Annotated in this window: 47 protein-coding genes (1 of these 47 running past the window's edge); 16 read left to right on the forward strand and 31 right to left on the reverse strand. The window is 68.0% G+C overall.

Features of this window, described 5'->3' with window-relative positions; all coding sequences use genetic code 11:
- Window positions 1–73: 73 nt before the first annotated feature.
- Window positions 74–289, reverse strand: a complete 216-nt coding sequence (locus ACFCV3_RS14825; RefSeq protein ID WP_376030367.1) for a hypothetical protein — start codon at window positions 287–289, stop codon at window positions 74–76.
- Window positions 286–3,153, reverse strand: a complete 2,868-nt coding sequence (locus ACFCV3_RS14830) for a type 2 lanthipeptide synthetase LanM family protein (RefSeq protein WP_376030369.1) — start codon at window positions 3,151–3,153, stop codon at window positions 286–288. The genes ACFCV3_RS14825 and ACFCV3_RS14830 overlap by 4 nt, the downstream gene beginning before the upstream one ends.
- Before the next feature lie 421 nt (window positions 3,154–3,574).
- On the opposite strand from ACFCV3_RS14830, the gene ACFCV3_RS14835 reads away from it, so the two are divergent.
- Both ACFCV3_RS14835 and ACFCV3_RS14840 read left to right on the forward strand, forming a co-directional pair.
- Window positions 3,575–4,618, forward strand: coding sequence for an MsnO8 family LLM class oxidoreductase (locus ACFCV3_RS14835; protein ID WP_376030370.1), 1,044 nt, complete (start codon window positions 3,575–3,577; stop codon window positions 4,616–4,618).
- A gap of 20 nt (window positions 4,619–4,638) precedes the next feature.
- Entirely contained in the window at window positions 4,639–6,096 is a 1,458-nt protein-coding gene (locus ACFCV3_RS14840; RefSeq protein WP_376030372.1) for an NAD-dependent succinate-semialdehyde dehydrogenase, read from the forward strand.
- Here the strand turns inward: ACFCV3_RS14840 and ACFCV3_RS14845 are convergent, their stop codons facing one another.
- The 7 genes from ACFCV3_RS14845 to ACFCV3_RS14875 all read right to left on the reverse strand — a co-directional run bounded on the left by ACFCV3_RS14845 (window position 6,097) and on the right by ACFCV3_RS14875 (window position 13,636).
- On the reverse strand, window positions 6,097–7,305 hold the full coding sequence (locus tag ACFCV3_RS14845) for a glutathionylspermidine synthase family protein (protein ID WP_376030374.1): 1,209 nt from the start codon (window positions 7,303–7,305) through the stop codon (window positions 6,097–6,099).
- On the reverse strand, window positions 7,305–7,718 hold the full coding sequence (locus ACFCV3_RS14850) for a hypothetical protein (protein ID WP_376030376.1): 414 nt from the start codon (window positions 7,716–7,718) through the stop codon (window positions 7,305–7,307). Before ACFCV3_RS14850 ends, ACFCV3_RS14845 begins: the two co-directional genes overlap by 1 nt.
- A gap of 39 nt (window positions 7,719–7,757) precedes the next feature.
- Complete coding sequence (locus ACFCV3_RS14855) at window positions 7,758–8,642, reverse strand: polysaccharide deacetylase family protein (protein ID WP_376030378.1); 885 nt, start codon at window positions 8,640–8,642, stop codon at window positions 7,758–7,760.
- Between the two features lie 16 nt (window positions 8,643–8,658).
- Window positions 8,659–11,067, reverse strand: coding sequence for a glycoside hydrolase family 2 protein (locus tag ACFCV3_RS14860; protein ID WP_376030380.1), 2,409 nt, complete (start codon window positions 11,065–11,067; stop codon window positions 8,659–8,661).
- Between the two features lie 106 nt (window positions 11,068–11,173).
- Window positions 11,174–11,782: an SGNH/GDSL hydrolase family protein gene (locus ACFCV3_RS14865; protein WP_376030382.1), complete on the reverse strand. Its 609-nt coding sequence runs from the start codon at window positions 11,780–11,782 to the stop codon at window positions 11,174–11,176.
- Between the two features lie 10 nt (window positions 11,783–11,792).
- Window positions 11,793–12,890: a Gfo/Idh/MocA family protein gene (locus ACFCV3_RS14870; protein WP_376030384.1), complete on the reverse strand. Its 1,098-nt coding sequence runs from the start codon at window positions 12,888–12,890 to the stop codon at window positions 11,793–11,795.
- Window positions 12,887–13,636, reverse strand: coding sequence for a sugar phosphate isomerase/epimerase family protein (locus ACFCV3_RS14875; RefSeq protein ID WP_376030386.1), 750 nt, complete (start codon window positions 13,634–13,636; stop codon window positions 12,887–12,889). The genes ACFCV3_RS14870 and ACFCV3_RS14875 overlap by 4 nt, the downstream gene beginning before the upstream one ends.
- 282 nt (window positions 13,637–13,918) lie before the next feature.
- On the opposite strand from ACFCV3_RS14875, the gene ACFCV3_RS14880 reads away from it, so the two are divergent.
- Window positions 13,919–14,932 (forward strand): LacI family DNA-binding transcriptional regulator, encoded by a 1,014-nt coding sequence (locus ACFCV3_RS14880; RefSeq protein ID WP_376030387.1) that lies wholly within the window; start codon window positions 13,919–13,921, stop codon window positions 14,930–14,932.
- A gap of 258 nt (window positions 14,933–15,190) precedes the next feature.
- On the opposite strand, the gene ACFCV3_RS14885 is transcribed toward ACFCV3_RS14880, so the two are convergent.
- The 3 genes from ACFCV3_RS14885 to ACFCV3_RS14895 form a co-directional block, all read right to left on the reverse strand.
- Window positions 15,191–17,287 (reverse strand): molybdopterin-dependent oxidoreductase, encoded by a 2,097-nt coding sequence (locus ACFCV3_RS14885; RefSeq protein ID WP_376030389.1) that lies wholly within the window; start codon window positions 17,285–17,287, stop codon window positions 15,191–15,193.
- A 35-nt stretch (window positions 17,288–17,322) separates the two neighbouring features.
- A complete protein-coding gene (locus ACFCV3_RS14890) occupies window positions 17,323–17,835 on the reverse strand; it encodes a phosphotransferase (RefSeq protein WP_376030390.1) in 513 nt (170 codons plus the stop codon).
- A gap of 75 nt (window positions 17,836–17,910) precedes the next feature.
- Complete coding sequence (locus ACFCV3_RS14895; RefSeq protein WP_376030392.1) at window positions 17,911–18,540, reverse strand: TetR/AcrR family transcriptional regulator; 630 nt, start codon at window positions 18,538–18,540, stop codon at window positions 17,911–17,913.
- Between the two features lie 77 nt (window positions 18,541–18,617).
- Between ACFCV3_RS14895 and ACFCV3_RS14900 the strand changes: the two genes are divergently transcribed.
- The 3 genes from ACFCV3_RS14900 to ACFCV3_RS14910 are packed head-to-tail and all read left to right on the forward strand — an operon-like array spanning window position 18,618 to window position 20,489.
- Window positions 18,618–19,175 carry a 2TM domain-containing protein gene (locus ACFCV3_RS14900; protein WP_376030393.1) on the forward strand — a complete coding sequence of 186 codons (558 nt, stop codon included), beginning with the start codon at window positions 18,618–18,620 and terminating at the stop codon, window positions 19,173–19,175.
- Between the two features lie 40 nt (window positions 19,176–19,215).
- Complete coding sequence (locus tag ACFCV3_RS14905) at window positions 19,216–19,833, forward strand: Pr6Pr family membrane protein (protein ID WP_376030395.1); 618 nt, start codon at window positions 19,216–19,218, stop codon at window positions 19,831–19,833.
- A gap of 11 nt (window positions 19,834–19,844) precedes the next feature.
- Window positions 19,845–20,489 carry a class I SAM-dependent methyltransferase gene (locus ACFCV3_RS14910; protein WP_376030397.1) on the forward strand — a complete coding sequence of 215 codons (645 nt, stop codon included), beginning with the start codon at window positions 19,845–19,847 and terminating at the stop codon, window positions 20,487–20,489.
- Window positions 20,490–20,492: 3 nt separating this feature from the next.
- On the opposite strand, the gene ACFCV3_RS14915 is transcribed toward ACFCV3_RS14910, so the two are convergent.
- Both ACFCV3_RS14915 and ACFCV3_RS14920 read right to left on the reverse strand, forming a co-directional pair.
- On the reverse strand, window positions 20,493–21,131 hold the full coding sequence (locus ACFCV3_RS14915; protein WP_376030399.1) for a transglycosylase family protein: 639 nt from the start codon (window positions 21,129–21,131) through the stop codon (window positions 20,493–20,495).
- A gap of 250 nt (window positions 21,132–21,381) precedes the next feature.
- Window positions 21,382–21,918, reverse strand: coding sequence for a DUF5946 family protein (locus ACFCV3_RS14920; protein ID WP_376030400.1), 537 nt, complete (start codon window positions 21,916–21,918; stop codon window positions 21,382–21,384).
- Between the two features lie 102 nt (window positions 21,919–22,020).
- Here ACFCV3_RS14920 and ACFCV3_RS14925 point away from each other — a divergent pair, with 102 nt between their 5' ends.
- Complete coding sequence (locus ACFCV3_RS14925) at window positions 22,021–22,620, forward strand: DNA-binding response regulator (RefSeq protein WP_376030401.1); 600 nt, start codon at window positions 22,021–22,023, stop codon at window positions 22,618–22,620.
- On the opposite strand, the gene ACFCV3_RS14930 is transcribed toward ACFCV3_RS14925, so the two are convergent.
- The 5 genes from ACFCV3_RS14930 to lanKC form a co-directional block, all read right to left on the reverse strand.
- A complete protein-coding gene (locus tag ACFCV3_RS14930; RefSeq protein WP_376030403.1) occupies window positions 22,599–24,305 on the reverse strand; it encodes an ATP-binding cassette domain-containing protein in 1,707 nt (568 codons plus the stop codon). The two genes, ACFCV3_RS14925 and ACFCV3_RS14930, sit on opposite strands and share 22 nt — an antisense overlap.
- Window positions 24,302–25,936 (reverse strand): ABC transporter ATP-binding protein, encoded by a 1,635-nt coding sequence (locus ACFCV3_RS14935; RefSeq protein ID WP_376030405.1) that lies wholly within the window; start codon window positions 25,934–25,936, stop codon window positions 24,302–24,304. Before ACFCV3_RS14935 ends, ACFCV3_RS14930 begins: the two co-directional genes overlap by 4 nt.
- A 14-nt stretch (window positions 25,937–25,950) precedes the next feature.
- On the reverse strand, window positions 25,951–27,888 hold the full coding sequence (locus ACFCV3_RS14940) for a prolyl oligopeptidase family protein (protein WP_376030407.1): 1,938 nt from the start codon (window positions 27,886–27,888) through the stop codon (window positions 25,951–25,953).
- Between the two features lie 107 nt (window positions 27,889–27,995).
- On the reverse strand, window positions 27,996–28,127 hold the full coding sequence (locus ACFCV3_RS14945; protein ID WP_132411281.1) for a SapB/AmfS family lanthipeptide: 132 nt from the start codon (window positions 28,125–28,127) through the stop codon (window positions 27,996–27,998).
- A gap of 3 nt (window positions 28,128–28,130) precedes the next feature.
- On the reverse strand, window positions 28,131–30,722 hold the full coding sequence (gene lanKC / locus ACFCV3_RS14950) for a class III lanthionine synthetase LanKC (protein WP_376030409.1): 2,592 nt from the start codon (window positions 30,720–30,722) through the stop codon (window positions 28,131–28,133).
- A 328-nt stretch (window positions 30,723–31,050) separates the two neighbouring features.
- On the opposite strand from lanKC, the gene ACFCV3_RS14955 reads away from it, so the two are divergent.
- Window positions 31,051–32,568 carry an amidohydrolase family protein gene (locus ACFCV3_RS14955; protein WP_376030411.1) on the forward strand — a complete coding sequence of 506 codons (1,518 nt, stop codon included), beginning with the start codon at window positions 31,051–31,053 and terminating at the stop codon, window positions 32,566–32,568.
- Window positions 32,569–32,686: 118 nt separating this feature from the next.
- Here the strand turns inward: ACFCV3_RS14955 and ACFCV3_RS14960 are convergent, their stop codons facing one another.
- The 5 genes from ACFCV3_RS14960 to ACFCV3_RS14980 all read right to left on the reverse strand — a co-directional run bounded on the left by ACFCV3_RS14960 (window position 32,687) and on the right by ACFCV3_RS14980 (window position 36,849).
- Window positions 32,687–33,673, reverse strand: coding sequence for a hypothetical protein (locus ACFCV3_RS14960; RefSeq protein WP_376030412.1), 987 nt, complete (start codon window positions 33,671–33,673; stop codon window positions 32,687–32,689).
- 155 nt (window positions 33,674–33,828) lie between these two features.
- Window positions 33,829–34,890, reverse strand: a complete 1,062-nt coding sequence (locus ACFCV3_RS14965; RefSeq protein WP_376030414.1) for an ABC transporter ATP-binding protein — start codon at window positions 34,888–34,890, stop codon at window positions 33,829–33,831.
- On the reverse strand, window positions 34,887–35,693 hold the full coding sequence (gene modB, locus ACFCV3_RS14970; RefSeq protein ID WP_376030415.1) for a molybdate ABC transporter permease subunit: 807 nt from the start codon (window positions 35,691–35,693) through the stop codon (window positions 34,887–34,889). The genes ACFCV3_RS14965 and modB overlap by 4 nt, the downstream gene beginning before the upstream one ends.
- The gene (gene modA / locus ACFCV3_RS14975; RefSeq protein WP_376030417.1) at window positions 35,690–36,454 is read right to left on the reverse strand and encodes a molybdate ABC transporter substrate-binding protein; all 765 of its coding nucleotides are present in this window, start codon (window positions 36,452–36,454) and stop codon (window positions 35,690–35,692) included. Before modA ends, modB begins: the two co-directional genes overlap by 4 nt.
- A complete protein-coding gene (locus ACFCV3_RS14980) occupies window positions 36,454–36,849 on the reverse strand; it encodes a molybdopterin-binding protein (protein WP_376030418.1) in 396 nt (131 codons plus the stop codon). The genes modA and ACFCV3_RS14980 overlap by 1 nt, the downstream gene beginning before the upstream one ends.
- Window positions 36,850–36,957: 108 nt before the next feature.
- Here ACFCV3_RS14980 and ACFCV3_RS14985 point away from each other — a divergent pair, with 108 nt between their 5' ends.
- Complete coding sequence (locus tag ACFCV3_RS14985) at window positions 36,958–38,880, forward strand: acyl-CoA dehydrogenase (protein ID WP_376030420.1); 1,923 nt, start codon at window positions 36,958–36,960, stop codon at window positions 38,878–38,880.
- Window positions 38,873–39,490 carry a hypothetical protein gene (locus ACFCV3_RS14990; protein ID WP_376030422.1) on the forward strand — a complete coding sequence of 206 codons (618 nt, stop codon included), beginning with the start codon at window positions 38,873–38,875 and terminating at the stop codon, window positions 39,488–39,490. The genes ACFCV3_RS14985 and ACFCV3_RS14990 overlap by 8 nt, the downstream gene beginning before the upstream one ends.
- 6 nt (window positions 39,491–39,496) lie before the next feature.
- Here ACFCV3_RS14990 and ACFCV3_RS14995 read toward each other — a convergent pair whose 3' ends face one another.
- The gene (locus ACFCV3_RS14995) at window positions 39,497–39,739 is read right to left on the reverse strand and encodes a hypothetical protein (protein WP_376030424.1); all 243 of its coding nucleotides are present in this window, start codon (window positions 39,737–39,739) and stop codon (window positions 39,497–39,499) included.
- Window positions 39,740–40,165: 426 nt separating this feature from the next.
- Between ACFCV3_RS14995 and ACFCV3_RS15000 the strand changes: the two genes are divergently transcribed.
- Window positions 40,166–43,372 (forward strand): phosphodiester glycosidase family protein, encoded by a 3,207-nt coding sequence (locus ACFCV3_RS15000; RefSeq protein WP_376030426.1) that lies wholly within the window; start codon window positions 40,166–40,168, stop codon window positions 43,370–43,372.
- Here the strand turns inward: ACFCV3_RS15000 and ACFCV3_RS15005 are convergent.
- Complete coding sequence (locus tag ACFCV3_RS15005; RefSeq protein ID WP_376031337.1) at window positions 43,369–45,960, reverse strand: bifunctional FO biosynthesis protein CofGH; 2,592 nt, start codon at window positions 45,958–45,960, stop codon at window positions 43,369–43,371. The genes ACFCV3_RS15000 and ACFCV3_RS15005 overlap by 4 nt on opposite strands.
- 118 nt (window positions 45,961–46,078) lie before the next feature.
- On the opposite strand from ACFCV3_RS15005, the gene ACFCV3_RS15010 reads away from it, so the two are divergent.
- Together ACFCV3_RS15010 and ACFCV3_RS15015 are read left to right on the forward strand one after the other, a co-directional pair.
- Entirely contained in the window at window positions 46,079–46,621 is a 543-nt protein-coding gene (locus tag ACFCV3_RS15010; protein ID WP_376030428.1) for a TetR/AcrR family transcriptional regulator, read from the forward strand.
- Between the two features lie 69 nt (window positions 46,622–46,690).
- On the forward strand, window positions 46,691–48,556 hold the full coding sequence (locus ACFCV3_RS15015) for an FtsX-like permease family protein (RefSeq protein ID WP_376030430.1): 1,866 nt from the start codon (window positions 46,691–46,693) through the stop codon (window positions 48,554–48,556).
- 110 nt (window positions 48,557–48,666) lie between these two features.
- On the opposite strand, the gene ACFCV3_RS15020 is transcribed toward ACFCV3_RS15015, so the two are convergent.
- Genes ACFCV3_RS15020 through ACFCV3_RS15030 form a run of 3 tightly spaced genes read right to left on the reverse strand, consistent with a single transcriptional unit; the run spans window position 48,667 to window position 52,996 of the window.
- Window positions 48,667–51,288, reverse strand: a complete 2,622-nt coding sequence (locus tag ACFCV3_RS15020; protein ID WP_376030432.1) for a GH116 family glycosyl-hydrolase — start codon at window positions 51,286–51,288, stop codon at window positions 48,667–48,669.
- Window positions 51,289–51,344: 56 nt separating this feature from the next.
- A complete protein-coding gene (locus ACFCV3_RS15025; RefSeq protein ID WP_376030433.1) occupies window positions 51,345–52,562 on the reverse strand; it encodes an MFS transporter in 1,218 nt (405 codons plus the stop codon).
- Complete coding sequence (locus ACFCV3_RS15030; protein WP_376030435.1) at window positions 52,559–52,996, reverse strand: MarR family winged helix-turn-helix transcriptional regulator; 438 nt, start codon at window positions 52,994–52,996, stop codon at window positions 52,559–52,561. Before ACFCV3_RS15030 ends, ACFCV3_RS15025 begins: the two co-directional genes overlap by 4 nt.
- Before the next feature lie 110 nt (window positions 52,997–53,106).
- Here ACFCV3_RS15030 and ACFCV3_RS15035 point away from each other — a divergent pair, with 110 nt between their 5' ends.
- A complete protein-coding gene (locus ACFCV3_RS15035) occupies window positions 53,107–54,117 on the forward strand; it encodes a hypothetical protein (protein ID WP_376030436.1) in 1,011 nt (336 codons plus the stop codon).
- Here ACFCV3_RS15035 and ACFCV3_RS15040 read toward each other — a convergent pair.
- Both ACFCV3_RS15040 and ACFCV3_RS15045 read right to left on the reverse strand, forming a co-directional pair.
- Window positions 54,090–54,632 carry a hypothetical protein gene (locus tag ACFCV3_RS15040; protein ID WP_376030438.1) on the reverse strand — a complete coding sequence of 181 codons (543 nt, stop codon included), beginning with the start codon at window positions 54,630–54,632 and terminating at the stop codon, window positions 54,090–54,092. The genes ACFCV3_RS15035 and ACFCV3_RS15040 overlap by 28 nt on opposite strands.
- A gap of 60 nt (window positions 54,633–54,692) precedes the next feature.
- Window positions 54,693–55,655, reverse strand: coding sequence for an SDR family NAD(P)-dependent oxidoreductase (locus ACFCV3_RS15045; RefSeq protein ID WP_376030440.1), 963 nt, complete (start codon window positions 55,653–55,655; stop codon window positions 54,693–54,695).
- Window positions 55,656–55,884: 229 nt separating this feature from the next.
- On the opposite strand from ACFCV3_RS15045, the gene ACFCV3_RS15050 reads away from it, so the two are divergent.
- Both ACFCV3_RS15050 and ACFCV3_RS15055 read left to right on the forward strand, forming a co-directional pair.
- The gene (locus ACFCV3_RS15050; protein WP_376030441.1) at window positions 55,885–57,111 is read left to right on the forward strand and encodes a sensor histidine kinase; all 1,227 of its coding nucleotides are present in this window, start codon (window positions 55,885–55,887) and stop codon (window positions 57,109–57,111) included.
- Window positions 57,098–57,671 carry the 5' portion of a response regulator gene (locus tag ACFCV3_RS15055; protein WP_376030443.1) on the forward strand. 95 nt of this gene lie beyond the right edge of the window, so only the first 574 of its 669 coding nucleotides appear in the window; it begins with the start codon at window positions 57,098–57,100; the stop codon falls past the right edge of the window. The genes ACFCV3_RS15050 and ACFCV3_RS15055 overlap by 14 nt, the downstream gene beginning before the upstream one ends.

A 57,671-nucleotide genomic window follows, 5' to 3' on the forward strand; every position in this document is an offset into this window, starting at 1 on the left:
GCGGGTTCGGCGAGGTCGGCCGGCTGAACGCCCGGCCGACCTCGCTCGTTCAAACGATCGCTGGGGCGACGGCTCAGTCGTTGATGGTCGGGAACGGCCAGCCCGGCTCGGTGTTGATGACGGCGGCGCCGATTGAACTCATGCCGATGGTGCCCAAGAGGGCCATCGCGCGGGCGCCGATCTTGCTGCGCTTCGGCAGGTCGATCGGACCGAGCGGATCGGTGCCGGGCTCGCCGTTGCCGTCGGCCGGCTCGATGTGGTCCGGTCCGGAGTCGTTCTGGGCGGTCATGTTGTTCTCCCCTGTTGCGGTGTGGATGATTCCAGCAACAGCACGGATGGAACGCGTTCTGGGAACGCCAGCCGGAGTAGCCCGTAGCCGATTCCCGCCAGACCGGTCAGCAGACCTGGAGATGGAACCGCGCGAGGTGTACCGCACTGTGGTCCGTACTGCTGTACTGCCGCGAGCACCAGCCGGATACGGCGTTGCCGTACCCCCTCTACGGCTGGGTGTTCACGTTCGGCCAGCCACGCAAGTGGCTCGACCGCGCCGAGCTCGCCATGACACAAACTGAGGTCTGCAAGCACCGGACGTTCGGAAGCGGTCCTCAAATACATGTCGAGGTCCACTGATTCGCCGGCCGCCAGCCGGGCCAGCGTGCTGCCGGCCGCGCCGGAACACCACCCCTGGCCACTCGGACGGTCGAGATGGGTCGCTGCGCGGGCCGCAGCGAGGTATTTGTCACCTGGTAGGCCGTACTTGCTGAGTGCCCACGCGAGGCCTCGGTAGCCGCGGGCGAACCCTTGGCCGGATGTTCGCCCACCGTGGTCGACCGCGCTCACCAGTTCGTCGGCGTACCGCTGGGCGAGCCGCACTGCGGCCGGGATGCCCTGGATCGACTGCATGGCGGCGAGTCCACCTGCTGCGCCCTCGGCGTACGACGGGAACTCGGCCGGATCCGGTGTGAGCTGGCCGGCGAGCTCGAGCGAGGCCTGCAACCAGATGGTCAGCTCGGGGTCGCCGAGCAGGCCGGCGAGCCGGTTGAGTGCGTAGCTGATGCCGCCGAGGCCGTGCAGGCCTGGACCGACGAACTGCGCGGACTCGAGATCGGATCCGAGTACCTGCAGCAGTTCCGGTAGCGGCCGGATTGCGTCGCGCGCCAGTTCGCAGTACCGGTCCGCACCCGTCAGGGCGCCGACCTGGGCGAGGAAGAGCGCCGTACCGAGGTAGCCGTTGGTGAGTCCGGCACCCATCGGCCGGACTGCCCAGTGGCTGTCGTCGATGAGCTCGAGACCGAGCCAGTTCGCGCGGCCGCCGGGCTCACTGATGACCTGCGCCACGATCTCGTCCGCGATGTCGGTGGCGGTGGCCAACAGCTTGTCCGGGTCTGCCTCGGCGGTGCCCAGTCCGGGGCGGCTGGCGGTGCTCGTGTGCTCGACCGGGTCCGGGCGGGTCGCCAGTGAGGCGGCGATCAACCACCTTTGCCGGTGGGCGTCGACATCGCTGAGGGCGGCGATCTTCGCCTCGACCACGGCCAGTCCGGTGGCACCGAGGATGCCGGGGATCCGGGTGCCGTCGGCGGCCCAGATGTCGCGGCTGTTCGGACGGACCGTGAACAGGGGCACGTTGCCGGACCAGAGGTCGGACAGCTCGTCGGGCACCAGGTCTTGCAGTGTTGGGTCGCCGTCCCACAGCAGGTCGAAGAGGTCGCTGCGCCCTGCCGCGTTCCGGAGTGCATTCGGGTGCGTGGCTTCGTCCAGCAGACTGATGTACAGGCTGGTGTTGCGCGGGACGAAGCGGACCTGGTCGTTCGCGCAACGGGCCAGCATTCCTTCTGGGCCCAGCAGTTCGGTGCGGTGCCAGGCGACCGCCTCGTACGCCTCACGAAAGCCCATCAGCATTGCGACCTCGTGATCACGCGGCTCGACCACCACGCCGTCCAGCCGCGGCCGGTTGGTTCCGCCGGGCCGGCTGCGCGGCCGCCGTACCAGGTGCATTGAGTCCAGGCCCGCGTCGGCCCATTCGGCCACACTCTGTGGTGACGTAGCACCTTCGTCGCCGCCCAGCCCGGAGACGTCCGCAACCCCGTTCTCGCCGACCACCAGCAGGGGCAGCAACGCAGTGCGGTAGACCGAGCTCTGAATCGTCAGGAACGCAGGGTCGCGGCTGAGTGCCCCAGGTGGCAACAGGCTTGGGTGGAACAGCGTCTCGACATCCACGAGCACCGGCTGCTCGCCGACGGCGATCAGGTTCTCGTAGTGCATGTCGGTGCCGTCGAGGACGTAGAGCAAGGCGAGCAGGGCGCCTTGGCGGTGGTAGAAGCGGCGGACTGCGGCTGCGTCGGGGCAGGGTTCGCCGACGATGTACTCGAGCCAGCCGTAGTCCGGCCGGCACTCCAGCCGGACTGTGCGGAGGTCTAGGCCGGTCTTGGTGTTGAGCCAGTCGACCAGTTCGTTGAAGTGGCCGTGGAGGTCTAGTGAGCGCGGTTTGTAGACCAGGCGGTGGCCGTCGGCGAAGGTGAGGACGGCGGTGCAGCGGCCGCCGCGGTGGGCGTCGCCGGTGGTCTCGATGGAGGTCAGTGGACCGGGGTCCTGGCCGGCGAACAATCCGGTGATGAGTGACTCTCGGTCCTCGGCGAGTCGTGCCAGCAACTCGAGGTGACCCTCGAGGCTTTGGCGGCACGACTCGCCCAGGACCCGGGCCAGCACTGGATAGGCGGCCAGGAGTTCCGCCAGCTCGCTCCCTCCGACGAGCCGGTGGGTGAAGTTCAGGAAACGCAGCGCGGGGGTGGCGCCGACTAGCTCACCGCGGTCGCGGGCTCGGGCCAGCTCCAGGACCAGCGTGCGGGAGGCTTGGTTGACCAGTTGCAGACCGAGGCGCTGCAGGAACTGCTCGGTCAGTACGCCGGTGTGCCCGGCGGCGGTCAGGTCGTCGCGAGCGACTGCGAGCAGCGGGTGCAGGCAGCGCATGAGTGCCTGGCGCCAGTCGTTGTCGGCGGCGGGTGGGGTGCTCGGGCGCGCGGTGGTGGCGCGGTCGACGTACTGCGCCCAGGGCGGGGTGACTCCGGACCGTTCGTCCGGGCGCAGCGCGGCGGACCACCAGGCGTCGGGGCGCTGGTCGGTCCGGGGCGGTCCGGCGGTCAGTGAGTTGAGCACTTGCTCAGGCTGCCATCGGCACCTTGTCCTGGGCATGGGTACGAAGCCCCCATATTTTGCGGTCGGGCTGGCCAAAAGGGATGACAACGGTGGGCAACTGCCGCGGGGCGACGACTGGGGGTTGATCACCCCGCGGCAGCAGCGCCCGGCCGGCCTCTGGTGGAAGGCGGGCCGGATCAGGTGGGGAGCGGAACTACGGCTCCCAGTTCGTTGTCTGCACTCGTCCTTGGCCTCCTCTGCCGCGAATTCTGGAAGGAACGCCGGGAACAATGCCTGACAGGTCAGTGAGGCGGCAAGGGATCGGGTCCCCCATCTTTCGGGGTAGCGGTTGACAGAAAGATGGGTGCAGGACCCCCATGTGGAAACGCGCGTGCGCTGCGACGGTGAGCAGGTGCTCTCTCCTGTCACTCCTGGTTTGCCGGTGTCTGCGCACTCGGTGCTGGACACCGTTCCGCAGCTGCCCGGTCAGTCGGCTGCGGCCGCACTCCGGGAGACCGCAGAGGTTGCACAGGCTGCCGACGACCTCGGTTACCGCCGGTTCTGGTTGGGGGAGCAGCACGGCGTCCGGGGCGTCGGCAGCGCGGCGCCTGCCGTTCTTGCCGCAGTCCTGGCAGCACGGACCGACCGGATCCGGCTGGGCTCGGCCGGCGTGCTTCTGACCAACCACCAGCCGCTGGTGATCGCCGAACAGTTCGCGGCGCTCGCTGCGGCGTACCCGAGCCGCATCGACCTCGGTGTCGGCCAGCAGTTCAGTCACGCGCCCAGTACGGCGGCCGCGCTCGGCGGTGGCGCCCGTGACACCTTCCCGCAGCGACTGGACGAGTTGTGCGGGTTCCTCCGCGACGGCATGCCCGGTCGCGCACCCGTGGGCGACGTACGGCTGTCACTGGCCGGACTGCCGCCGCCAGTGCTCGTGTGCGCCGACCACCCCGGTGCGGCTGCGGTTGCCGCCGTACGAGGGCTGCCGGTCGTGGTGCAGCATCACAGTGCGACGGCGATGACCAGTGCGGCGGTGGCGGCGTACCGGGATCACTTCGAGGCCAGTGGGCCGACAGTGAAGCCCTACCTGGCTGTGACGATCGGAGTGGTTGCTGCGGACACGGAAGAAGAGGCGATCATCCGGTTCGCTGAATACGTGCGAGTGAAGACGCGGCTCAGTGTGGCGTCACCTCGTGCGACTACGGCTGAGCTGATGGCTTTGCTGGAGCCACCTCTGACCGGACGCGAGCGTGGTCGCGCCGAACGGCTCCTGGACGACCCGGGCCACATAGTTGGCTCCCGCACCTCAGTGGTGTCGGCACTCGGCAGTCTGGTCGCCGGTACGACGGCCGACGAGCTGATGCTGGTCCCGCTCGCCTTCGACGGTCTGGTCCGGTCATCGATCCTGCGGACGATTGCTGCCGGTCTGACGCGCGCGATCCGGACGGTACCGCGGCACGCTCCGCCGCTCATTGCCACCGCCTGACAGCGGCCTATGGTGGGTGTATGGACAAGGAGCAGGCGGTTGTCGAGCAGTGTCCGACTGAGCTGTTCATAGGCGGCAAGTGGCGAGCGGCTGAGGGTGGCCGAACGCTGGCCGTCGAGGACCCCTCCACCGGTACGACGTTGTGTGCGGTCGCCGATGCCAGTCCGGCCGACGGCAGGGCCGCACTCGACGCAGCCGTTGCCGCGCAGGCGGACTGGGCAGCCACGCCACCACGTGAGCGTGGCGAGATCCTGCGCCGTACCTATGAGCTGATGACTGAGCGCGCCGACGAGCTTGCGCTGCTGATGACGCTCGAGATGGGCAAACCGGTCGCCGAGTCCAAGGGCGAGATCGCGTACGCCGCTGAGTTCTTCCGGTGGTTCGCCGAAGAGGCGGTGCGGATCGAGGGCAGCTACCAGGTCGCGCCGAACGGCAAGGGCCGCTTCCTGGTGATGCGGCAGCCGGTCGGCCCGTGCCTGCTGATCACCCCGTGGAACTTCCCGGCTGCGATGGGCGCCCGCAAGATCGGCCCGGCGGTCGCGGCCGGCTGCACGATGGTGATCAAGCCGGCCTCGCAGACCCCGCTGTCGATGCTGAAGCTGGCCGAGCTGATGACCGAGGCCGGGCTACCCGCCGGTGTCCTCAATGTGGTGACCACCAGCGACTCCGGCGGCGTGATGGAACCGTTGATCCGCGACGGCCGCGCCCGCAAGCTGTCCTTCACCGGCTCCACCCAGGTCGGCCGCAAGCTGATCGAGCAGGCCGCGGAGCAGGTGCTGAAGACCAGCATGGAGCTGGGCGGCAACGCGCCGTTGCTGGTGTTCGCCGATGCCGACCTCGACCAGGCCGTCGAGGGCGCGATGCTGGCGAAGATGCGCAACGGCGGCGAGGCCTGTACGGCGGCCAACCGCATTTACGTGCAGTCCGCCGTACTGGACGAGTTCTCGCGGCGGCTCACCGAACGGATGGCAGCTCTCACCGTCGGTCGCGGGACCGAGGACGGAGTCGACGTCGGGCCGCTGATCGACGCAACCCAGCGGGACAAGGTCAAGGAGCTGGTCGACGACGCGGTCGAACTCGGCGCGCGGGTGCTCACCGGCGGATCGGTTGCCGAAGGCAACGGCTACTTCTACCCACCGACCGTTCTGGCCGACGTGCCCTGGGACGCCCGGTTGCAGAAGGAGGAGATCTTCGGCCCGGTCGCCCCGCTGACCTCCTTCGACACCGAGGACGAAGCGGTGGAGATGGCGAACGACACCGAGTACGGGCTGGTCTCCTACCTGTTCACCAACGACCTGACCCGCGCGCTGCGCATCTCCGAACGCCTCGAGACCGGCATGATCGGTCTCAACCAGGGCATCGTCTCCAACCCCGCGGCTCCGTTCGGCGGCGTCAAGCAGTCCGGCCTCGGCCGCGAAGGCGGCTCGGTCGGCATCGACGAGTACCTGGAGACCAAGTACATCGCCATCAACATCTGATTACTCGGCGAGCCAGCGCCGTACCGTCTCGGCATCCGGCCTTGGGCTGGTGCCGATGGCGTGCGGGACGAAGCGGGCGTAGTAGTCGGTGATCGGCCCGTCGGACTCGCGCACCATCATGCCGGCGGCCGATCCGTCGACGATCCAGCTCCCGATGACGGCCCGGTTGCCGTCGTACGACGGGAGTGGGTGCCAGGCCTGGTAGACCATCGTCGCCATGTCGTACGGACCGTCCTGCGTGTGGTCCTCGTCGGCGGTGTGGATGACGATGTTGCTGCCCTCGCGGCCGTGGAGCGGTTTGGCGACCCACTCGGTCAGATCGCCCGGGTGACCGAAGTAGGCCGGCAGCAGGTTCGGGTGGTCGGGGTAGAGCTCCCAGAGCACTGGCAGGATCGCCTTGGTGGACAGCATGGTCTTCCAGACCGGCTCGATCCACTGCACCGGCTGACGTTCCGTACCCGCCAGGATGAAGCGGCCGAACTCCTCGTCCAGCATGTCCTCCCAGGGGTACAGCTTGAAGGCAGTGCGGATCGGCCGGTTGCCCCAGTCGACGAAACGGCGTTCTGCGGAGTCCCAGCCGACGTCCTCGATCTCGTGTCCGTACGTCGCCAGTCCGGCCATCGCCGCGGTGTCGCGCAGGTAGGCGACTGTCATCTCCTCCTCACCGGATGTTTCGGCGGCGGAGTTGAAGAAGTGCGCCTCGTTACCAGGGAACTGGTGTTGGGACCACCACTGCACCAGGCGATCGTGGACCGAGTTCCACTGGTCGGCGTCCGGGAAGACGTCCTCCAACCAGTTCCACTGGATCACTGCGGACTCGACCAGGCCGGTCGGGGTGTCCCCGTTGATCTCCAGCATCTTCGGGTCGGCACCGTTCCAGGCCAGGTCGAAGCGGGCGTACATGGACAGGTCGTCGTGCATGAGCGACTGCTGGACCAGAGCCAGCGTGCCGGGCGCCAGACCGAGCTGGGTGTCGGAGAACCGGTCGCCGGTCGCCATCACCTCAGCGGCGTGCGTGCACATCGCGTAGAGCTCCTCGGTGACGCTCTCGAGGTGCAGGACCTCGTCCATGGTCACCTCGTACCAGGCGCTCTCGTTCCAGTACGGGCGTTCGGTGCCGTCGGGCATGTCGGTCATCGGGAACACCAGTCCCTGCTCGACGACCTTCTCCCGCCAGCCGGGCCGCGGCCTACTCGCGTGCCGCCACATCAGCCGCCGGACCTCCCATGGCTCGAGTGACCGAAGCCACCGCGCGAGATGGTGCTGATGTCGCCACCACTCTTCGAGAGGCCGCCACGCTGGATCGTCGGCGAACCACTACCGCCACCAGTGCGCTCGTCGCGCTCCCGAGGGACGGTGTAGGTGCCGTTGCCGGCGTAGTACGTCCCGCCGATGGCCGGCACATAGGCAGTGCCCCGAGTCGCCATGTAGAACCAGAAGAAGCCGGTGCCCGAGCCGTGGTACTCCTGCTCGTCCTTGCAGTTGTCGTCGTCGACCCTGGTCTCCGTCTGCGGATCGACGCAGATCGCCGCATAGTCGGCAGTGTCGTCATCGCTGGAGCACCCGGTGAGAGTGGCCGCGACCAGTGCGGTCAGGCCGAGCGTGATGCCTGCACTCCGCATCCGCCTCTTGTTCACAACAGGACTGACGGGACGGTTGAGTCAGCGGTTCCCGTTCATGAGCTGAGTCACAGTGACGAGCTGGAAGCCGCGGGCCCGCAGCTCCTTCACGATCGGGGTGATCGCTTCGTCCGTGTACGGCGCGTTGTCGCCGCCGTGCATGTGGAGGACGACGACCGAGCCGTTCTGCACGTTGGACAGCACCTGCTTGACGATCTGCTTCTTGGACTTCGCGAACCCGTCCGCACCAGGCACGTCCAGTCCCACGGCTGTCACTCCGGCAGGGGCGAGCTCGTGCAGCGCCGTACCGTCGTAGCACCCACCGGGGAAGCGGAACCAGCGCGTGGCCTGAGGGTCCAGCTTGTCGAGCTGCTTGACCGCCTTCTGGACGTCAGCCAGCATGTCTGCCCGCGGAACCGTGCCCAGCGTGTAGCAGTGCTTGGTGAAAGCGCGGTGGTCGTAGCTGTGCGTGCCGAGCTCGAACAGCGGGTCAGCGGCCAGCTCCCGTGTGACCTCCGGGTACTCCTCCATCCACATGCCGGTGAGGAACATGGTGGCCGGCACCTGCAGAGTCCGCAGCTCGTTGATCAGAGCGGCGTTGTAGTACGACTGGACCTTCCCACTCAGCAGCCGCTTCCGCATGGCGGCTGTGAGGTCCGCATCGAACGTCAACGCGACCAGCTTCTGGTCCCGCGGGCCGTGGTCGACGATTGGCATCAGGTTGCGGTTGTGCGACTCCCCAGGGCGGTTGTTCGGCGTACCGACCGGGGTGGGCGTGCTGGGCGGCGGAGTGCTGGGCCGGGGAGTTGTTGTTGCCTTAGGCGTCGTGCTGAGGGGGACGACGCCCGTCGACGCCTCTTGCTCTCCACAGCCGGCCAGCACCATCACGGCTGCCAGCAGCAGCACCATCCCCCGAGCCCCAGTCACGATCGCCCAGTATGGCTCACTCCCCGGTCAGCAGGTCGTTCGCCGAGCGCAGCACCGGTACGCCGACCTCAGCCGGAGCGCTCGCTCCGGTGACATGGAACGTGTGGCTCTCACCAGCGGACAGTGTGACCAGACACGAGTCAACCCGAGCTGCCGCGTCCAGGCGGTCCGGGAAGAGCGCCAGGTCCTTGGCCAACGCGGTCGCCGTGACAGTGACGTCGTACCCGTCACTGGTCGGGGTGACCGCAGCCGTGTAGGCGTCCGGTGCCAGCTGCAGCTTCGTGTCCTCGACGAAGTACCAGTACGCCGTCGCGCCGTCATCCGCGCGGACTTCCAGGTACTCGGTCGTGGCGTCGAGCGAGATGAGCGAAACCGGCACCGTGGTCAGCGTCGCGGAGCGGGGCTCTACTTCGAGCGCGATGCTCTCGCGCGCGAACACCTCACCACCGGCACCGGTCGCCCGGCGAGTCAGCGTCAGCCGGGTCGACCAGGCCTCGTCGGAGTCGTTGTGCGCGGCAACGACCAGCCCGTCCTCGGTCGGCTGCACGCTGAGCAGACGATCGGCGTACACCTTCTTCAAGGCGAACCACAGCGGCTTCCGGATCCCGTGCCCGTCGACCGCGGCCCACGACACGACCGGCCAGTTGTCGTTGAGCTGCCAGATGATCGCGCCGGTGTTCAGCGGGAACAGACTGCGGAAGTGCTCGATCCCGTAGATGATCGCCCGCGCCTGGTTGAGCTGCGTCGTCCAGTGCCAGTCGTCCATCGACTTCCACAGCGGCAGGTGATCGCCCAGACCGCGCTCCAGCTTGAGGTTGCCCTCGTAGGCCTTCTGGTGCACGAGCATCTGCTCGCCGTACGGATCCAGTGGCTCGTCGTGGACCACCGAGGTCAGCGTCGACCAGGCCGGCGGTCCCTGGAACCCGAACTCCGACACGAACCGCGGCTTGTACTTGCGGTAGTTCGTGTAGTCCACCTGGTTCCACACGTCCCAGATGTGCATGGTGCCGTTGCGGTCGTCGTTCGGGTGGATGAAGTGGTCGTACGAGTACGGGCTGCCCTCCGAGTACGGCGTCCGCGGGTCGAGCTCGTGGACGATCTTCGGCAGCAGGTCGAAGTAGTAGCCCTCACCCCACTTGCGCCCGGCCAGCGGCGCGCGCCAGCCCCACTCGACGTACCCCCAGATGTTCTCGTTGTTGCCGTTCCAGACCGCCAGGCTGGCGTGCTTGCTCAGCCGCGTGACGGCCTGCTGCGCTTCGGCCTCGACCTCGCTCCACAGCGGCTCGTCCTCGGAGTAGGCCGCGCAGGCGAACAGGAAGTCCTGCCAGACCAGCACGCCCTGCTCGTCGCAGATGTCGTAGAAGTCGTCGGTCTCGTAGATGCCGCCACCCCAGACGCGCAGCAGATTCATACCGGCGTCGAGTGCGTCCTGGATGCTCGTCTCGTACGTCGAGCGGTTCAGCCGGGTCACGAAGGCGTCGTCGGGGATCCAGTTCGCGCCGCGGACATAGATCGGCTTGCCGTTCACCGACAGCACGAACGGGCCGCCGTCCTTGTCGGGGGCAACATTCATCGTGATGTCGCGGAACCCGACCCGGCCGGTCCAGCTGTCATCGCCGGCAGCGACAGTGACGTCGTACAAGGGCTGCTCGCCGTGGCCGCGCGGCCACCAGAGCTCCGCGTTGGCGACGGTGCTGGTCAGTACGACGCTCTCGGTGCCGGGGGCAACAGTCGTCGACTCCTCGACATCGCCAACCTTGACGGTCACCGCCGTGTCGGCTGCGCCCTCGCTCCAGGCCAGCGCCACATGCGTCGTCAGGACGCCGTCGGCGCTTGCCAGCGGGCGGACGGAGTCGATCCGGACGCCGGACCAGGACTCGATCCCGATCGGCTTCCAGATACCGGCGGTGGCGAGGTCGGGACCCCAGTCCCAGCCGTAGTTGCTGGCCATCTTCCGGATCGCGTTGTACGGGTGCTTGTTCGTGTGCGGCCACAGCCCGAGCGTCTCGGCGAACTTCTGCGCGGCCTCGACCGGTGCCGCGAATGCGATCACCAGTTCATTGCCCGAGGCAATCAGTAGGCCGGTGACGTCGAAGCGGTAGCCCCGGTGCTGGTTCCGGGTCCGCCCGAGCTCGGTCCCGTTCAGCGTCACGGTCGCCACCGTGTCGAGCCCGTCGGCCACGAGCTCCTGAACGGCGTGCCCGTCCGCGGCCCAATCGAAGGTCGTCCGGTAGGTCCAGTCGGTCGACCCGATCCACGCCAGCTTGCTCTCGTTGTCCCCGTCGAACGGATCCGGGATCACGCCCGCCGCGAGCAGGTCGGTGTGCACCTCACCAGGCACGGTCGCCGCGATCGCCGCCTGGTCGACGGACTCCACGGTCCAGACGGCGCCACCCTCGGTGGTCAGGTTCTTGCGAGCTGTCACAGCAGATCTCCAGAGAGCGTGAACCGGTTTAGTCAGGACAAACTACAGGTCCCCGATGAGGTGCGGGGAGCCCCCGCCGCGCCGGAGGCGTGGCATTCAATAGAGTTCAGGGAGCGAGAACGTAGTGCTGCCAGAGATCGGCAAGTGCCTCGTGGCCAGCGGCTGAAGGGTGTACGCCGTCGTCGGCCAGGGTGGCCGCGCCGACGCCCGAAGCGAGTTTGTTCAGCTCGGCGTCGGCCGGTACCAGGATCGCGTCGTACTCGACGGCGAGCTTCCGGACGACCTCGATCTTCGGGTCGAGGTCCTCCCGCCACTCAGCCTGCTCGGGCTTCACCGGCAGCAGGAAGGGCTCGACGAGCACGAGCGGGCACTGCAGTGGTGCGAGCAGTTCGCGGTACGACGCCTCGTACGCCTCGACCGTGGTCGGGTCGAACTTGTCGTACCGGCGCCAGGTGTCGTTGATACCGATCAGGATCGACACCAGCGACGGCTCGAACGCCAGGACGTCGGTGGACCACCGCGCGACCAGGTCGACCGCGCGGTTGCCACTGGTCCCGGCGTTGACGATCCGCGGCCGGTGCTCGCCGAGGTCCTCGGCGATGTCCCGGACATAGGTGTTCCCCAGTCCGGTGGGGTCGGTGCGATGACCGCCGTCGGTGACGGAGTCCCCGGCGAACACGACGGTCCACCGGGGATCCAGCTGAAGTTTGTTCACCGGGTCATCTTTACAGGGTCGCCGCGTGCACGTCCCAGTCCTCCGGCAGGACCGGAGCGACCTCGACCGTGCTCGTCACGTCGACGAACGCGCCGGTGTCGATCGACTGGGTGATGGAGGACATCACGTCGACGATGTGGAACGCGAGCGCCCCGTTCGCCCGGTGCGGCCGGTCCGCGCGGATCGCCCGGGCCATCTCCAGAACGCCCGTACCACGCTGCGCCGACGCCTCGGTGGTCTCCAGCGTCTCCCAGTCCTCGGCACCCCGGCGGCGGATCTTGATCTCACCGTCGAACCCGTTCGGGTCCGGTACGGCGAGGGTCGCCTCGCTACCGGTGATCTCGACGAACCCGGCCCGGGACAGCGGTGAGTCGAAGCTGAAGATGCTCTGCGACGACTGACCCGACTCGAACCGTGCGATCGCGCTGACATGCGTCGGCACCGTCACGTCGAAGTCGGTCCCGGCCAGCGGGCCCGATCCGATCGTGCGCTTCTCCTTCGACTTCGACCCCAGCCCGGCCACCGCCGCGACCGGTCCGAACAGCTGGACCAGCGTGGTCAGGTAGTACGGGCCGATGTCCCAGAGCGGGCCGGCGCCCTCCTGGAACAGGAACGCCGGGTTCGGGTGCCACGACTCCGGGCCGGGGGACTGCATCAGCGTGAGCGCGGTCAACGGCGTACCGATGTCGCCACGCTCGATGATCCGGCGCGACTCCTGCAGCCCCGGGCCGAGGATCGTGTCCGGCGCGCAGCCCAGCCGCAGCCCGGCGTCCTTTGCGGCCGCGAGCAGCTTGAGGCCGCTCTCCTGATCCAGCGAGAAGGGCTTCTCGCTCCAGACATGCTTGCCTGCGGCAACGGCGGCCAGCGCCACCTCGACGTGCGCGATCGGGATGGTCAGGTTGACCACGATCTCGACGTCCGGGTGGCTCAGCACCGCTTCGGGACCCCCGTGGGTCTCGATACCGAACTGACTCGCCTTCTCCTTCGCCGCCTCCGGCCGCAGGTCGCCGATCGCGACGACCTTCAGGTCGGGGAAGCTCTGCATGCTCTTGATGTAGGCGTCCGAGATGACCCCGGCGCCGATCACACCTACGCCGACCGCGGTCATGCGGGTGCGCCCTCTCCGGTGAGGAACTTGAAGCTGCCCTCGACGGCGTCGAAGATCTCGCCGGCGAAGTCGTCCAGCTCGACCACGCGTAGAGCCTGCGGGGCCGCGGCCAGGATGTCGGCGATCGCGATGGTGCCGTCACCGACAGCGGTCTGGGCCTTGTTGTCCAGGGTGCCGTCGCCGTCCTTGACGTGGATCGCCTGGACCCGGTTGCCCCACTTCTTCAGCAGGGCCGGGATGTCGCCGCCGCCGACGACGCCCCAGTAGGTGTCGACCTCGAGGACGACCTCGTCGTTCAGGTGGTCGACGAAGATCTCCAGCGGGTGCGCGCCGCCGATCTTGTTCTCGAACTCGAACTGGTGGTTGTGGTAGCCGACCGTGATGCCGTGCTCGGCGGCCTCGACGGACGCCTGGTTCAGCGCCTCGGCGGTCGCCTTGATGTCATCGGCCGACAGCCAGCGGGACGGGTCGATGAAGGGCTCGACGACGGTCCCGATGCCGAGCTTCTTGGCGGCGGCGTAGATCGGCGCGGCCTCGTCACGGAGCAGGCTGGCGTGCGTGGTGGGCGCCGACAGTCCGTGCTTGGGCAGCGCGTCGGCCAGCCGGTCCGCGTTCCCCGGGATTCCGAACGGCTCCACCTTGGTGTAGCCGATCTCCGCGATGCGGGCCAGGGTGGCGTCGAAGTCCTCTTCGAGCTTGTGGCGGACCGTGTACAACTGGAGGGACAGGTTGTCCACTGCGACCATGGTTTCTCCTCGTGACCGGCACCGCGCTCGCTGCCCTGGAGCCGCCGTACCGGCGTGATAGCCGAACCGGTTAAGTAACGCTGGCAACCGTATCCCAATCCCGGTCGCCCCGACTAGCCTCCGCCCAGACCTCGGGCGTTCGCGACCGGAACCGGCGCGTTCCGGAATGCGAACAAGAAGATCACTCTTCGCTCCCATCTGGTGACACTGCGTGGAAACGCGCGCACACTAGAGGATTCCGGACCGACCGTCAGCGGTCCGGCCGCCCGTGAGGAGTTTGTTGTGCCCCGAGTCACCATCAAGGAGATCGCGCGCCGCGCCGGCGTCTCCAAAGGCGCGGTGTCGTACGCGCTGAACAACCAGCCCGGAGTTTCCGCGGCTACCCGTGCGCGGGTTCTTCGAGTTGCCGAGGAAATGGAGTGGGTACCGAATCGCGCCGCCCGTCAGCTGTCCGCGGCGCGCAGTGAGACCTTCGGCCTGGTGCTTGCGCGGACCGCGCAGACGCTGACCGAAGAGCCGTTCTACATGGGCTTCGTGGGAGGTGTGGAGTCCGTGCTCGCCGAGCGCTCGTACGCGTTGGCCCTTCAGGTGGTGACCAACTTGGACGACGAACTGGCGACGTACCGGAAGTGGGCCGCCGAGCGCCGCGTCGACGGCGTGATCGTGGTCGACCTGCGGGTCGCCGACCCGCGGATCCCGTTGCTCCGCAAGCTCGGCCTGCCCGCCGTCCTGGTCGGTCACCCCGAGCTGGCCGACGGCCTGCCGTGCGTCTGGTCCGACGCCACCGCCGCCATGCACACCGCCCTCGGCCACGTCGCCACCCTCGGCCACCGCCGGGTGGCCCGCGTCGCCGGCCCGCCGGAGTACGGCGATGTGTGGATCCGCGACCGCGCGTTCGTCGAGGCGAGCAGCCGCTACGGCCTGGAGACCAAGGTCATCCACACCGACTACTCCGCCGACGAAGGCGCCGCCGCCACCCGCGACCTGCTCGCCGCCGGCCCGCGCCCGACCGCGATCATCTACGACAACGACCTGATGGCCGTAGCAGGCCTCTCCGTGGTCCAAGGCCTAGGCGCCGTCGTCCCCCGCGACATCACCCTGATCGCCTGGGACGACTCCACCCTCTGCCGCATCACCCACCCCCGCCTGACCGCGATGTCCAACAACATCGTCGGCTTCGGCGCCGAAGTAACCCACCGCCTCCTAGCTCTCCTGGACGGCGCCCGCCCCGAACCCCACCTCTACTCCACCCCCCTCCTCATCATCCGGGACTCCTCAGCCCAACCCCCGCCCTAACCCCACCCATTTCCCTGCCTAGCCACCGAAATCGGGGGTTCTGCACCCATATTCAGGGTGCTGAACCCCGCATTTGGCTGCCTAGCCAGCCAAATGCGGTCGGCTGGCGGTGCGCGACCCCGTCCGCCGCCGTACGGGCAGCATTTGCCTGGCTAGGCACCGATATCGGGGGTTCGGCACTCGTAACCAGGGTGCTGAACCCCTGATTTCGGTGGCTAGCCAGCCAAATCGGGTACGGCGGGTGGGCCGGGGGAGGGGTTAGGGGGCGGGGGTGATGGTGACGGGGATGCCGTTGATGGCTGCGGTGCCGGAGATGGGGTCGGTGAGGGCGGAATCCGTGAGGTCGTTGAGGGAGATGCCGGGGAGTTGGGTGGCTACGGCCAGGTGGACGCCGGAGCGGGTGTGGCCGAAGCCGTGCGGGAGGGAGACCACGCCGGGCATCATGTCGTTGCTGGAGGCAACTTCTACCGCGAGGGAGCCGGCCGTGGTGGTGATGGTGACGAGCTGACCGGTGGTGAGGGAGCGGTCGGCCAGGTCGGTGGGGTGCATCAGCAGGTGGTGGCGCGGTTTGCCCTTCACCAGGCGGGCCGAGTTGTGCATCCAGGAGTTGTTGCTGCGCAGGTGCCGCCGGCCGATCAGGAGCAGTTCGCCCTCGGCCGTTGCCTGCAGTTCGGAGAGACGGCCGAGGTCGGCCAGGATCATCGGCTGGTCGAGGTTGATCCGTTTGTTCTTGTGGAACAGCGCTCCGGGCAAGGCCGGTTGCAGCGGTCCGAGGTCGATCCCGCCGGGCGACTTCCGCAGTTTGCGCAGTGACAGCTTGTACGGGCCGATCCGCAGTCCCACGTCGACCACGCGTCGAGGTGCCAACCGCAGTCGCGCCTCGGTGACAAGACGTTTACGGCTCAGCGGCGTACGTCGTACCAGCGCGGTGCCGAGATCGCGGAAGATCTCCCAGTCGTGCCGGGCCTCAGCGGGCTTTGCCAGTACGGCGTCGTTCCAGCGGGCCGTGTTCCGGACCGCGAGGTTGTGGAAGATCACGTCGTAGTGATCGCGCTCGAGGGGCGGGGCCGGTGGCAGGATCACATCGGCGTGCCGTGTGGTCTCGTTGATGTACGGGTCGACCGCGACCATGAATTCGAGCGACTCGAACGCCTCGTCGAGCTTCCGCCCGTCCGGGGTCGACAGCACCGGGTTCCCGGCGATCGTCACCATCGCCCGGATCTGCCCATCACCCGGGGTCAGGATCTCCTCGGCCATCACCGACACCGGCAGCTCACCGCCGAACTCCGGCAACCCGCGGACCCGGCTCGACCACACGCCGAGATGCCCGCGACCCAGCCCGATCAGCGCGTTCACGGCCGGTCGCGGGAACATCGTGCCGCCCGGTCGATCCAGGTTGCCGGTGATGATGTTCAGCACCTGGATCGCCCACTGGCACAGCGCCCCGAACTGCTGCGTCGACACCCCGACCCGCCCGTAGACCGCAGCGCGCCCAGCAGTCGCGTACTCGTGGGCGATCCGCCGGATCACCTCGGCGTCGATCCCCGTCAGCGCGGCCGCACGCTCCGGCGTCCAGTCCTCGACCGCGGCCTCCACAGCCGCCAGCCCATCGACGTACGGCGCTGGTCGTGCATGCCCGTCCGCGATCACCTGATGAATCAGCGCGAGCAGGAATGCCGCATCGGTCCCCGGCCTCACAAAATGGTGTTCATCGACGACCGCAGCCGTCTCGGTCCGGCGCGGGTCGATCAGGACGACCTTGCCACCGCGCTTGCGCACCTCTTTGATCCGCCGCCCGAAACCGGGCGCGGTCATCATGCTCCCGTTCGACGCGAGCGGGTTCGCACCGAGCATCAGCAGGTACGACGTCCGGTCGATATCGGGGACCGCGATCATCAGCTGATGCCCGTACAGCAGGTACGACGAGAGCATCTGCGGCAACTGGTCGATCGATGTGGCGCTGAACTTGCTCCGCGTTCGGAGCTGCCGGACCATCGTCGGCATGTGTGTCAGCGCGCCGAGGCTGTGCACGTTCGGGTTCCCGAGATAGACGCCGACCGAGTTCCGCCCGTGCTCGCGCTGGATCGCGGTCAGCTTGTTCACGATCAGTTCGTACGCCGCGTCCCACCCGATCTCCTGCCAGCCTTCGGCAGTACGGCGTACCGGTGTGGTCAGCCGGTCTGGATCCTCCTGCAGGTCGCGCAGCGCAACCGCCTTCGGGCAGATGTGACCGCGGGACAACGGATCCGATTCGTCGCCCCGGATATCGGTGACGTGCCCGTCCTCGACCGTCACCAGGACGCCGCAGATCGCTTCACACAGGTTGCAGGAGGTCCGCCGTACCGTGGTCGCCATCCAGCCAAACTACCCCTGGGTAGCCGACCTCGCCATTACTCGAAGCGTGCCTCGTCGAGCCGGCCGAGGATCGCGTCGACGGTCTCGCCGGCGGACAGGTCGGAGTTGTCCAGCCACAGGCCGCGCCGCGGGCTGAACGCGTGCAGCTCGTAGTCGAGCTCGTCGACCAGATGATGCGAACCGCCGAGCCGCCCGGAGATGACATCGGGCCGCGGTGTCAGTACGACGAGGTAGCGCGGCCGGGTGCGGATGCCGTCGAGGAACTCGCGGAGCAGCTCACCGATCACGACATCCTGCAGGACGACGGTGAACCCGGCCTCGGCGTACGAGTCGGCGGCCTGGCAGGCGAGCCGGAATCCGAGCTGCATCTGGCGCTGGGTCTCGGCCGGATCGTCGCTCATCGTGGCATGTCCGCTGACGATCATCCGGCGGAACAGATTGCCGGGGATGTTGACGCCGTACTGGAACCGCTCGGCGAGCATCTGAGCGACCGCGGACTTCCCGGCCGCCATGATTCCGCTGACCACGATCACCCCAGCGGACTCCATGCTGGTGATGGTGCCACGCTGGGCAATGTTTTAGTCAGGTTTGTGGCGAACTTGTCGTTCCGCGGACACGAAATCCTAGGTTTGTAAGGGCTTTTGGCCCAGCAGGGAGTCGATATGAAGGCGCAGTAGCCGGCGGACCCGGGTCGGTGTGCTGCGCGCGGGCTGGATGACGGCATGCAGCGCCAGGCCGTCGAGCAAGGCATGCAAACGCTCGGTTTCGAGACGCAGGTCCAGCCCCTCGCGTAAAGCGCCCGCGTCGGACAGTGCGGTGAGCAGCTCGGCGCACAGCTCGCGCAGGCCGTCGTTCGCGGTCTCGACGTTGGTGTGCAGGGCGCCGGCGCCGGTCTCGGCCTGGGCCTGGACCATGAAGGCGAGCCAGACATCGAACTCGGCCATCCGGTCGGCGTCGAGCGGAAGGACCTCTTCGAGGTACCGCAGGGCCACGGTGCCGGCGCTACCTTTCGTACCCCCGCGCGCGGTCAACGCCTCGAAACGCTCGCCGACCCGACGGACGACCAGGTCCATCGCGAACTTGAGCAGGCCCTCCTGGTCGGGGAAGTAGTAGCGCACCGCGCCGGCGGACCAGCCGGCTTCGGCGGCGATGGTGCGGACCGAGGCGGCGCGGATGCCGTCGCGGCGGACGACGCGCCACAGGGCCTGGGCGATCTCCTCGCGGCGGGCGTCGTGGTCGACGATCTTCGGCATGTCCCCTTTTTAGCACACCTGTGTTATCGTCGGTTCACAACACGGTCGTACTAAAACAATTGGAAGGGTGAATCCCTGTGCTGCTCGCTGTGATCGCCGCGTGTGAGATCGGCTTCTGGGTCCTGCTCGCCGCCGGCCTGGTGACGCGCTATCTGCTCCGGCAGCCCAAGGCCGGGATGATCCTGCTGCTGATGGTTCCGCTGGTCGACGTGGTGATGCTGGTGGCGAGCGTGCTCGACATCCACCGCGGTGGTGAGCCGTCGTTCAAGCACTCGCTGGCCGCGATCTTCATCGGCGTCAGCGTCGGCTTCGGCCACCAGACACTCAAGTGGGCCGACGGCTGGGCGGCGTACAAGTTCGCCGGCGCTCCGCGGCCGGTGAAGCCGCCGAAGGGCGGCCGGGAGCGGGCCCGCCGCGAGCGCGCCGGCTGGTTCCGCCATCTGCTCGCGTACGTCGTCGGTGTCGGCATCATGATCGGCCTCGGCCTGCTGTCCGGGCGGGGCTGGGACGCCGCCACCGGCCCGGCGTGGGGCTGGACCATCGCGCTGGTGATCGACGCGTTCGTCTCGTTCAGCTACACCTTCGACGGTGACGACGAGGACGCGCCGGCGCCGAAGGAAAGGCAAGTCGTCTGACATCCCGGACCGGCCCGTCCGCTCGTCGTAGATTGCGGTCATGACGACGATCGGGCGGGTCTGGTCCTGGGCCACCGCGGCAGCCGTCCTGGCCGGCCTCGTGATCCAGCTGTTCGTGACGGCGAACGCGACCGAGGGGTTCTTCTCGACCACCCCCGAGCGCGTCCTCAATGTCTTCGCCTTCTTCACGATCCAGTCGAACATCCTGCTCGGCGCAACCGTGCTGCTGGATCGCCGCAGCACGTTGTTCAGAACCCTGCGGCTGAACGGCGTTCTCTGTATCGCGGTGACCGGGATCGTCTACCACCTCGTGCTCGCCGGTCTGGACGAGCTGACCGGCTGGGCCGCGGTCGCGAACTTCCTGCTCCACACGGCCACCCCGCTGCTCGGCGTACTGGGGTGGGCGTTGTTCGGCCCTCGCGGCAGGACGGATCTGCGGATCGCCGGCTGGTCGGTCGTGTTCCCGCTGCTGTGGCTCGCGTTCACGCTCATCCGCGGCGAGTTCGTCGGCTTCTACCCCTACCCGTTCGTGGACGTGAACGAGCACGGGTATGGACAGGTTCTGCTGAACTGTCTGCTCGTCGCGGTACTGTTCCTGGTTCTGGCGGCCGGGGCCACAGCCCTCGATCGCCGGCTCAAGAAAACCGTTGAAGGGTAAGGATCTTGCTGGTGACCTCTCGCTCGTACGCCGAGTACGAAGCGATGTTCGACCTGACCGAACTACCCGCCTCCGTGCTCGACTGTTCGGCCGGTGGATCGAGTTTCACGGCTGAGGCCGCCGCGCGCGGGGTCGACGTGGTGGCGGTGGATCCGGCGTACGAGTTGACGATGCCGGAGCTCGTCGACACGGTCCGGCGCAGTCTGCCGGTCGGTAACGACATCGTCGAGGAGCACGAGGACAAGTTCGTCTGGCACTGGTACGGCGCTCCGGAGCGGCGGGACGAGATGCGGCTCGAGGCGGCCGACCGGTTCCTGCAGGACATCGGCGAGGCGCCGGACCGTTATGTCGCGGCCGGTCTGCCGGAGTTGCCGTTCGAGGACGGGCGGTTCGAGCTGGCGCTGTGTTCGCACCTGCTTTTCACGTGGGCCGACACGTTCGACCGGGACTGGCACCTGGCCGCGCTGCGCGAGTTGATCCGGGTGACCAGTGGCGAGGTCCGGGTGTTTCCGCTGGTACTTCAGGGCACAGGCGAGCCGGTGCCGTTCCTGCCGGAGGTGCTGGACGAGCTCGCCGGCGTCCGCTGGGAGATCCGCAAGGTTCCCTACGAGTTCCAGGCGGGCGCCGACGAGATGCTCGTGATCACGCACTCCTGAGAACTACGGCAGGAAGCGTCCGCAGACCGGCCACGGTGAGTTGCCGCGCTGCGCGTAGAGCTTCTTCGCGCGCATCAGCTGCTCGGCGGCCGAAGCCTGGGCCGGGCTGCCACTGCCGCCGACACTGCGCCAGGTCTGCTTGTCGAACTGGAACAGGCCGAAGTACTTGCCGTTCGGGCTGACTGCGCGCGGGTTGCCGCTGGACTCGCAGTTGGCGACCTTGCGCCAGGCGGCACTCATGCTGACGTTGCCGCTGGTCGACGGGCGCTCGGCGGAGCGGTTGGTCCGCGTCTTGCGCACGGTCTGCTTCGAGACGGTCTTCTTCTTGGTGACGATCTTCGACTTCGTGGTGACCCGCTGCTTCGGAGCGGTGGCCTTCTTCACACCGTCGAGCGTCAGGGTCTGGCCGATCAGGATCAGATCGGGGTCCTTCAGGTTGTTGATCTTCGCCAGCTGGTGCCAGTCGGCGCCGTTCGCCTGTGCGATCTCGGAGAGCGTGTCTCCGGCTTTCACCTTGTAGTCGGTCGCGAACGCCGCGCCGGTGGCAGCGACGGTGATCCCGGCGCCGAGACCGGCGACGGAGAGGGTTCGGACCACCCGGCGAGTACTTCGCCGGGGGCGCGCATGTCGGGCTTTGGACATCGGTAAGGCGCTCCTCGTGAGCTTGGGCATGGTGGAGGACACCAGCCCCCCAGGCAGGGGAGGGGGCACCCGGACAGGTAACGAAAGGGAGTCCGGATGATCACGTCCAGGTCACGACGCGATGTGAGTCATCCTGTGGGACTCCTCGCCCGAACGCAAGGCCAGATCGGGATCTGCCCCGATTTTTTCTGTCCCTTGACGTACCGAAAGCCCAGCAACAGAACGGTTTCCGGCCATAAACCGATCGGTTTCAGCGGCGGAAATATCGCGCCGGAACGAGGTCGATCGTGAGCTTCCGGACCACCTCGCGGTCATTCTCCGGCCAGGACGCCCAGACCTCGTCGGCCCAGGTCAGCATCGCCTTCTCGACCTCCTCCGGACCGCCCGCGGCCAGTACGTCGGACGTCGTGAGCCGGCCGGCCTCGGCAGGCGCGACGAGTTCGGGCCAGTCGTCGTAGGAGTTCGCCATGATGCCGTGCGCGGTCCGGACGTCGAGGTTGCCGGAACCTCGTTCGAGGAACATGTAGAGGCCGTTCAACGCGAAGACCGGGCCGATCCGCGGAGCGCCGACTCTCACATGCTGCGCGTGGTAGGCATCCATCCGCAGCTGGTGCAGATAGCCGAGCTTCAGCTGGTGCTCGAGCTCGAAGCCGAGCAGGTCGCCGGACACCTTCAGACAGGCCGCGGAGGCGTTGATCTTCGGGTTCTCCGGCCACTCCGAGACCGGCAGCTCGGCCCGGCAGCCAGGGCAGCGGGTGGATTCGTGCGTGTCATCTCCGGACTTCACTCGTTGATGGAAACACGGGCACCGCCGCCCGGCAGCTGGTTTTCGCCGTTGCAGGGGGCGGCTGGCCGTCAGATGAGGCGACGGACGTGATGGGGGCATGCGGTGATCCGAGTGGCTCTCGGCCACCGCGGCACGATGGTGCGAGGTGCACTGGCCGCGGTGCTGGCAAGCGAGACGGATATGGAGGTCGTGGCCGAGCTGGACCGCTCGGAGGACGTCCTCCACGTGGCCGGCCGACGGCCGCACGTCGTGCTGCTCGATCCACAGCTGCCCGGGCGGATCCGGATCGAGGACCTGTGCCGCAAACTCACCGGTCGTGGCGTGCTGGTGCTGATCGATCACGAGGCGATCGCCGCGACAAGTCTCGCGCTGGTCAAGCAGGCGCCGCGGATCGGGCTGATCGCGACCGACGCGACCACGGACCAACTGGTCCAGGCGGTCCGCGACGTGGCGAAAGGTTTGCCGGTGGTCGACGTCCGGCTCGCGGTGGCGGCGTTGAAGGCCGGTGACAACCCGCTCACCGACCGCGAATGTGAGGTGCTGCGGCAGGTCACCACAGGTGCGACCGCGCAGGAGGTGGCCCGGACGCTGAGCCTGAGCGCCGGCACCGTGCGGAACTACCTGTCCAGGATCCTCGCCAAGACCGGTTCGCGCAGCCGGATCGAAGCCATTCGCAAGGCTCAGGACGCCGGCTGGATCTGACCGGCCTGGAGTTGGCTGACGATCGGATCCCAGTTGCCGTGCAGGTCGCGGTACAGGCTGGAGCTGCGCATCAGCGCTTGATGCGTGCCGAGTGCGGCCTGGTTGCCGTCCAGCACGAGGATCCGGCGTGCTCGCAGTGCGGAGCTGATCCGGTGGGCGATCACCACCAGCGTGCCGCCGCGTTGTGCGAAGGCAACCTCGGCCTGCCGCTCGGCCTCCGGGTCGAGGAAGCAGGTCGCCTCGTCCAGTACGACGAGTGGTGCGGGGGACAGGTAGGCCCGGACCAGCGCGAGCAGTTGCCGCTCACCCGCGGAGAGATCAGCGGGTTTGACCACTGCACCGAGCCCGCCGATGCGCTGGACCAGCGCGGTCGCGCCGATCGTGTCGATCGCGGCGCTCAGCTCGTCGGTCGTCGCGTCGGGGAGTAGATAGGACAAGTTCTCCTCGACGGTCCCGCTGAAGACATAGGCCTCTTGGGGAATCAGCACGCGCGTCTCGGCCAGCCGCTCGGTGGTCAGCTCGCTCGGCGGCACACCGCCGAGCAGCAACCGGCCGCCGGTCGGTGTCAGCATCCCGCAGATCAGTGCGGCCAAGGTCGACTTCCCGATCCCGCTCGGACCGACGACGGCCAGGTGGTCACCCTCGGGGATGGTCAGCTCGAGACGATCGAGGACAGGCTCAGCAGCAGGTCCGTACGCAAAGGTCAGCCGCTGGGCCTGCACCTGATATCCCTGTACGACGTCGATCGGGCGAACCGGGTCGTCGTCCGGCCGGCCGGTGTCGAGGATCCGGCCGAGGGTGATCACGTACCGCAGGCCGCTGTCGCCCAGCGCGGCCATCACCTGGCCGAGGGCCGGTTGCAGGCCGATCAGTACATAGGTCAGGCCACCGAGCAGCGTGCCGGTGCTCACGCCACGCCCGATCAGCCAGGGGCCGGCCGCGAGCAGGATGAGCAGTGGCAGCCAGCCGCCGACCGCGAAGCACAGCGTGCGCAGCGCCGCGACCTTGGCCAGTGCGCGCTCCGCCGATGCGTGGGCCTCGATCGGTTCGCCGACCAGGAATTCGGCGTACTCCTCGGTGCCGGTTGCGGTGATGTCGCGCACGCCACCGAAGACCATCCCGGCCGAGGCGGCCAGGTCCTCGTCGGCCCGCAGCGAGGCGCGCACCCGGTCGGCGGCCATCCCCAGCACGGCGAGCGACAGTGCGAACCCGACCAGGAACGGCGGTACGACGAAGGCGGCGACCAGCGGCGCCAGCGACAACAGACCGGCCAGCACCCCGAAGAGCGTGACCGCGAAACTCCTGATCACCATGACCAGCCCGGCGAACGTGTCCCGGACGATCTCGACCTGACGGTTCAGCCGGGCGACCGCGCTGTCGTCCCCGCTCCGCAGTGCGCTGCCCACAACACGCCGTACCAGGTCGTCGCGGACCGGCTCGACCAGATCGCCGAGCCGCGTGTACACCTGCCGGGCCCCCGCGGCCCCCAACCCTGCGGCCGCAACCAGCCCGCCCAACCACGCGATCCCCTGCCAAACTTGCCCAGCGAGGAAGCTGTCCGTAGCCCGGGCGACCGCGACGCCGTAGATCGCTGTCGGCAGGATCTCCGGCACCGACCACGCGACCAGCTTGACCGTCGCCCGCTTCCGCAACGATCGAGCGCCGTACCCAAGCTCTCGTTTCACCCGAAGACCGCCCGGTACGACGTGTTGTTCCACAGGTCGGCGTGGGGAGCCACTGCACGGACTCGGCCGTGGTCGAGCCAGACCACGAGATCGGCGCGAGCGGCGGTGGCGGGGCGGTGCGTGACGATCAGGCGGGTGCGGTGCTGACGGTCCTCGGTGAGGGTGCGGCCGATCTGCCGCTCGGTCGCGGTGTCGAGGCTCGAGGTGGCGTCGTCCAGCACGAGTAACCGGTTGGCCGGCCACGCGCGGGCCAGACCGAGTCGCTGCCGCTCACCGCCCGACATAGGGGCCTTGCGCAACGATGTGAAGTAGCCGTTGGGGAGGCGGCTGACGAAGTCGTGGGCATGGGTGGCCCGGGCCGCGGCCAGCGTACGCACGGGGCTGATCGCATTGGGGGCGATCGATTCACCGATCGTCCGGCCGACCAGCTGTGGTCGCTCGAAGGCGCAGCCGACCGCACGGCGCAGCGCATGCCGGCTGACGGCCTGCAGCGGTACGCCGTCCAGCGAGACGTGCCCGGTCGACGGATCACGCAACCGCGCGGCCACCGCAGCCAGCACGGACTTGCCGGCGCCACTCGGGCCGACAACAGCAACTGTCAGGCCACCCGGCAGATCCAGGCTCACGTCGTTCAGCAGCACGTTGCCATCAGCAACGACACTGACGTGGTCGAAGGTGAGGTGCCCGGATCCGGCCGGCAACGTCAGCGAACCGTGCGGAACGGTGGTGATCGCCGCCACCTCGGCGGCTCGCTGAACACCAGCCTTGGCACGTGCGATCTCACCGATCACGCCGGTGAGAGTCCCGAGGCCGGCGCCGAGTACGGCGTACTGCGAGGCAGCGAACAGCTCACCGGCGGTGATGTGTCCAGCGACCAATTGGACGCCGCCGACCACCAGCACGGCGACCAGCACGAGCGGACCGACCACGGCAGCCTGTGCGCCGGAGCGGGCGAGAATGCGCCAGGTGACGACACCTTGTTGATGGAGTTCAGGAAGCAGACCGAGGATGCGTCGCTCCTCGCGGCCGGTCGTCCCGGCCGCGGCGATCGTGCGGATGCCCGTCAGCGACTCGGACAAGCGCGCCGCGATCCGGCCCTGCGTCTCCTGATAGGCCAGGCTGACGTCGGCGGTCCGCCGGGCGAACGCCAGCAGCACCAGGATCACCAGCAGCACACCACCGAAGAACGCGGCCGCGAGCCAGGGATCGATCAGCGCGAGCAGCACCAGGCTGCCAACCGGGGGAGCGATCGCAGCGATCGCGGTCACCGCGGCAGGCCCGGCCTGTGCGGCGTCGGTCGCGTTGGCGGAGACCCGGGTGACCAGATCGCCGGTCTCGAAACCGCGGCTGCCCTCGGGGCCACCACGGACGACCTGCCGCACCAGGCGATGTCGCAGCCAGGCAGTGGTCTCAGCGACACAAGCTGCGCCCGCGAAGGCGTCGATCAGGCTGGCCACGATGCCGAGCCCGATCGCGGCCGCGGCGGCGATCAGCCATTGCGTGTAACCAGTCCCGGCGACGATCGAATCCACCGAGCGGCCGAGGATCGTCGGCAGGGCCAAGGTGACCGCGCTGCCGATCAGTGCGTTCAGCCCGATCAGTGGCAACCAGCCGCGGCCCCGTTTCGCCACCGACCCGAAGGTGATCATGACGAGAGCCGGAGGCCGGTGTGGTCCGCCAGGAACGCGAGCATGTCGGCGGCCAGCCCGATGCCCTGACTGGCCGATCCACCGGCATGACCGGCATCTGGATCCAGCCGGAACAGGACAGAGCCCTCACTGGCGGTCGCGTGCTGCAGCGCCGCACACATCTTGCGAGAGTGCAGTGGATCGACGCGAGTGTCGTTGCCGAACACCGTGAACAGCACAGCCGGATACTTCACGCCCTCGCTGACCCGGTGGTACGGCGAGTAGGACAAGAGGTTCTCGAACTGCGCAGGGTCCTTGGCCGAGCCGAACTCCGGCACCCAGCGCTCGCCCAGACCGGACAGCTCGTAGCGCAACATGTCTGTGAGCGGCGCGGAGCAGACCGCTGCCGCGAACAGCTCGGGCCGCTGCGTCAGAGCGGCCGCAACGAGCAAGCCACCATTGGATTCGCCGCACAGCGACAACTGCTCGGCAGTCGTCCAACCGGTAGCGATCAGATGCTCGGCTGCAGCGATGAAGTCGTCGAAGACATGCTGTTTGCGGTCGAGGATCCCGGCTTGGTGCGAGTCGCCACCACCACGGGTGTTGGCCGTCACGAAGATGCCACCGGCCTCGACCCACGCGAGCGCGAACGCCGAGTACGTCGGAGTGAGCGTCTGCCCGAAACCGCCGTACCCGTAGAGGAGTGCCGGTCGTGGTCCGTGGTTGCCGGGTTTGGCGATCACGAGGAGCTGAATCTCGGTGCCGTCCGGACTCGTGGTGACGATCTGCTGTGACTCGGCCTCCGCAGCCACACCTGGGGCTTGCGACCAGAGCGTTGCCAGGCCGGTGGTGTGGTCGTAGCAGTAGACGGACGACGGGGTGACGCTGTCGGTGTAACTGAACCAGGCCTGCGGTCCGCCGTCCGGGAGCGTGGTCAGCGAACCGACCGAACCGACGCCGGGCAAGGCGATATCGCTGACGTGCGCACCGGTCTGCAGATCGTGGACGGCGATTCCGCTCGGGCTCGCGAGCAGCAGCGCGCCATCGAGAATCGCCAGGCCGGTGAGTGGTGCATCCGGGGTGACGAGGTCGTGCCAGATCAGCGGATTGTGCGGGTCTCCGACGCAGATCTTGCCGGTCGGTGCGTCCTTCGTGGTGACGACGTAGAGACGACCGTCGGGGCCGACCGACATGACGGTCAGCGCGTCTATGCTCTGCTGGATCGGGCGCGGCGGCTGGGCGCTCTCGAGATCCTGCAGCCACAGGTCGTTCGCTCCGCCGCGGGCGGCGGAGATGGTCAGCCAGCGTCCGTCGGCGCTGAGCTCCAGCCCGTACGACGCTTCGGCCGACAGCACGATGGAGTCGTCAGCGGCGTCCAGGTGGCGGCAGCGTACTTGGCGGAACCGCACGTAGTAGAAGGACTTCCCGTCCGGCAGCCAGGCGACCGGGGAATACCGGCAGCCGTCGATCGGCTCGCCGATGAGCTCACCGCTGTCCACGTCGAGCAGGTGCAGGACGGACTGCTCGGTGCCACCGCGGGAGATCTGGAAGGCGACCAGGGAGCCGTCGGAAGAGGGCTGCCAGGCGTCCAAGGTGGTGCGACCGGATGGGTCGATCACCATCGGGTCGAGGATTGCGCGCCGGCCGTCGTACAGGACCGGGTGTTGCTGACCGGGGTCGCGGCGGAGCGTGAAGCAGCGCCCGCCGTGCCACGACGGGGTGGAGACGGTGCCGACGTTCGAGAGGGCCTTCACCCGGTGACGGAACTGGTACCGGCCGGACATCGTGGCTGCTTGGTTCAGCCAGAGCTCGTCCTGGGCCGCGAGCCAGCGCTTGGTCTCGGAGGACTCGGAGTCCTCCAGCCAGCGGTAGGGATCCGCGATGGTGTGGCCGTGCACCTGCTCCACGAGCGGTAGCCGCTCGGCGCATGGATAGGACTGCACGGAATCGGGCAAAGGAGCTCCTTCCGTCGGATGAAGCGACGGATCCCGCAGACAGGTTCGGCCCTGGGTGGGTATGCCGCCCACCCAGGGCCTCCGGAACCTGACTATCCAGGATCCGATCAGTGGCAGAGCAGAAGGCTCAGGTTGCTCGGGCGACCCGACGCGCAACCAAGGACGGTCAGCGTGGAGCCGCCGCCGTGGCCACCGCCGTAACCCGGGGTCTCAAGACCCTGAAGGTCGAGAAGTGCCATGTTCTACACCTCCTTCGATTCATGTTGTAGGGATGAAGACTCGGACCACTGGGGAGGTCCGAGGAACGGGAGGGATGCGGGCGCCGGGTGCAGCGCCGATCCCAGGGCCAGCAGGACGCCGGCCGATCCGGTGGCCAGATCCATCGACAGGCGAAGGAGCTGATGACCGGGGAACGCGAGGCCACCTGCGTACGGCATCGCGTGCCAGCCGAGTCCGTGCACGAGGTCGTCGACCGTTGCCTGCTGCGCACCGAGTGAGGCTGCGGTGAGAAGCAGACCGGCGCGACCCATGAACAGGCCGGGCTGTACGTAGAAGGAGCAGTGCGTCACCCGCTCGAGCTGCGCGAGCACCGCGGTCAGCTCGTCGCTCGGGCGATGCTTCAGGTAGCGCGCGAGAGCGAGCGCGATCCCGGCCGAACCCTCTTCGAGGTACGGCAGGGTCCGCCAGCCCTGGTTGACCTGGAGCATGTCGCCGTCGGGTGAGGCCGAGCAGCGCCGCAGATCCTGCCGGATCGCGATCTCGGCCAGGTCGAGCAGGCCGGTGTCACCCAGCAGCTCGAACGCTTCGATGAAGAGCAAAGCCGGTCCGGACGAGCCGTACATCAGGCCGGCGTGCGGATACTGCCCACCGCTGATCTCCGGTACGTCGCCCGCGTCGCCGAGGCGGTCTGCGACCAGATCCAGCACCCGGACCGCCTTGGCCCGCAGCGCGGGCTCGGTGTCGAAGTGCAGCAGGCTGAGACCGATCCCGGCCAGTCCGGAGTGCAGCCCGAGCTCGCGGGTGCTCCAGTCGTCGGCCAGAGTGCGCTCGACCAGGTCAAGTGCGTGCTGGCGGTCACCGAGCTCGTCGAAGACATGGGCCACTCCGTGCAGGCCGTCGTACAGACCTGGGCCGGCGGCGGTGTTCAGGCTCCGCTCGCGCAGCCACTCCTCGTACTGCTCGAAGCGGCCGGCGCCGGTCTTGGCCAGGGCGTAGAGGACGCCGGCGGCGCCGCTCGCGAGGTCGATCCCGCCCCCACCGCGGAACTGTGCGATGTCACCGGGGAACAGCCGGTCGGTGCGCTCCGGCGTTGCCGAGGCCACGATCGCCTTGGTCAGCGCGGCGCGGACGTCGGTCCACCCGGCCTTGCCTGGCAGTGCGAGCTCGGCCATCTCCGGATCGCTGGTGACGTCCGGGCCGACCACGGTCCGGACGGCCTCGTCGATCGTTGCCCTCGGCACCGGGAAGGACTCGGCGATCATGTCGGCGAGCTGGAACGCCTTGCCCCGATGGAGATTCAGCAGGATCGTCGTCTGCGGTGCGTAGACACCGAGCCCGATACAGGCCAGCGCGTAGCGGTCGACGTCGACACCTTGACGGTCCGGCGGTGCGGCGTACCCGGGGTGGGCCAGCATGGAGCGGGCCTTGTCCACGGCATTCGTCGCCACCTCGAAGTCGATCAGCACCATCCGGCCGTCGACGTCGAGCAGCACGTTGTCCGGGTGCAGGTCGCAGAACACCACGCCGCGCTCGTGCAGCAACGCAACCGCCTGACCGACCTGCTCGACGACCTGCGTCGCCCACTCGGCGAAGGCTGCCTTGTCGGCTTCGGTCGCATCCGGCTTGCTCAGCGGGTACCGCCCGACCAGGTCGCGTTGCAGCGAGATCGAGTCGATGTGCTCCTGCACCATGAAGTGGTGCTCGCCGAGCTCCAGCTGCTCGTAGGTCTTCGGGACGACATCCAGGCCTTCGAGGCGCTGCAGGATCTCGTACTCATGGGCGATCCGGGCGACTGCGTCCCGGCCGGCCAGGTCGAGACCTGCGTGCGGACGGCCTTCCTTGAGGACGACGCGGTCACCGGTCTCCTTGTGGTGGCCGAGATACACGCCGCCGCCGTTGGAGAACTGGATGACGCTCTCGATCGTGTACGCGAGATCGTTGGTGGAGACCGCGTTGCGGGCCTCCAGGTGCGGCTGCAGGAACGCCGGCAGCGCGATCCACGGCGGCATGCTGAACGTCGGACCGCGGTGGTCCGGAACCAGCTGACCGTGCTCGTTCTCCAGTGCCAGCACGCGTTCACCACTTGGCGACAAGCAGTAGCGGGTGACGAAGGCGCCGTACCGGACGAAGAGTGCACCGGTTCCGTAGCGCAGGTCGCTCAGGATGTACGGGCCCTGGACGCCGTCCAGGAGGTCGTCGAGCTCCTTGAGCACGAGCTCCAGCTGCGCTTCGTCGACCGGGTAGATCGTGACGAGCTTGCCACTCGCACCGCGCGGCGCGGCCTTCGAGTTGGCCATCACCAGGACGGCTTCGTTGCGGAGGAACTTGAACGCGATGCCGCGCGGGACGCAGTAGTCCCAGACGGCTTCGAGCGTCCGCTCGACATCCGCGAGCCGCGCCGAGACGTGGATCTTCCAGCCCTGCTGCGGAAGCTGCAGACCCTCGGGTGCGTAGTGCATCCAGGTCTCGCCGGCGACGTGCTGCCAGCCTTCAGGCACTGGCCTGGTGGCCGGCTCGAAGTCCGGATGCTCCACACCACGGTGAGTGGGTGTGTCGTAGAACATGCGATCTGCCAAGCAGTAGAACTCGTAACTCTCTTGCGCTTCGTCAGGCATAAACCGGTCGACCCCCTCTCCTGGTGCTCCGCCATCTTGGGCGGCGTGAGAGGGGGTGGCGTAGTGCACGATGTCATCACTCTGGTGTGAAGAATCCACACACTACGAGTGGGTAAGTAAGCACTCTTTGTTACCTGGCCGCGCGTTCTGAGCGTGAATCGGGCTGTAACAAGATGTCAATTCGTGGCAGTGGGGTCACAAGGCGTAACTTCGCCCATCGTTCTTCGTCCAGCCCCGTTCATACGTTCGTGTCATGCCCTCGGAGTGGCCGCACTCGATTTGCACAAACGTCTTGCACAGATGTCTCATCGGCCCTAGCGTGCTTGGCATGAATCAACAGGTGGCGCGTCGCAGTGTTCTCATTGGTGGGTTGGCGGCTGGCTTGGGTGCCTCGCCGCAGCAGGCCTGGGCCGGGCAGTCCGCGCTGGCCCTGACTCATGTGACCGTCATCGATCCGGAGCGGGAGCGTCCGCAGCGGGACATGACCGTGCTGCTGTCCGGCACCCGGATCATGGCCGTCGGGCCTGCGCATCGGGTCCGGATCAGGCCGGGGACACGGGTGATCGATCTGACCGGCAAGTACCTGATCCCGGGGCTGGCCGACATGCACGCGCACAGCATCGGTTCCGAGCGAATCTCTCCGCCGCTGTATGCGCTCAACGGTGTGACGACCGTGCGCGAGATGGCGTCCTCGTCGGTCGTGAGCGGGTGGCGCGCCCAGATCGAGCGGGGCCAGTTGCTCGGACCGAACTGGATCATCGCCGGCCCGATCGTCGACGGTCGTCCGTCCCTCCTGGCCGGCGACGGCGAGGAGTCCGACGGGATCATCCAGGTGTCCACCGCTGCGCAGGGGAGAGACGCCGTACGCCGATCCAAGGCGTCCGGCGCGGACTTCGTGAAGCTGTACTCGCGGATCCCGGAGGACGCGTACTTTGCCATCGTCGACGAGGCGCGACGACTGCGGATCCCGGTCGCCGGCCACAGCCCTGACCGGGTCCTGGTGGAGGCCGTGATCGCCGCCGGGCACCGCAGTATCGAGCACCTGCACACACTTCCGCTGGCCACCTCGAGCCGGCCGGCCGACGTACGGCGGGCGCTCGCGGCCATCAAGGTGAACCCGGGGGACTACAACGGATGGTTCCGGCAGATCCACCCGATCGAGTGGCTGGTCGCGCAGCATCCGAGTGCGGCGCGACGCGACGCGGTCTTCGAGCAGATGGTCCGGCGGGGCACCAGATCGGTGCCGACGCTGATCATGCATCAGCTGCTGGACATGCCGGAGTCAGCGATCCTGGACGACGACCGGCTGCGGTACGTTCCGATCGGGACGCGGGAATTCTGGAAGTTCATTCTCGAGGAGTTCTACATCAAGGGGCGGAGCGCGGAGGAGAAGGCGCAGCAGCGCGAGCTCTACCCTCGGCGTCTGGAGTTCGTGCACGCGATGCAGCGTGCAGGTGTCCGGCTGCTCGCCGGAAGCGAGGCAGGTCTCGTTTACGCCTATCCCGGCTTCAGTCTTCATGACGAGCTGACCGAGCTGGTCCGGGCCGGGCTGACGCCACTGCAGTCGTTGCGTATGGCAACAACCGAAGCGGCCGACTTCCTCGGTACCCGCACCGGCAGCATCCGCTCCGGCTGTACGGCGGACCTGGTGGTCCTGGACGCGAACCCACTGATCGACATCCGCAACACCACGAAGATCCACGCAGTCGTGGTCAACGGCCGCCTCATCGACTCCACCGAACGCCGCCGCCTACTCGCCGACGTCGAGTCAGCCGCCGCCGAGCCGGAGCCAACCCAATCAGCAGCGGCGTTGGGCTGCATCTGCCACATGCCCCGCCGCCGGTAGCCCGAACCGCCAGGCCATCACAACTGCACGTCAGCATCTGCGTTCAGGCGTGCGCGGGTCCGGAGACCCCGGTTGTGATGGCCCTGGCGTCCGGAGCTGCACCGGTGCGGGCGAGGTGTCAGTGGATGATGGCGTCGCTGCAGCCGTGCCAGAGGACGGCCTGGTTGTTGCCGGCGCCACCGATGGTGCCGACCGCGTCGGGCTCCGGTCCGGTGACCGGGTTGCGGTCCGGCAGGGTGGCGATCCGCGTGGGCTTCGGGAACTTCCACCGCGTCGTACCGTTCAGTGCGACCACCACCTGGCTGCCGTCCTGCTCGTCGATCGTGACGGCGTCACCGCTGTCGTTGATCGAATCCGGTGTGGTCGGACGCGGGTGGAACGTGCCACGCTGGTCGTCCCACACCATGCCGGCGAAGACGTCGGTACCGGCGAGGATCTCGGAGCCACCGCTGAAGTTGCCGCGGATCTCCTCGATGACGCCACGGTTCTTGCTCCGGCCGTACACGAACTCGCCGACCTGGTCCCACGTGTTCCACCGCAGGCTGATGTCGCGCCGGCGCCCACCGTCGTCGATCCAGCTCGAACCGACCACCACGCCCGCGTCGTTGATGTCCGTCGCGACCGAGAACCGATCGTCCGGCGTCAGCAGCACCCGCGGCTTCCCACCCGCCGGCCACACCAGCGACGCCAGGTCCTCGGTGAAGCTGCTCATCCCCGCCCCGACGATGTCGCCCCGGTTGTTGATCGCCGATAACCCGGTCGTGCCGTTCATGTAGTCCGGCACCTCCAGCAGCCGGTACGTCCCAGCCGCGAACACCCACGGCATCGATGTACCGTCCTTGGCCGTACTGGACCCGATCACCACCCCACTGCTGTTCACATCGATCACGCTCGGCCCAACGCCCGGCGCATCATCCAGCAACCGCGGTACGCCGTCCGTCCACAGCACCGGCAGCGTGTCGTCCCCCGACCACACCCGCCCCACCACAAACCGCCCCGAGTCATCGGCCTTCGTCACATCACTCTGCGACCCCACCGGCGTACCACCAGGCAAACCCAACACCGACGCCGTACAAACCGGCACCCCCGCCGAAGCCACCCCCACCGGCCCCACCAACACCCCAACCACAAGCACCCCCACCAACGCAGTCTTCCGCACAACCCCTCCAGATCAGCTAGCCAGACCCCACCACCCCGCCCCTTTCCGGCCTACACCGCAATCCCTTCGACCACGCAATCCCCTAGCCAACCTCTCAGTTGTCAGACGGGGTAGGTGGTTACTTCGGTGGCTTTGAGGGTGGCGTGTAGGGGGTGGCCGGGGGTGGGGTGGAGGTCGGCGAGGGCGGCGGGGGTTATGTCGGCCAGGAGGGTTGGGGGGCCGGTGGGGGTGGCGTCGAGGGTTATGCGGACTGTGTGGGCGTGTTGTTCCAGGGCTATGACTGTGGCTTGCCAGGTGTTGCGGGGGCTGCCGGTGGGGGGTGTGGGGTAGAGGCTGACGGCGGTGGGTGGGAAGGCTACGTGGACTGGGCCTTGGGCTGGTTCGGCGAGGGTGATGATGCCGCCGGTGGGGAGGGTGACTGTGGTGCCGGTGGCGGTGCCTCGGTAGAGGTTCAGGCCTACTAGTTGGGCTACGTAGTCGGTGCGGGGGTGGCGGGCTATGTCGGTGGGGGTGCCGGACTGGACTATGCGGCCGCTCTCGATGATGACCAGGCGGTCGGCCAGCACCATGGCATCCAGGGGGTCGTGGGTGACCAGGAGGGTGCGGCCGGGGAAGCGTTCCAGGTGCTGGCCGAGTTCGGCGCGGACGTGGAGTGTGGTGCTCGCGTCCAGGGCAGCGAGTGGCTCGTCGAGGAGCAGTACGTCGGGACTGGTGGCTAGGGCGCGCACCAGGGCTACCCGTTGGGCTTGGCCGCCGGAGAGGGTGCGGGGGCGGGTGCGGGCGTAGGAGGTGAGGCCGACGGTTTCCAGCCAGCGGGCGGCTTCGGTGCGGGCTACGTGTTTGTCGACGCCGCGGGCGCGGAGGCCGAAGGCTACGTTCTCCAGGCACGAGAGGTGGTTGAAGAGAAGGTAGTCCTGGAAGACGACGCCGATCGGGCGGCGGTCCGGTGGGTGGAACGTGCGGGGTGGCGCGTCCCAGGTCTCGTCGTCCAGGGCGATGCGTCCGGCGCCTAGTGGGAGCAGTCCGGCGATAGCGCGCAGTGCGGTGCTTTTGCCCGCGCCGTTCGGTCCGAGCAGCGCGACCACCTCGCCGGGAGCGATGGTGAGGTCCAGATCGAGGTCGAACGAACCACGGGTCACCCGGAGGTCGGCGTACAGAGTCATCGCAGCCCACCGATCCAGCGCTCGCGCAGAGACGCCAGAACGACGACGGACACCAGCAACAACACCAGGCTCAGTACGACGGCCACATCCGGATCGGTCTCCAACGCCAGATAGACCGCCAGCGGCATGGTCGTCGTACGGCCCGGGAAGTTGCCGGCGAACGTGATGGTGGCTCCGAACTCGCCCAACGCGCGGGCCCAGCACAGCACGGTTCCTGCGACTACACCGGGCGCAATAGAAGGCAGTGTCACCCGGCGGAACGTCAGCCAGCGACCAGCGCCGAGTGTGGCGGCCGCCTCTTCGTAGCGTGGGTCTGCTGCCCGCAGTGCACCCTCGACCGAGATCACCAAGAACGGCATGGCTACAAAGGCCTCGGCAACGATCACTCCGGCCGTGGTGAACGGTAAGGAGAATCCGAACCAGGTGTCGAGGTGCTCGCCGACCAGTCCGCGTCGGCCGAGCACCAGCAGCAACGCAACGCCACCAACCACCGGCGGCAGCACCAGCGGGACGGTTACCAACGCCCTGATGAGACCGCGGCCCCGGAGCTCACCTCTGGCGAGCAACCAAGCCAGTGGGATCCCCAGCAGCAGACAAAGCAAGGTAGCCGCCGTCGCACAGACCAGCGAGAGCCGTAGCGCCGTCCACACGTCCGCACTGAACAAACGACTCGGCAATGTCGACCAAGGTGCTCGGGCGAGCAATCCGATCAGTGGAATCAGCAGAAACGCCAGACCGAGCAGCGCAGGCAGCAGGAGTACGAGAGGGAGACGCCCACTCGTGCTCCTGCCGCGTCGGCTCACGGTGCGTCGAATCCTGCGGCCGACAGGACAGCCTTGCCCTGGTCGGACAGGACGTAGTCGACGAACGCCTTGGCACCGGCTGCGTTCGGTGCCTTGCTCAACGTGGCGATCGGGTACTCGTTGATCGCCTTGCTCGCCTCAGGGAACTCGATGCCGTCCACCTTGTCCTTGGCCGCGAGCACGTCCGTCTTGTAGACGAGTGCCGCGTCGACCTCACCCAGGCTGACCTTGGTGAGCGCGGCCTTCACGTCCTGCTCCAGAGTGTCCGGCTGCGGTGTCAGCCCAACCGCCTTGAACACCTTGTCCGCCGCCGCGCCACACGGCACCTGCGCGGCGCACAGTGCGATCTTCTTGTGCTGGTCGGTGAAGTCCTTCAGCCCGGTGATCTTGCCCGGGTTGCCCTTCGGTACGGCGATCTCCAGCGAGTTCGTCACGAACGTCGTTGGTGCGCCCTTGTCGGTCACCTGATCCATGTTCTTCGGCGCTGCGGATGCGAAGACGTCAGCCGGTGCGCCCTGGTTGATCTGCTGGGCCAGGGCCGAGCTGCCGGCGAAGTTGAAGACCACTTTGGCGCCTGGGTACGCTGCCTCGAAGTCCTTGCCCAGCTGGGTGAACGTCCCGGTCAGCGACGCCGCCGCGAACACGGTGACGGTGCCGGAAACCGCCGTACCGGAGCTGGAGCCGGATGCGGCCGGTTGGTCGGTGCCGCAGCCGGCCAGGGTCAGGGCAACGACGGCGGCGAGGACGGTACGGCGGAACATCAGGCCCCCGGGATCTCGACGACGACGTGGGTGGACTTGATCGAGGCGACGGCGACCACACCTGGCTCCAGTCCGAGTTCGTCGGCGGCCTCGCGGCTCATCAGCGACACGACGCGGAACGGGCCTGCCTGCATCTCGACCTGGGCCATCACGCCGTCCTTGACCACGCGGGTGACGATCCCGCGCATCCGGTTGCGGGCCGAGGCCGCGGTGGTGCTGCCCGGCTCCGGGGTCTCGGCCAGCTCTTGGGCGAACGTGGCCAGCGCCTGGCCGTCGACAGCCATCCGGCCGCCGTCCTGTAGCGACGGCAACCGGCCCTGATCGATCCAGCGGCGGACGGTGTCATCACTCACACCGAGGAGCGCTGCTGCCTCACTGATCCGCAAATTCGGCACGCTCGACAGCATACTGCCGCAACTGCGTCCCGGACCCGGGATCTCAGAGTTGTCCACAAGCTGTCATTGGTCACCGAAAGTGGGGGCGAATCCGCATATGTTGTGGGTATGAGGACATCGGGGATGCGGGACTATCTGGACGGGCCGCACAAGGCGGCCCGCGACGTCGTGCGCGCCGGCTTGGCGGCGAACGCGGAGCTGTTCGAGTTCGCCGTGCGGCAGCCGCGCGACGAGTATCGCGAGACCGTGCTGGAGATGCTGCAGGCGATCACCGCGCAGGGGCATCCTGCCCGCGGCTTCCCCAAGGAGTTCGGCGGCGAGGGCGACCTCGGTGGGTACATCGCCGGCTTCGAGACCCTTGCCTTCGGCGACCTGTCGCTGATGGTGAAGGCCGGGGTGCAGTTCGGTCTGTTCGCGGGGGCGATCCTGCACCTCGGCACCGAGCGGCACCACGAGGCCTACCTCGCCGATGCGATCGGCGGCCGCCTGCTCGGCTGCTTCGCGATGACCGAGACCGGGCACGGCTCGAATGTCCAGGCGCTCGGCACGACCGCGACGTACGACGCGGCGACCGGCGAGTTCGTCATCCACACGCCGTCCGCGGCCGCCCGCAAGGACTACATCGGTAACGCGGCTCGGCACGGGCGGATGGCGGCCGTGTTCGCCCAGCTCGTGGTCGGTGGCGAGACCCATGGCGTCCACTGCCTGCTGGTGCCCATCCGCGACGAGGACGGTACGGCGCTGCCGGGCGTGACGCTGTCCGACTGCGGACCGAAGCTGGGGCTGAACGGTGTCGACAACGGGCGGATCGTCTTCGACAACGTCCGGGTGCCGCGGGAGGCGCTGCTCGACCGCTATGCCCAGGTCGATGCTGATGGCAACTACCACAGTGAGATCGAGAATCCTGACCGCCGGTTCTTCACGATGCTCGGCACGCTGGTCCAGGGCCGGGTGTCGGTCGGCGGCGCCGCGATCACCGCGAGCAAGGTCGCGCTGGAGATCGCCATCCGGTATGCGGCGCAGCGTCGGCAGTTCGGTGCGCCGGGGAGCAACGAGGAGACGCTGCTGCTGGATTACCGCATGCATCAGCGTCGGCTCCTGCCGTTGCTGGCGAGGACGTATGCGCTGCATTTCGCCCAGGGTGAGTTGGTCGACGAGTTCGTCCGGGTGTTCGGTGACGGTAGTAGTGAGCACGACCGGCGGGCGCTGGAGGCGCAGGCCGCCGGGACGAAGGCCGTCGGCACGTGGCACGCGACCGAGACGATCCAGATGTGCCGGGAGGCGTGCGGCGGTGCGGGCTATCTGGCGGAGAACCGGCTGGCGACGCTGAAGGCGGACACCGATGTATTCACCACCTTCGAGGGCGACAACACCGTCCTGTTGCAACTGGTCGCGAAGGGGCTACTGACCGACTACCGAGAGTCGTTCGGCAAGCTGGATCCCCTCGGGACGGCCCGCTTCATCGCGGCTCAGGCGGTCGAGATAGCGGTCGAGAAGACCGCCCTGCGACCGCTCATCGATCGGCTGCGCGACGTCGTACCGAATCGGAACGATCCGGGTGATCCGGACGCTGGGCTGCGTGACGACGCCTACCATTCCGGGCTGCTGCGGTTCCGTGAGCAGCACATGCTGGCCGGGGTCGCGCGCCGGCTGAAGGCCGGGATCGACGCCGGGGACGGGGCGTTCGACGTGTTCAACCGCTGCCAGGACCACGTCATCGCGGCCGGCCGGGCGCATGTCGATCGGGTCGTGCTGGAGGCCTTTCAGGCGGCGGTGCAGGGAGCGCCCGAGGAGATCCAGGGGGTGCTGAAGGACGTCTACGACCTGCACGCCCTGTCGACCATCGAGGCCGAGCGCGCGTGGTATCTCGAGCACGGACGGTTGTCACCGGGCCGTTCGAAAGCGATCACCGCCCTGGTGAACGAGTTGTGCGGCGTCGTCCGGCCGGTCGCGGTGGAGCTCGTGGAGGCGTTCGGCGTACCGGGCGCGGCGGTGCAGGTGCCGATGGTTGTACCGTCACAGCATGAGTGAGTCGATCGAACCCGCGTCGGCTGCCGAGGCCGCCCGCGAACTCGCCCGGGTGCTGCTGGAGCAGGCCGATGCCCTCGACCTGCACGATCTGCGGGCCACCACAGCGATCGAGAACGTACGCGTCCAGGCCAGGGTGCTGGCCGACGCGGTCAACGAGCGTGGCTGGGGTGACATCTTCCTCGGGATCGACTCCTATGACCCCGACGAGCTGGACGAACTGCCGCTCGGCCCGGACGACTTCGACGATCCCGACGACTACCGGGAGATTGTCGCGGGGGACGACCTCGACGATCTCGAGGAGGTGCTGCTGCCGGAGGACGGAGTCCGGCTCAGCTACCAGGCGCGCTACGACTTCGTGGTGACGGACCCGGAGGCGTTCGTGCGCTACGTCCGCGGCCGCGCGCACGAAGCCCAGAACGACGAGGTCGTTGACGACGTCGAGGACGCGCAGTCGGCGTTCGAGCTGCTCTGCTACCTCGACGGCCTCGGGTCGCGGGAGTACGACCAGGAGGGCCTCACCCCGGCCGGCGGCGAGGAGTCGCACAAGATCGTCGAGTTCTCCCTGTGGGACCTCGACCCGACCCGCCGCGACGACACGTATCCGTACTGACCTGAATCAGAGGCCCTGCAGGCGGTCCTGGATGCGCTTGCTCTCCGCCGCCTGCGCGGCCTCTTCGGCAGCGAGCTCCGCAGCGCTCTTCTCCGGCTTCTCGCTCGGGCTCGCCACGCCGTCCAGCGCCTTGCTGATACTGCGCTGAGTCTGGTGCTCCGCGTTGTCGCCACTCTTGTGCGTCTCGTACGGGTTGTGGTCCTCGGACACGGTCTTCTCCTCCGTCTTTGTTGTTGCGGAAGGCAACATATAGACGGAGTGTAGTTGAAAAAATACTCAGCGTTGTCTTGTTCAAAGGCAATGCAAATGTTTGAACCGAGCAGTAGCCGGTTCTTGTGGCCCCATGACAACGTTCTGTTGTCAGCGACGGACGGGTCGCCGACACAGGCTCCAGGCGGAACAGCCGATGTACTCCCGTCCGTGACCGGAAATGTACCTCCCCTGCCGGTTACGGAATGAGACGACGGCTCCGCCCTCCTTCGGGCCGACTGCCCTCTCGGGGCAACAGCAGGACGCCGGTCGCGCCATCAGCGGTGCCGGTCGCCAGTGAGGTGGCGACCGACACCCGGCGCGACCGGCGTTTCTTATTTGTTCTTCGTTCACCGTGATAACCCTGGCGTGAACATCTGTCGAGGCGGTTGACTTGGTTCGTCAATCGTTGACGGTGGAGGTCTTGTGCGTGCCTTGTCGGTGGTGGGGATTGTGCTGGCGGCCGGTCTGGTCGGGCCGGGGCTGGTGGCGAGTGCGCAGCCTGTTGAGCAGGCGGCTGTCGGTCAGCTGCAGACGTATGAGCGAAGCCGGCCGGTTGCGCCTGGTGTGACGGCGGGGGCGCTGGAGACGTTCGACGGGCGGGGCTGGCAGCAGGGGAACACCTTGACTGTCGACCTGACCAAGGGGGCCCGGATCGACTACCTGTCGGCGGGCAAGGTCAGTTCGACCAAGCCGATCGATCAGCAGGCCAATGAGGTCGGCGCGGTCGCTGCTGTCAATGCGGACTTCTTTGACATCAACAACTCGGGTGCGCCGCTCGGGCCGGCGGTTGCCGACGGCAAGCTGGTGAAGTCGCAGTCGGAGGATCCGTATCGTGCGGTCGCCTTCGATCAGCGCGGTGTCGGGCGCATCCTCGAGGTCCTCTTCGAGGGTACGGCGGGGTCGTACCGTCTCGATCGCCTGAACAGCCCGACCATCGGCAAGGATGAAATCGGCGCCTTCACCACGTTGTGGGGCAGCTACTCGCGGGCCCAGACCGGAGCGACCAAGGTGGTCGAGGTGGTGATCACCGGCGACACCGTGACCGAGATCAACCCCGCCGCCGGTGCCGGCGAGATCCCGGCCGGTACGACGATCCTGGTCGGCCGGGAAGCCGGTGCGGACGAACTCGCGACCCTGAAGCTCGGCGACAAGCTTCCTGTCTCCTTCAAGCCGCGCGCCTCCGATGGCAGCACGATCCGGACCGCCGTCGGCGCGCACGCCCTGCTCGTCGACCAGGGCAAGCCGCAACCCGTCGACGACACCGTGTACGCCGGCCGCACCGGCCTCGGCTTCTCGGCCGACGGTAAGAAGCTGGTCGTCGTCAGCATCGACAGCAACCGCGTCACCCACAGCCGGGGCGCGACGCTCGCCGAGATGGGCAAGACCCTCGCGGCCCGAGGCGCGTACGTCGGTGTCGAGCTGGACGGCGGCGGCTCGTCGACCCTGGTCTCCAGGCGACCGGGCGAGGCGAAGGTCCAGGTCGACAACGTGCCCGGCGACGGTTCGATCCGCCCGGTCCCGAACGGCCTCGCGGTCATGGGTCCGAAGGGCAGTGGCCGGCTGCACGGCATGTGGGTCGAGACCGCGGCCGACGGCCGAACCGCTCCGGGCAATGCGCCGATCCCGGGTGGACGCCCCGACCGCGTGTTCGCCGGGACCACGCGCACGGTGACGGCGACGCCGTACGACGAAGTCTTCGGGCCGGTGAAGCTGCAGCCGCATGTGTTCTGGTCGGCCTCGCATGGGACAGTGCGGGACGGCGTGTTCACCGCGCGGACGCCGGGGCGGGCAACGGTCCGGGCGATCGCGGCGGGTGGTCAGGGGAGTACCGAACTCGAGGTGCTGGGGCCGCTGACGCGGATCGCGCCGACCAGCGCGACGTTGAACCTGACGGGTAACGGCACCTTCGGTCTGGTTGGATTCGATGCCCTCGGCAACTCGGCGCCGGTCGAACCTCGTGATGTCGAGCTGAGCTACGACGAGAGTCTGCTGACGATCACGCCGACCGCGGACGGCCGGTTCGGGATCACGCCGAAGAAGGACTCCGGTGCAGCCGTCGTGTCGGCGCGGATCGGTACGGCGCAGGCGGCGATCGCGGTCTCGGTCGGCGTGGAGAAGCGGATCATCGAGACGTTCGACACTGCCGAGAAGTGGACGTCGGGATCGGCGCGGGCCACGGTGTCGGTGAGCAAGACGCCCGACGGTCAGGACGGACCGGGGCTGAAGCTGAGCTACGACTTCGGTCAGTCCACGCTGACCCGGAATGCGATCGCGATCTCGCCGGCGCCGCTCGGCGACGCTGAGCAGGCGCGCGCCTTCGGCGTCTCGATCTTCGGGCATGGGAAGGGTGAGTGGACCGCGTTCGGTCTCGTCGACGCGACCGGGAAGCTGACCGCCGTCTACGGTCCCTACGTCACCTGGAACGGGTGGCAGACGGTCGAACTCCCTGTGCCAGAAGGGCTTCCGCAGCCGGTGCGCTTGCGCCGGGTTTACACGTTGGAGACGAAGGCGGCCGCGCAATACCAAGGCGAGATCGTGATCGACAACGCCTATGTGAAGGCGGCCCCGGCGGTCAGCGCGCCCGCGCCGGCCAAGGTGGCCGACCCGCTGATCCAGACTGCCCGAGCGGTCGACGGCCGGGACTGGCGGTTCGCGGTGATGTCGGATGCACAGTTCGTGGCGCGCGATCCGAATTCACCGTTGGTCCAGGCAGCCCGTCGTACTCTGCGTGAGATCAAGGCTGCGAAACCGGACTTCTTCGTGATCGCCGGTGACTTCGTGGACGAGGCCACCGAGGCGGACTTCCAGCTGGCCAAGCGGATCCTGGACGAGGAGATCGGTACGTCGGTGCCGTACTACTACGTGCCCGGGAACCACGAGGTGATGGGCGCGGCGATCACGAACTTCGAGAAGTACTTCGGGGCGACGCATCGGGTGTTCGATCATCGCGGGACGCGATTCATCACGCTGAACTCGTCGTCGGGAACCCTCAGGGGTGGCGGATTCGCCCAGATCGCCATGCTGCGTGGCGCTCTGGATCACGCGGCGAAGGATCGAGCGATCAACTCCGTGGTGGTGATCGAGCATCACCCGCCGCGGGATCCGACGCCGGCGCGCAATAGTCAACTGGGCGATCGCCACGAGGCTGCGTTGCTCGAGAAATGGCTGGCCGACTTCCAGCACTCGACCGGGAAGGGCGCGGCCTTCATCGGCGGTCACGTCGGGACCTTCAGCGCAGCCCACGTGGATGGCGTGCCGTATCTGATCAACGGGAACTCGGGGAAGGCGCCGGCCACCGCGCCGGAGGACGGCGGGTTCACCGGCTGGACGATGTTCGGGGTGGATCGGCGCGGGAAGGACTGGCTGTCGGCGCAGATTCGTCCGCATGTGGACGAGCTGACCCTGGAGGTCCCGAGCACGATCCGGCGCGGCGAGTCCGTACCGGTGAAAGCCACGCTGACTCAGGCCAGTCGCGCCGTACCGGTTGGTTATCCGGTCAGCGTCGACTGGTCGACCAGCCGGAATCTGAGGTACCACGACGGCACCGTCACCGCACTCAGGAAGGGTGCGGCAACGGTGACGGTCGAGGTGAACGGTGTCCGGCGGACCGCCGCTCTGACGATCAACTAGGCGAGTTCCAGCAGGGTGTTGGAGCGAGGGGCGACCTCGCCGTACGTCGTGGTGCGCTGGCGCGCCGGGCGGCCGGCGGCGGTCGCCATCGCGGTGAGCTCCTCGATGGACTTGCGGGATCCGTGCTTGGAGCCGGCCATCCGGCTGATGGTCTCCTCCATCAGGGTCCCGCCGATGTCGTTGACACCGCCGTTGAGGACGGCGACGCAGCCGTCGACGCCGAGCTTGACCCAGGAGCACTGGATGTTGTCGATCCGGCCGTGCAGCATGATCCGCGACATCGCGTGCACGGCGCGGTTCTCGTCGTACGTCGGGCCCGGGCGGGCGACGCCGGCCAGGTAGATCGGCGAGTTCTGGTGGATGAACGGCAGCAGCACGAATTCGGTGAAACCGCCGGTCTGGTCCTGCACCTCGGCGATCGTGCGCAGGTGCTGGACCCAGTGCCGCGGTTCGTCCACGTGGCCGTACATCATCGTCGAGCTGGACGGCAGGCCGACCTTGTGAGCGGTGCTGATGACCTCGATCCAGCTTGCCGTCGGCAACTTGCCCTTGGTGAGGATCCAGCGGACGTCGTCGTCGAGGATCTCGGCGGCGGTGCCGGGGATGCTGTCCAGGCCGGCCTCCTTGACCGAGATCAGGAACTCCTCGATCGACAGTCCGGTGCGGACCGAACCGTTGACGATCTCCATCGGCGAGTACGCGTGGACGTGCATCTGCGGGACGCGGTCCTTGATCGCACGAACGAGATCCGCGTACGCCGTACCGGGCAGGTCGGGGTGGATACCGCCCTGCATGCAGACCTCGCTGGCGCCGATCACCCAGGCCTCTTCGGCGCGCTGGGCGACCTCGTCCATCGAGAGTGAGTAGGCGTCGGCGTCGGTACGGCGCTGAGCGAACGCGCAGAAGCGGCAGCCGGTGTAACAGACGTTGGTGAAGTTGATGTTCCGGTTCACGACATAGGTGACGTCGTCCCCGACAACCTCCTTGCGCAGGTCGTCCGCGATCTTCGCCAGGTGGTCGAGAGCGGGGCCGGTCACCGTCATCAGGGTGAGCGCCTGAGCGTCCGACAGTCCGGCCGGGTCGTCCGCGGCCGCGGCGAGCGCGGCCTTCACATCCGCGTCAATGCGGACCGGAGCCGAACCGTGGTGAGGGGGAGGAGGGGTGGCGCCAGAGCCGATCTCAGTGGCTGAGGCAGCGTTCTCGCGGCCGGCGGTGAGGGGGAGGGAGGTGCCTGCGGCTCGGCGGGCGGCTACGTCTTCGCGGATTACGTCCCAGTCGCCGTAGGCGGCGTCGAAGTCGGAGCGGGTTTCGGTACGGCGGCCCTCGGTGTCGATGGCGGTGTGGAGGTCGGTGCGGCCGACGGAGTCCCAGCCGCCGTCGGGTTCCTGCCAGGGCAGGCCTTTCGGCATCGCGGCTTCGTTGGCCAGGCCGGTCTCGGGGTCGATCAGCGCTTCGACGTGTGAGATGAGGCGCGGGTCGAGCCACGGCTCACGCAGGTACTCCGGATGCGCGGTCAACCGCTCCCGCAGTACGAAGCCGGCATCCGCGGTGACCTTGGCCAGGTCGTCGATCTGCGGCCACGGGCGTTCGGGGTTGACGTGATCCGGGGTCAGCGGCGAGACGCCACCGAAGTCGTCGACACCCGCATCCAGCAGCGCGCGGCACTCGGCCAGGTCGACCAGGTTCGGCGGCGCCTGCACGCGCACCCGCGGCCCGAGCACGATCCGGGTCGCGGCGATCGCGGCCAGCCACTCGTCCAGCGGTACGTCGGCGTCGTTGCGCATCGCGGTGTCCGGCTTCACCCGGAACCCCTGGATGATCACTTCCTGAATTCCGTTGTACTGCCGCGCGATCTTCCGCAGCGCGAAGATCGAATCTGCTCGTTCGGTCAGGTTCTCCCCGATACCGATCAACAGACCCGTCGTGAACGGAACATTCGATCGCCCCGCGTCCTCCAGCACCCGCAACCTGATCGCCGGATCCTTGTCCGGGGACCCGTAGTGCGGCTGACCCTTCTCCTCGAACAACCGCCGCGAGGTGGTCTCCAGCATCATGCCCATGCTCGGCGCGACCGGCTTCAGCCGCTGCAGGTCCTGCCACGACATCACCCCCGGGTTCAGGTGCGGCAGCAGACCGGTCTCCTCGAGCACCCGGATCGACATCGCCCGGACGTAGTCCAGCGTGCTGTCGTACCCGGCCTCCTCCAGCCACACCCGCGCCGCGTCCCACCGCTTCTCCGGCGCATCGCCCAGCGTGAACAGCGCCTCCTTGCACCCCATCGCAGCACCCTGCCGCGCGATCTCCAGCACCTCGTCAGGTGACAGGTACGGCGCGTGGACCCGACCGGGCGTGGTCGCGAACGTGCAGTAGTGGCAGCGGTCCTGACACAACCGCGTCAGCGGAATAAAGACCTTCTTCGAGTACGTGATGATCCCGGGCCGCCCGGCATCGGCCAGCCCCTGGTCGCGGACCCGGGCCGCGGTCGCCATCAAGGCCGTCAGCGCGGTCCCCGAGGCGGTCAGCAACACCTCGACCTCGGTCGGGTCGAGGGTCTTACCGTCGTCGGCCCGCTTCAGTGCGCGGCGCATCGCCGTACTCAGCTCGTTGGTTGTCACGTCACCAAAGCCTAGGGGCCGGAACGCGGCCGATCCCGCGATTCGGCTGGCCAAAAACAATCCGTACAGCTGTCCTGATAGTTTGCGAATCATGACTGCCGACGGGCGCCGCAAGCGTGGTGAACTGCGGCGGAACGAGCTTCTGCAGGCCGTCGTCGAGGTGATCCGATGCGACGGAGTCGCAGGTGTGAGCCATCGAGCGGTCGCGGCGAAGGCCGATGTGTCGGTCGCGTCGATCACCTATCACTACGCAACCCTCGACGATCTGCTCGTCGCGGCGCTGATGTGGGCGGCCGACGACCTGGCCGCCGAGCTGCACGGCTGGGGCAGCGAACTGGGCCCGCGGCCGACCGACGAACTGGCCCGGCTGATCGAGCACAACCTGGTACGGCGACGTGGCCGCACGCTCGCGCTCTACGAGCTCTACCTGTACGCCGCTCGCCGGCCGGAGCTCCGGTCTGCCGCAGCCGCCTGGCTGGAGCCGATGACCGACATCGCCCGGACCTTCACGGCTGATCCGCGGAAGGCGCAGCTGCTGGTCGCCGCGCTCGACGGGCTCCTGATGCAGTGCCTGATCGGTGCGCGCGAGGTCGACCGCGCTGATATTGCAGCGCTGCTCGACGTACTGCGGTAGCGCGTGAGCTACCCCGGCCGGGGTGTCCGGGCCAGGGCGGTCAGGGCCGCGGCGCTGTTGGGTTGAGGCATGCTCAGGTTGTCGGTCGGTGCTGTACGGGACAGGTGGCAGTTGTTCGCCGGGGCGGTCGTTGCGGTCGCTCTCGGCGTCGGACTGGTTCAGTCGGGTCTGCAGATGCTGGCTGCCACTGGACGGCCCGTGCTGCCGGCCGGGCTGTCGGCGTACGAGCGTGCACAGCTCCGTGAGGGCTACGTGGGTGCCGGAACGCTCTTGGGGATGTCGGTGATGCTTGCGGTGTTTCTGACCGTATTCATCGTCAGTACGACGTTTGGCTTCACCGTGGTGCAGCGGCGGCGCGAACTCGGGCTCCTGCGACTGGTTGGCGCCCAGCGGGGGTATCTGTGCCTGATGCTGGTCTGCGAGGCCGCACTGCTCGGTCTGCTGGGCAGTGCGGTCGGGGTGCCGCTCGGACTACTTGCGACGTGGGTCCAGTCGGCGCTGATGATCAAGCTCGGCATGTTGCCGGAGTGGTTCGCTGCGCCGTGGAGCCAGGGGGCGATGTGGGCCGCGATGATCGTCGGAGTCGGTACGGCGCTGACCGGCGTACTCGCGGCTGCGTGGCGTGCGTCTCGGGTCAACGCACTGGAGGCGCTGGCCGAGAGTCGTTCTTCGCAACGGGTGATGACTGGCTGGCGGTGGTTCTGGGGACTGTCGGCCGCGGCTGCAACCGTGGCCATGGTGATCACCGCGCAGGCCGCGCGGGATCTGGTGGCCGGTCTGCTGATCGGACTGATGGTGCTGGTCAGTGGCTCGGTCGCGCTCAGCCAGCTCAGCCCGATCGTCGTACCGTGGGCCGGTCGGCTGCCGGCTGTGGTCCTCCGCGGTCACCTGATCGCGGACCTCGCCCGCGCCGGCGTCCTCCACGCCGTACGGCGAAGTGCGGCGACCGCGGCACCGTTGATCGTGCTGGTGGGACTGGTGGTTGGTCTCTGGGGAACGTTCGGTTCGCAGGCCAAGGCGGTCGGGGTTGAGCAGGAGCGGTTGATCACCGCCGAGCTGGTCGTCGACCGCGCGGTTCCGCCCGGCCCTGGGATCGCGGTCGTCTCGCCGCAGACCGCCGTACCGGTGGTGGTGTCGCGGGGTAAGAACACGGTGTATTCCGAGGCGGTCGGGATCGACCCGGCGGCGTATCAGCAGACGCATGCGCTGCGGCCGCGGAAGGGTTCGTTGGACAAGCTGTCCGGGCAGACGATCGCGATCGGGCCGGGGATGGCTGCCGAGGGGTTCAAACTCGGGTCGACGGTGACTGTTGCCATGGGCAAGAAGAAGGTTGCGGTGAAGGTGGTTGCGATCATGCCGGAGACGCTCGATGTCAGTGAGAACTTCTTCGTCCCGTTGTCGCTGCTGCCGGTCGGTGGTCGTACCGAGACGCTGGTGAAGGTTGCTCCAGGCATCGATCCTCAGAAGGTTGCGGCCGGGTTGCCGGGTTCGGTTCGGACAGTTGGTGAGTGGGCGAAGGCTCGGGGTGATGCGCAGCTACGCAACAACACCGGTCTCTTCGCCGCACTGATGGGGCTGGCCGGGATCTTCACCGCCATCGCCGTGGTCAACGCCGTGGTGATGTCGACCGCGGACCGGCGCCGCGAGTTCGCCCTGGCCCGGATGGCCGGCCTGACCCGTCGCCAAGTCGTCGCCGTCGCCCTGACCGAGTCGGTCACCGTCGTCCTGACCGGCGTCCTGCTCGGTGCCGCTGTCGCCGCCGCAGCCCTCGCCGGAATCGCCGCAGGCCCCTACGGTCTCGCTGCGGTCGCGATGCCGTGGCGGCTCCTCGGGCTCATCCTCGGCGCAGCTCTCCTGGTAGTCGGCGCGGCCGCGGCCCTAACCGCCCACCAAGCAACCAAGCCTCGCCCCGTCGCCCTGCTCGCCGCGCGCTGATCAGTGTCGGGAAGGACACGTGGTAGTCGGGATAGCAGCAGCCTCGGCCGGGCGGCTGAGCGTGGCGCGCTCGCCGCGGCGGGACCACGACGTGTCGTTACCGACAACAATCAGCGGAACGGGAGGGAAGATCCGGCGGTGAGGGTGTCGGCTGTGACGGTGATCGGGGGTTCGCCCGGGAGGCTGAGGGAGGTGAGGAAGAGGGTGCCTTCGCGGACGTGGAGGCCGTTGGCGTCGAGGGTGCCGAAGGCGTTGCCGGTCGACCAGAAGTGGGTGCCGGGGGCGCCGAAGCGCATGACGCCGGTGCGGCCGTCGTAGTCGAAGCCGGTGAAGGCGACGACTGCGCCCCAGCTCGCCATCGCTCGCGCGTAGTGGTGACCGCACTCGGCCTCGTCGTACGGGTTGCGCCGCTCACCGTCGTACCGGGCTCGGATGTCGGTGATCACCTGGAGGCCCTCGTCGACCAGGCCTTCCTGGATCAGGCCGACGGCGAGGATGTGTTCGAAACCGGTCATCACTTCGCTGAAGTAGGGGAACGGGCGCTCGGGGCGGTTGCCGCGCGGATAGCTGCACATCAGTACGGCGGTCTCGTCGCCCAGCACGTAGCTGCGCATGTGATTGAAATGGCCATGGAAACCTTCGAGCCGGTTGTGGCGGAGGATGCTGGCCAGGGTGGTCCGCACCTGCTCGGGGTCGAGGAGTGAGTCGAAACCGGCGATCCGGGCGAGGTGCTGGCCGACCAGTTGGTCCACCAGGCAACCGTCGCCGAGCTGGAGGACCGGGTTGGTCGGGTCGTCGGCGCCCATGGATTCGCGCAGGCCGGGTGCGACGTCGTCCGCGGAGGCCGGCGGGCGGATCTCGTGGCGGTAGTACTCGCCGTTGAAGAGGTGCTCGTCCGTCCACGCGCTGCCGTGGTCGAAGAGCCGGCGGCACTCGTCGGCGAGCTTGTCGTCGCGTTGGTAGCGGGCCATCTCCTCGGATGCGCGGAGCGCCGCGAGGTACCAGGACTGCATCTGCGGGTTGGGGCCGTAGTACTCGACGTCCATCGTGTTGTGCTGGCACCCCTCGATCACGCCGTCGCGATCGGCGTCCCAGCCGCCCTCGATCCAGCAGAACTCCAGCGCTCGCCGAGCAGCCGGCCAGAGGTTGTGGAGCAGTTCGTCGTCGCCGCTGAGACGCCAGTCGCGGTACAGCTTCACGAGGCACCCGAGCTGACCGTCGGCCGCAGCGACTCGCCAGTCCTGGGCGTGGGTCTCCAGAGGGAGGCCGACGCGGAAGCTCATCAGGCCCTGGTCGTCGGTGGCATGGGCGAACTCGACTTCGCGCAGTGAGCGGGCGATCTCGCCGAACAAGTACGGCGTCGCCTGTTCGTAGTTCCACACGTGCGTGCAGCTCCCGAAGCAGCTGCCGACGTGATCCGAACAGCCTTCCCAGCCGAAGAACCGGCCGTCGGGGGTGCGGAAGAAGGTCTGTGTGCGCAACGTGCTGAGGTTGAAGAGCGCGGCCTCTTTCACCTGGTCAGGAAGGTCGCTCGCAAGGAAGTCCGAGACGAAGGCGACAGTACGGCGTTCCAGATCGTCGAGCTGCGGTGCGAAGCGGCAGACCGCGGTCCAGGCGTCGTCCACGAGTGTCGTGTAGTGGTTGCCGACGAGGTCAGGCTTCTCCCAGGCGCGCCGGTTCGGGAAGTGCCAGCCGAGCAGAAAGGTGAAGTGCTCGGTCGCGCCGGCAGCCACGGTACGTCGATCAGCCACCGACGCGACCGGGGTGTCGGAGGTGCTGGTGCGCTCATCGAGTCGCCCGTCCGCACCGAAGTCGTCCCAGAAGTCGAGCAGACTGTCCCCCCACGTCCGATCCGCCCACCCAGTCCGCCGACTAACGTCCCACCCGTCAAGCACAGCAAGCGCAATCGTCCCGAACTGCTCGGCCTCGGGGGAGACACCGCGACTCTGCAGCAGCACCCCATCGACGCGCGTCCCCTGCAACTCCCCGCCGGCCCCACTCCTCGCGCCGGCCCCACTCCAGGCGTCGGTCCCGCGCCCCGCGTCCGCTCCGCGCCCCGCGTCCGCTCCGCGCCCCGCGTCGGTCCCGCGCTCCGCGTCGGCTCCTCCTGGGGAGGTCGCCCCATGCACGGGGCGTTTGGGGAGGAGACCGCCTCTCCCCATTTCGCCGGCCGCACCGGTGTTGTAGTTGCCTGTAGCAACATCTATGGTGCCGTCGCGGCCGATGAAGTTCTCGATGGAGCCGGCCAGGGAGACTGTCACCGGCTGATCGGTGGGGTTGGTGACGGCGTAGCGGAGGACGGCGATTGGCCAGGAGCTGGCTTCTATGTCGGTGGGGACGAACGGGGTGAAGGCCTCGACGGCGAGCTGCACCGGCACGTCGGCGTCGCGCAAGGAGAGTCGTGCGAACGGGTACGCCGTACTGAATTCAGCTTCGCGGAAGCGTGGTAGGCCGTGGCTCTGGGCGGGGCTGCCGTGGGCGCCTTCGTATTCGCTGAGGTCGAGTGGGCCTTCGGCGGCGCGGGTGGTGACGGTGCCGTCGGCGGATTCGGTGCGGATCGCGAAGAACGCCGTACTGGGGTGGAAGCCCTTGGCCGGCCGGTTCACGATCTCCCAGTCCCGGAGATTACCGCGGCCGCCGAAGCTGACCGTCCCGGTGCCGATCCCGCCGAGCGGTAAGGCGATCCGCCGCAACTGCCGGCCGGTATACGTACGAAGCAGAGGCCACATCATGCTCATCGACCCTAGTTGCCGTGGCCCCTGCCCGGGAATGGATTCGGCTGGACCAATCAGGCGTCGGCAGCGGTGAGGGCTTCGGCTTCGCGTTCGGAGTGGGTGGCGGGGAGGCGGAGGTGGGCCAGGGGTTTCCAGCCGGTGGCCAGGACTGCTACGGCCAGGAGTACGGCGAAGGCGCCGACGTAGAAGGGGAGCTGGATGTTGACCTCTTCGCCGAGTTTGCCGGCCAGCCAGGGGGCGACGGCACCGCCGGAGAAGCGGACGAACGAGTACGCCGCCGACGCCGTACCGCGCTCGACCGGGGCTGCGCCCATCACGGCCTCGGTGATCAGGGTGTTGTTCACGCCGAGGAACAGGCCGGCCACGATCACGCCGATCGCGAGGACTGCCTTGTGGTGGGCGAAGACGCCCATCAAGGCGAGGTCGGCACCGAACAGCAGCAGTGACGTCATCACCACCGGCAGGGTGCCGAACCAGCGCTGCAACCGCGGTGCCACGAAGACCGAGGTGACCGCGAGGCCGATACCCCAGCCGAAGAAGATCAGCCCGATCTGCCGCGCCGACATCGCCAGCGGGAACGGGGTGAACGCGAGCAACGTGAAGAAGCCGAAGTTGTAGAGCAGTGCGGTGACGGCGACCGTTGCGAGGGAGCGGTGGCGCAACGCCTTCAACGGCTCGAGGATCGACGTACGGCGGGCTTCGGGCGGCGTGGCCGGCAGCAGGAAGGCGGTCGCGGCCAGCGCGATCGTCATCAGTACGGCGACGCCGAAGAACGGGCCCCGCCACGAGATCGTGCCGAGCTCACCACCGACGAGCGGGCCGGCGGCGATGCCGACCCCGAGCGCGGCCTCGTACAGAATGATGGCCTCGGCGACCGAGCCGGCCGCGGAGTTCACGATGGTGGCCAGGGCGGTCGCGATGAACAGTGCGTTGCCCAGACCCCAGCCGGCCCGGAAGGCGACGATCATGCCGATCGAGTTCGACAGGCCGGCCAGTGCGCTGAACACGACGATGACGGCCAGTCCGATGAGCAGCGTGCGCTTGGCGCCGATCCGGCTGGAGACCGCGCCGGTGATCAGCATCGCGAGGCCGATCACCGCCATGTAGCTGGTGAACAGCAGTGACACCTGGGACGGACTGGCGTGCAGCTGCTCGGCGATCGGCTTGAGGATCGGATCCACGAGGCCGATGCCCATGAACGCGATCACACACGCGAACGCGACCGCCCAGACGGACTTGGGTTGCTTCAGAAATGACGACGTACCACTCACCGGGGCGAGTCCTCCAGAACATCGAGGGTGAGAATCCTGTGCATCACCGCGACCGCGTCCTCGAGAGTCTCGAGGTCGGCCGCCGGTAGGTGACGAAGTCTGGCCGCGACCGCGGCACCCGCCTCCCGGCGGGCGCGCTGCAGTTCGGTCAGGCCTGTCTTCGTGAGGCTGATCAGGCTGGCGCGCGAATCGGCGGGATCCGGCGCGCGCCGTACCCACCCTTGTTCCTCCACGCGCTGCACCAGCGTGGACATGGTCGGCTGCGACGTCCGGTCCGCCTTCGCCAGATCACTGATCCGGGTCGGCCCCAACTCGTCCAGCCGCCCGAGCAACCGCATCGCCGCATGCGGCAACGCACTCACGTCCCGGCTCGCCATCCGCGTCAACCGCGCGGCCGCGACCACGACATCAACACCCAGCTCGTTCAGGTCCACGCTCCAAATATACATAGGAATGCTATGCATCTCTACCGGCGGTGGCGTGAAGCGGATCACTGGATGCGTGCTGGACCGGTTCTGGACCGGACGACTCTAGGGTCGTCGGCATGAGGGGACAGTGGGTCGCGGCCGTCGTGGTGTTCGCAGTGGTATCGGCGTGCTCCGGTGCCGGCGAGCAATCCGCCGCTCCGCCTCCGCCGTCGCCGTCGGGCAGCAGTACGGCGACTCCGCCCCCGACGCCGGTGATCTCGGAGGATGAGGTCACGCGGGCTGTCGAGGACTACTTCGCGACCCGGAACCGGGCGGCCGCGAAGTACGACGATGCGCTGATCAAGACCGTGACGAGTGGGCCGTTGCGTGTGCAACGCCTGATGGACCACAAGATCAACCGGATCCTGAAGACGAAGATCCCGGCGATCAAGGTCAAGAACACGGTCGGCACGGTGACCCCGCCGGGCACCTCTCCGCAACTCCTGGTCGTCGACACCGAGCTGCAGACCAAGGACTTCCCGCGGCTGACCGCGCTGGCTGAGCGGAAGCGTCCGGGGTTGCCGTGGAGCTGGAAGTACGCGGTGAACCTCAAGGACGAGACCGTCATGCAGTTCCTGACGACGCAACCCCGGCCCGGTGACTTCACTCTGCGCACACCGACGAAGGCGGAACTCGCACGCTTGAAGATGTCTCCCGCCGCGGCCGTCAAGAAGCTCGCCGAGTTGCTGACGACCAGGACGATGGATCTCACCTTCGCGCCGTTCCACACCTCGGGAAGTGCTTCGTCGTACACCGGCGAGTTCATGTGGGCCCAAAGCAGTGGTGCCGACAAGCCCAGCACACTGGCGTACGTCGACGGCCCGGTCGTCGCCCTGCAGTCGTCGTACGACAAGGTTCTCGTCTTCGCCACCATCGGCATCTCCTGGAGCTACCACGCCGAGCCCGGCAGCACCCTTCAGTGGCCGCCCGGGCCACGCGCGGCCCTCGCTGTGAAGGGCCGCGCGTACAGCAACGCGGTGATGTACTTCGAACAGCTTCAGGTGGTGATCGGTATCCCACCGAAGGGGCCGGGTATCCCCGACGTCTTCGGCATCGAGCCTCAGCTCACCGGAGCCGGCGGGTATTGATCGGTGCGGAAGAGGCTGACCGGTAGGGGGCCGCGGTGCAGGATGTGGGGGATGTCGGCCCAGGGGAAGAGTGGCTCGGTGGGGTTGAGGGTTCGTAGTCGCTGCAGGGCCTGCTCGGAAGGTTGCGTGAGGGTTGCGACTGTCGCGGGGGAGTAGGGGATGAAGTCCCCAGGGGGTTGCGGCGCGGCGTTGTGGCGTTTGAGCAGGATGCAGGTGTTGGCCGGGTCGAGGAGGTCGGCGTCGAGGGTCCAGTAGTCGAGGACTACGCGGCCGATGCGGCCGGATTCGTGCAGGGCTTCGAAGAGCGGAGCGGGGTGGACCGGGGAGAGGAACACGACGTCGGCCCAGGTGCAGCCCAGTGGGTGCACCGGGTCGAGCATCGCGGCTGGGCGGTGGGCATACTTCTCCGCCTCGCGTCCGTAGAGGTCGGGGTGCTGGTCGCGCAGCAGGTTGAGGGGTAGGACGGCGTCGCCGCGGAGGTCGGGGATTGCGGCTCGGTACAAGAGAATCGTCATATGCAAAAGCCTCCGGCCGCAGGAAGTCTGCGACGGAGGCTCTGCACATATTCTATCGGGTCAGGGGAGCATGGCGGTGGCGCCGCCGTCGATCACCTGGGCCGAACCGGTCATGAACGGGTAGCGGTCGGAGGCGAGGTCGACGACGAACGCGGCGACCTCCTCGGGCTTGCCGATGCGCCCGGCGGCTGGTGCCCGGGAGCGGGCGACGACTGCGATGCCCGCGCGGTAGACGCTCTCGGGGGCGTTGTCGATGCCGGCGACCTTGCGGACCATTTCCGTGTCGACGATCCCCGGCAGGACGGCATTGACCCGGATGCCGTCGGCACCGTAGTCGAGGGCCGCGGCCTGCATCAGGCCGAGGAGTGCGTGTTTGCTGGCGCCGTACGACGCGAACCCCTGCCTGACGGCGAGTGAGTTGATGGACGCGGTGATCACCACACTGCCGCCGCCCGCTTTGAGCAGGTGTGGGATCGAGTGCTTGAGGGTGAAGAACGCGCCCCGGACATTGGTGGCCTGGATGTCGTCCCACTCGGCGGTGGGGACTTCGTGAAGCTTTCTGACGCCGTGGATACCCGCGTTGCTGAACACGACGTCCAACCGGCCGTAGCGGCTGGCGGTGCTGTCGACGAAGCGGCGTACCTGGTCTTCGACCCGGACGTCGGCCTGCAGGTACGTCGCTTCGTGGCCCGCTGCCCGGATCTCCTGTTCCACCTGCCGGCCGCGGTCCTCCCTGCGCCCGCAGAACGCAACCTTGGCGCCTTCGGCGGCGAAGGCTTGTGCAGCTGCCCGCCCGATACCCGAGGTCGCGCCGGTGATCAGGACCACCTTGCCGGCGAATCTCGCGCCGTCGGCCGGGGCCGCGGTCATCCGCGGGCCGGTATCCGCAGTGAGCCGGCCGCCGACGGCACCTGCCGTGCCGGCCACCAGCGCACCGGCCGCGGCCGCGCCGACCATGGCCCGCCGGCCGTATCGTCGAGCCGGTTTGCCGGTCTCGGCTGTCTCTTGCTGGTTGTCAGTCATGTGCCCCAGGCCTCCTACTCGGTCCGGCCGTGTTGTCGGCCGGCCAACTCCTGCAGCGTAGGAACGGCGGCACCGCGCGGGCATCTGCTGGACGGCCGGTCTTGCCCTGTCGCTCGTCCGCCGGTACTACGACCTCCGGCCTAGGTCGGAGGTCGGGGCGGGTGGGGTCGGGTGTCCGATGACGGCGCTGGCGGTGATGTGCTCCACTGGGGAGGTGCTCACTCGAGCGGTGAACAGCCTGTCAGTCGGGGGTCGGTCGACCCACCGGCCGCTGCTGCCTGCGTCCACCTGGATGACCGTGCTGGTCGGCGTCAGCTGCCTGCTGATGGCGATCAGCAGCTTCAGTTCGTTGACCTGGGCAACCGTCGTACTGGTGGTCACTCCGGCGGGGCTGCTGATCCTGCAGATGCTGATCGGCCGGCAGTACGGCGATCGCCCGCCGGCGGCCCTCGCGGCCGGTGCCATCGTCGCGCAGCTCGGCATGATCGAGCTGGTCGCGCAGCTGGACGGGCAGACCATCGCCTCGCTGCTCTATTTCGCGCTGCCGTTTCCGGCAGTGTTCTGGCTGGGAGCTCGGGCCGGTTTCATCGTCAGCGCTGTCATCCTCAGCCTCTTCACCGTCCGGTTCGCGGTGAACAAGCCGCAGTGGCGGACGGATCCGGACGTGCTGCACGGCTACATGCTCTTCGCGATCGCGCTCGTGCTGGTCACCGCCACCGCTGTGCTGGTCCGGCGGGAGCGAACCAGCAGAGAGCGGGCCGAGCGCTTGCTCCATGATCTCGGCGCTTCCCATCGTCAGCTGGTCGAGTCCCAGGGTCGCGTCGCCGAGCTGGCCACGATCGAGGAACGCAACCGGCTGGCCCGCGACATCCATGACAGCCTGGGCCACTACCTCACTGTGGTCAGTGTCCAGCTGGAGAAGGCCCAGTTGCTGGTCGCCGAGGATCCCGTGGCCGCGTCTGCCGCGGTCGCCAACGCGAAACGGCTCGCGGATCAAGCGCTGTCCGACGTCCGGGAGTCGGTCGGCGCGCTCCGGAGGGACGAGGCCCCGTTCCTGCTGGAGCCGACTCTGCGCGGCATGGTCACAGACCTGCAGGTCCTGCCACTCGACCTCAGTCTGCAGGTCACCGGCGATGAGCAACACTATTCGCGACAGCAGTTGGTGGCGCTGTACCGAGCCGTCCAGGAAGGCCTGACGAACGTGCAGCGCCATGCCCGGGCCAGCCGCGCACGGGTGGTCGTCGAACTCACCGAAGCGAGTGCCTCGGTGACGGTGGACGACGACGGTATCGGTCCGCCGGCCGGTGCCGGCAACGGTCTGCGAGGCGTGCGGGAACGGCTGGAACTGGTCAGTGGCAGGCTGGTGCTGACGAACGCACCAGGCGGAGGGACGCGGATGGCGGTCACGATTCCCCGGACCCGGGCAAGGAAGGCGAGGGCCGATGGGGACCAGTGAGAACATCCGGCTGCTGATCGTCGATGATCAGGAACTGATGCGGGACGGACTGACCGCTATTCTGGAGCGGCAGCCCGGGATCGAGGTGGTGGCGACTGCCGCGGACGGCGCCGAGGCCTTGCGACTGGTGGCCGAGCTCGCCCCCGACGTGGTCCTGATGGACGTCCGGATGCCGGTGATGGACGGCGTACAGGCCACGGCGGAGATCGTCCGCAGCTGGCCGGACGTCAAGGTCGTGGTGCTGTCGACCTTCGATGACGACGAGCACGTCACCAGGGCGTTGCAGGCTGGCGCCACCGGCTACCTGCTGAAGAACCTCCCGGCTCAGGACCTCGCGGAAGCCGTCAGGCTGGCCTGCCGGGGTGTCCTGCAGTTGGCCCCGGCGGCCGCGGCCAAGGTGGTCGCCGCGCTTTCCGCGACGGCGCGGGAATCGGCTCCGGCCGAGCCACCCGCCGCACTCGCCCGCCTCACCGACCGCGAGCGTGAAGTGGTGCGACTGGTGGCGGCCGGTGCGAACAACCGCGAGATCGCCCAGGATCTAGTCATCTCCGAAGGCACGG

Origin of the sequence: Kribbella sp. NPDC056345 (genome assembly GCF_042262745.1) — a bacterium.
GTDB lineage: Bacteria > Actinomycetota > Actinomycetes > Propionibacteriales > Kribbellaceae > Kribbella.

Excerpts from the sequence above, each read along its gene's own strand:
- ACFCV3_RS14945 (WP_132411281.1), bottom strand. The coding sequence starts at position 28,127 with ATGGCACTTCTCGACCTTCAGGGTCTTGAGACCCCGGGTTACGGCGGT.
- ACFCV3_RS14915 (WP_376030399.1), bottom strand. The coding sequence starts at position 21,131 with ATGTCCAAAGCCCGACATGCGCGCCCCCGGCGAAGTACTCGCCGGGTG.
- ACFCV3_RS14905 (WP_376030395.1), top strand. The coding sequence starts at position 19,216 with ATGACGACGATCGGGCGGGTCTGGTCCTGGGCCACCGCGGCAGCCGTC.
- ACFCV3_RS14845 (WP_376030374.1), bottom strand. The coding sequence starts at position 7,305 with ATGTGGCGGCACGCGAGTAGGCCGCGGCCCGGCTGGCGGGAGAAGGTC.
- ACFCV3_RS14870 (WP_376030384.1), bottom strand. The coding sequence starts at position 12,890 with ATGACCGCGGTCGGCGTAGGTGTGATCGGCGCCGGGGTCATCTCGGAC.
- ACFCV3_RS15005 (WP_376031337.1), bottom strand. The coding sequence starts at position 45,960 with ATGCGCCGCGCACTGAAGCGGGCCGACGACGGTAAGACCCTCGACCCG.
- ACFCV3_RS15010 (WP_376030428.1), top strand. The coding sequence starts at position 46,079 with ATGACTGCCGACGGGCGCCGCAAGCGTGGTGAACTGCGGCGGAACGAG.
- ACFCV3_RS14890 (WP_376030390.1), bottom strand. The coding sequence starts at position 17,835 with ATGGAGTCCGCTGGGGTGATCGTGGTCAGCGGAATCATGGCGGCCGGG.
- ACFCV3_RS14885 (WP_376030389.1), bottom strand. The coding sequence starts at position 17,287 with ATGGCGACCACGGTACGGCGGACCTCCTGCAACCTGTGTGAAGCGATC.
- modA (WP_376030417.1), bottom strand. The coding sequence starts at position 36,454 with ATGTTCCGCCGTACCGTCCTCGCCGCCGTCGTTGCCCTGACCCTGGCC.
- ACFCV3_RS14875 (WP_376030386.1), bottom strand. The coding sequence starts at position 13,636 with ATGGTCGCAGTGGACAACCTGTCCCTCCAGTTGTACACGGTCCGCCAC.
- ACFCV3_RS14840 (WP_376030372.1), top strand. The coding sequence starts at position 4,639 with ATGGACAAGGAGCAGGCGGTTGTCGAGCAGTGTCCGACTGAGCTGTTC.
- ACFCV3_RS14825 (WP_376030367.1), bottom strand. The coding sequence starts at position 289 with ATGACCGCCCAGAACGACTCCGGACCGGACCACATCGAGCCGGCCGAC.
- ACFCV3_RS15045 (WP_376030440.1), bottom strand. The coding sequence starts at position 55,655 with ATGACTGACAACCAGCAAGAGACAGCCGAGACCGGCAAACCGGCTCGA.
- ACFCV3_RS14995 (WP_376030424.1), bottom strand. The coding sequence starts at position 39,739 with ATGTTGCCTTCCGCAACAACAAAGACGGAGGAGAAGACCGTGTCCGAG.
- ACFCV3_RS14965 (WP_376030414.1), bottom strand. The coding sequence starts at position 34,890 with ATGACTCTGTACGCCGACCTCCGGGTGACCCGTGGTTCGTTCGACCTC.
- ACFCV3_RS14955 (WP_376030411.1), top strand. The coding sequence starts at position 31,051 with ATGAATCAACAGGTGGCGCGTCGCAGTGTTCTCATTGGTGGGTTGGCG.
- ACFCV3_RS14850 (WP_376030376.1), bottom strand. The coding sequence starts at position 7,718 with ATGCGGAGTGCAGGCATCACGCTCGGCCTGACCGCACTGGTCGCGGCC.
- ACFCV3_RS14990 (WP_376030422.1), top strand. The coding sequence starts at position 38,873 with ATGAGTGAGTCGATCGAACCCGCGTCGGCTGCCGAGGCCGCCCGCGAA.
- ACFCV3_RS15040 (WP_376030438.1), bottom strand. The coding sequence starts at position 54,632 with ATGACGATTCTCTTGTACCGAGCCGCAATCCCCGACCTCCGCGGCGAC.
- ACFCV3_RS15020 (WP_376030432.1), bottom strand. The coding sequence starts at position 51,288 with ATGATGTGGCCTCTGCTTCGTACGTATACCGGCCGGCAGTTGCGGCGG.
- ACFCV3_RS14985 (WP_376030420.1), top strand. The coding sequence starts at position 36,958 with ATGAGGACATCGGGGATGCGGGACTATCTGGACGGGCCGCACAAGGCG.
- ACFCV3_RS14895 (WP_376030392.1), bottom strand. The coding sequence starts at position 18,540 with ATGCCGAAGATCGTCGACCACGACGCCCGCCGCGAGGAGATCGCCCAG.
- ACFCV3_RS15035 (WP_376030436.1), top strand. The coding sequence starts at position 53,107 with ATGAGGGGACAGTGGGTCGCGGCCGTCGTGGTGTTCGCAGTGGTATCG.
- lanKC (WP_376030409.1), bottom strand. The coding sequence starts at position 30,722 with ATGCCTGACGAAGCGCAAGAGAGTTACGAGTTCTACTGCTTGGCAGAT.
- ACFCV3_RS15015 (WP_376030430.1), top strand. The coding sequence starts at position 46,691 with ATGCTCAGGTTGTCGGTCGGTGCTGTACGGGACAGGTGGCAGTTGTTC.